The following is a 49,774-nucleotide window of genomic DNA, read 5'->3' on the forward strand; positions in this document are numbered from 1 at the left end:
TCAGTTGCCGTGAGTTGTTTCTCTCCCCGGCACTTATTCAATATATCAATCCTGCCGGTTATTGTCAAGGGTTTTTCAAAACTTTTTTTAAATCGGGTGAATTTAATTTCTGATTTTGGCTATAAGCTTTATATGGTAAGGGTTAGACAAATTTCAAAATAATCAATCTATGGGATGCTGTCCATAATAGGGTAGAGCCTCGGACCAATGTGGGTGTTTGCCTTGCCGCCACTTTAAATAAGCTAATTCCAAAATACTGTTAACAGTGGCGGCTAACTGAGATGTAGCCGAAATTAACTGATAACTGGTATGCCAATTAGCAAGGGTTTCTTGCCATGCGGCTGGGGTGAATACTGTATCTGGCAACAAAGCAGTAAGGCTGGAATTATCAGGGGTTGGTTGATAAATAGCACCAAAAATCTGTCCCCTTTGTCCTGGCATTTCTACTGCAATTATTGGATATTGGTAATTTCGCGTTAGGGGAGTAGTATTTTTAATTTTAGCCGCAAAACTACAATGGTTGTGTGAGCTATGTTCTTGCCAAGCTACTGCAGCTAGAGTGGAAATGGTAAATACTGGAATTTTTAGCTGTTGTGCTAGTGTACGAGCGGTGACAATACCAATGCGAGTTCCCGTAAAACCACCAGGTCCTTGGCTGACGGCGATAAATTCCAGGTCTGCCCAGGTTCGTGGTTTAATCATATCCATCAGGTATTGATGGATATGACTAGATAAGTCACGCCCTAAATTCCAAACTTGAGATTGGGTATGATCTGCAAAGTTGCTAATTGCCAAACCTAGTTCTGGTGTGGTGGTGTGCAATGCTAAAGCGTATTTATTTAGTGGCAATATGGTCGTCAAAGTAAATATATTTTATTTGGGGATGGAAGCTAGGTAGCTTTGATTTTGGGCTTTTAATTTAATATTAATGGAGTTTGTGAGAATTGGTGTTACTGGTTGGAAATATACTGTAAGATAGATTTAATAGTATAATTGAATGCTAATTTTAGCATAAATACCAGATAATACTAATTATAACTAATTATTTATAACTTATTTATAACTATTTATCCGTAACTTTGATAACTTTTATTTACATATAAATTATTTGATACTGAAATAGAAGATACTTAACTACGAAAACTGCAAATGTTGTTATGATTTCAGAAATTAAGTCAAAAAATTTTCACAGGAGGAATTTCCTTTGTCTCGTCGTTATTTATTTACTTCCGAGTCAGTTACAGAGGGTCATCCAGATAAAATCTGTGATCAAATTTCTGATACGATTATTGATGCGCTACTCGCAGAAGACCCTCATAGCCGTGTGGCGGCAGAAGTTGTAGTTAATACTGGTTTGGTGCTAATTACTGGAGAAATTACCACCAAAGCTCATGTTAATTATGTCCATCTTGCCAGAAAAAAAATCGCGGAAATTGGCTATACTGACGCAGATAACGGCTTTTCTGCAAATAGTGCCAGTGTTTTAATAGCATTGGACGAACAATCACCTGATATTGCTCAAGGTGTCAATGTAGCCAAAGAAAGCCGGACTGAGGATAGTGAAGAACTATTTGATAAAATCGGCGCTGGTGATCAAGGTATCATGTTCGGTTTTGCTTGCAACGAAACTCCAGAACTTATGCCTTTACCTATCAGTTTAGCGCACCGCATTGCCCGGAGATTGGCAGGAGTTCGCAAAGCTGGTATTCTCCCTTACCTGCGTCCCGACGGTAAAACCCAGGTCACGGTAGTCTATGAAGATGGTAAACCTGTAGGTATTGATACTATCTTGGTTTCTACTCAACATACAGCTACTATTGGCGATATTAGCGATGATGCTGAGGTACAGGCAAAGATTAAAGCTGACCTGTGGACGGAAGTAGTAGAACCTATATTTGGTGATATTACTATTAAGCCAAGTCAAGAAACCAGGTTTTTGGTTAACCCCACTGGTAAGTTTGTTATTGGTGGACCTCAGGGAGATTCTGGTTTAACAGGACGGAAAATAATCGTTGATACCTACGGTGGTTATTCTCGACATGGTGGCGGTGCTTTTTCCGGTAAAGACCCCACGAAAGTAGACCGTTCTGCTGCTTATGCTGCTCGCTATGCTGCTAAAAATATTGTCGCGGCTGGTTTAGCACAAAAGTGTGAAGTACAGCTAAGTTATGCCATTGGTGTGGCTCGGCCTGTTAGCATTTTTGTTGATACCTTTGGTACGGGTAAAGTAGATGATGAAATTCTATTAAACTTAGTTAAAGAGAATTTTGAACTCCGACCAGCGGGAATTATCCATGTGTTCAATTTACGTAACTTACCAAGTGAAAGAGGCGGACGTTTTTATCAGGACGTTGCGGCTTATGGTCATTTGGGAAGAACGGATTTGGATTTACCTTGGGAACGTACGGATAAGGTAGATGTGTTAAAGCAAGCAATTAATTAACATAATTCGGGTTTAATTGCTTAAGTAGTTAGTTTGACAACAAAAAATTATACTGAGGTTATGGATAATTTAATTATCTATAACCTCTTTTTTAATTGAGTTGTAACTCACACAAGTATCATAATTCCTAGACTGTAGTTGGGACTTATTCCTATCTCAGAGACAGTAAGGGAAGAGAATCAGGGATAAATCCGGTAGTACAAACAAAATATATTTCCTTTTGTGAAACAAACTTAAAATGTGTAAATTTAACTGCCTAAGTTGTACTGCATTTAATTTGTATGATTCTAGCGGGCAAGACTTGTACTGAGATTGGTCGAAGTATGCCCGCACCACAACATCTAGCTAGATTAGGATTATCAAATTTAGATGCGTAACAGCTTAGTCCCAATCGGGAAGAGTAGTTCCATATTCTCCACCAATACCGATTCCTGTGTTATATATACCAGCATCGGTAATATTAATATTATCCATTGATGCTTGATAGACGTTAGAATCGTGAATGGTTGCCCGAGTCAGGTTGGCGTTGTTGAGATTGGCTTGTTTTAGGTTAACATTGGTAACAAAAGCTGATGTTAAATTAGCACCTGCTAAATTTGCTCCCGTCAAGTCAGCACCTTCTAAGTTAGCATTTGTCAGGTTAGCACCTTGAAGGTTTGCGCCCCGTAAGTCAGCACCAATCAAATGAGCACCGCTGAGGTTGGACCCTGATAGATTACACTGAATACATTCTCTGGTTGACAAAAGTTTCTGCAAATCTTGTTTGCTTCCAGCTTGAACTGAATTAGCTAGAAACAGGGGAGTTATCAAGGCCATAGCGGCTAATAGTTGGAGTTTCATAAAATTTCCCCCTTTATAATGGAGTTATGTCCGTTCTTGCCCTCACGCCTTTATTGTCTCACTAATTGGCTGGAGAATGTTGATTTAAATGACAAGCTTGATATTTTTTCACAAATGGGCAAAATATAGAGTTAGGATCTAGAGGATAATTAACCGCAGATAACCGCAGATAACCGTAGATAACCGCAGATAACCGCAGATAACCGCAGATAAGTTATCAAGAAATCTGGTGAAAATTAAATGCGCGTAACCACCAAACCCTTGTAGAGACAATTTATGAATCGTCCCTATAATTTTTTTTATAAGATATCTATTCAGTAAATCCCGAATTTATTCTCTCTCTTCACATTTATATCTGGTAAAAATTATATCTGGTAAAAATTTCAGTTCAAATGAATCATTAATGGGAGGTGTAAATCTCCCATTACCCATGAAATTATTTTGTCGTCTTATTAAACCAGATAAATAGTATTCGGCACAATGGGAAATATTGCATATTCATACCAAGCTGTCCAGATAAAACTCCGAATCCAGCGTTGACGTTTTTCCAAACTTAATTCATACTCAAATGTACCAGAAGATTGATCAATGGAAGATAGATGAGAGTTGCAACCGCAGCCATGTTGATAGGTAAAACCGTATTTGGAGGCGATACTTTGTACCTTCATTTGCATGGCAAATACCTTACCTGCGTGTAGTATAGCATCCCAACTACGTTTATGTTCTATATCTCGTTGATCAAATCTTAAAGCTCTTTCTTCAAATACATGATCTCGATAAATTGGCGCTAAATGGACATGATAAAAACTTGCTGGTAGATCATAACCAAATTCCTGGAAAAGTTCTAGTCCAATACGCGCTACTTTGATTTCGTCACTGTATTTACAACCTTTTGATTCCAAATTACGCAAAACTTCTTCAAAGTTAGGATAATTATGAACTATAAAATCATGACCATAAAATTCTAGGGTTTCTCGTGCCATTTGCCCAAATAGCTCTGAAAATGAGCGTTTTAAATGAAATAATTGGGGACGTTCATTAAACAAGTCAACATCACCATATTGCAGTTTATATTGAAATAACTGCGCCATTTCCACATAGATTTTTGCATCACTGAGTTTAACATTTGCCCTACCTTTAGCAATATCTTGCCACACAGAAGGTAATTGAGAAAGGGTAACGGCATTTTCACCAACAATGACTGCAATATTAGGGACTTCTTGAAGCTGCATATCCAATTTCCACAGAGATTTTAATTAACTAATTTACTATAAATAATCTCCTTTTTATTTTATTAACAGAATTAAAAAATGTTTGACAGACTGTCTTTTGACATTCCACTTCTAAGTAGGTTAGGTTGACCCAAGGAAACTCAACATTTTCGGAACTTTGTTGGGTTGCGCTGTCGCTTAACCCAACCTACAATGTATTCACAAAAATATATTACGGTTAACTACATTTTCAAATATCTTTTAATATCCGTTGTCGGACTCGTTCTATAATTATTCTCTCTTCAGGTGATAGCCCATTAAACAACATTTCATATATTAATGGTACACCCAATTCTAATTCTTCTAAAAGTGTCCGTTGGCTAAATACATCTTCTGGTTTTCCTTCTAGCATCAATTGTCCTTTATCCATAACAAAAACCCAATCTGCCCAGCGATATACTAAATCTAAATCGTGGGTGGCCATTAATAAAGTATGACCATGTTGATGAATTTTTTTGAGGGTTATCATCAAATTACGAGTATGTTTAATATCTAAATATGCCGTTGGTTCATCTAATATTAAAAGCTGCGGTTTTAGTACCATAATATCAGCAATGGAAACTCGTTTTTTCTGTCCTAAACTGAGATGATGTACTGGTGTTTCTGCTAAATTAGTTAATTCAAATTCACGTAATATATGTTCTACTCGCTGTTTAATTTCTCCTGTGGGTAAACCTAAATTACATAAACCATAAGAAATATCTTCTTCAACTGTAGAAGCTACTAATTGTTGTTCAGGGTCTTGAAATACTAAACCGACTTTTTGCCGGATTTTACTGAGATAATGGCGATTATAAATTAATGCTTCACCACACCATTTGACAATTCCAGAACTTGGTTTATATAGTCCATTAGCCAGTAAGAAAAGTGTGGTTTTACCACAACCATTTTGACCAATTAAGGCACATTTTTTACCAGAAGGAATCCTCATGGTTAAACCATTTAAAGCTGATTTTTGTGAACCTGGATAGGTGTAATAGACCTGATCAAATTCGAGTAAATATTCCTGCATTTCGGCAAATTTCTAATCCTATTAATATTACACAGCCACAAATTGCTTCAATGGTATATCGTGGAGATAAACGATAACGTCGGGGATGCCAAAATCGCAATTCACCAGCGAAACCTCGTGCTTGCAATCCCAGAGAAAATTGACTATATTGTTGTAGAGTTCGCTGCAATAATTGTCCGATTAATAATGCTAAACTTTTCATGCTAGTATGCCAATTACGATAGCCATTACGAGAATTTTCTGCTGTCCACAATTCATTGGCTGTTTTTAATAAAATGAAAATAAACCGATACATTAGTAATAATAAATCAGTTAAAAGCACTGGAAATCTTAACCAACGTAGAGTTTGCAAAATTTCTGTAAACGGGACAGTTAACATGAGAAAATATAAACAAGAAACAGAAGCTAATGCTCTAGTTAAAATCCCCCATGCTTGAATGCAGCCACTCCGACTGATATAAATATAGAAGTCTCCAAAATTTAACCCATAAAATGAATCTAATTTCACAATTTCTAGATGAGAAATTTCAACTCCATTTACCATTAATGCTGGTAAACTTGTCAAACAAAAAACTATAGTGAATATTAACAAGCGCCAATAAACTCCAGCCGGAATTTTTGCATAAATTACTGTCCAAATACTCATCCAAATTACTATCAAAATTTGCACTAGAGGATGACTACAAAGAGAAATAATCAGAGTGGTAAATGCAAAAATGAGTTTATGTTCTGGTGGTAATCTTCGCAGTTGATTAGTGTAAGCTAGGGTATCTAATTTTAAAGTCATTCTTAACTTCTTTCTCGTTTTGAACGTCCTTTATATACACCAATTGCGTAACCAACTACTCCCGCACCTAAAGCTGCTTGAGAAGCAAATAATAAACTGGCTATTTCCCCACTAGCTGGTGTAAATGGTGATTGAAACCAAGGTTTATATTCAGGTTGTATTTCTGTAATAGCGGCTTTAGCTTTGTCATCAGAACCGCCGAACTTTCCATGAGGCACAAATATTAATGGTGCAACTCCTAAGGCTAAAACTGCTAATATTAAAAACCAGTTATTTAAACTTTTATTAGATTGATTCATTACCGTGATTTCTTCCCTTGATTAATTGCAAAAGTTCCAATTCTTGAGGATTATAAGATTGTAACCAGTTCCAAACTAAGACAGTTAGTAATCCTTCACTAATTGCTAAGGGTACTTGAGTAAGGGCAAAAATTCCCGCGAATTTGGCAAATGAAGCGATAAATCCACCGACTGGTGCAGGAAAAGCCAAGGCAAGTTGGATAGAAGTGATAATATAGGTGAGTAAATCTGCCAAGGTTGCTGCTAAAAAGATGGCGATTTTTTGTTTACTACTCAGCCGCATTGTGGTATTATATATCCAGTACGCTGCATAGGGTCCAGCGATCGCCATGGAAAAAGCATTTGCACCAAGTGTGGTCAAACCACCATGGGCCAGTAACAAAGCTTGAAATAACAATACCAAGCTACCCAAGACTGTCATAGTCAGAGGTCCAAACAGCACCGCACCTAATCCCGTTCCTGTGGGGTGAGAACAGCTACCGGTGACAGAAGGAATTTTCAACGCTGACAGGACAAAGGTAAAAGCACCAGCTAAACCTAATAAGAGTTTCAATTCTGGGTTAGCTTGGGTAATGCGAGTTAGACTACGCAATCCTAAAATGAAAAATGGTAATGTTACAACCCACCAAAAAATTGCCCATTGCACTGGTAAAAAACCTTCCATAATGTGCATTGCGTAGGCAGGTTTGGGGAAACCAACTACCAAGTAAAAACTAATAACAGCCATTAGGGTGAGACTAACTAATGCCTGTTTTTTTCTGGACATAATCTGTACCTCGCAGATTTATATAAACGTAATTCTATCGGTGGGCATTCTGAATTACCATATTTTGGCTCACAGTTGCGGGACAGTGCCGGACTTGCACCAGACTTTCCCCCTTACGTCCAATAGTGCAGCGAGGTGTTAGCCATTGGCTGCTCCCCATCAGAACCGATGGTAACAACTATATCATTATTCCCAATAGAACTTAATTCTCTATACAACTTAGACAAAATCCGGGTGCTTTGTCACCCCAAATTTTCATCGCCAGCGTGCAAGATATAAGATAAGTTTTATAGAGTGGAAAATTAAAAAAATGACTAACAAGCGTTCTGGAATCTTTATTGGCGGTTTGATGATAGGGGCAGCTATCGGCACTTTAGCCGGTTTGCTAGTTGCTCCCCGCACAGGCCGCGAAACGCGTAAACTTCTCAAAAAATCCGCTCATGCTATCCCTGAATTAGCTGAAGATATCTCTACCAGCGTACAAATTCAGGCAGATCGTATTTCTACTAGCACCCTGCAAAACTGGGATGAAACTGTAGATAGACTGCGGGAAGCGATCGCAGTTGGCATAGATGCTACTCAGCGCGAAAGCCAAGGCTTAAGTCAGAAAAATACTGTTGATGTTAGCAGCATCCCAGACAAAACCGATAATTTGACTCAAAAACTAGAACGTTCATAAATGAGATAACAGTGATTGATCCTTTATTTTGGTTGGGACTATCTATCCTCTTGGTTGCTGCTAGTCTCACAGCCGTTTTAGTGGCATCTATACCTGCTTTACAGGAATTAGCCCGTGCCGCTCGCAGTGCTGAAAAATTTTTTGATACTCTTTCGCGGGAGTTACCACCTACTCTTAATGCTATCCGCAACACCAGCTTAGAAATAACAGATTTAACTGATGATGTTAGTGAAGGTGTCAAAAGTGCCGGTCAAGTTGTCAAACAATTTGATCAAAGCCTAAATACTGCCAAAAAACAAGCAGAAAATCTTCAAATCAGCACTCGTAGTGTTTTAATTGGTATTAAAGCTGCGTGGACAAGTTTCAATCGGAAAAAACCTGCTAAAAGAAGTGCCAGAACCCTAACTAATCAACAATAAATTACCAATAACATCACAGTTATCTCCAGTCCCTAATTTCTAAATCAGGTTTTGTTGATCTATCTAACGAATATTAGAGTAAAGTAAAGAAGTGTAAAGAAGTATCTCTTTTACGTGACTCTTTGCAAAGCACTTGTTACATTATCCTGTTAATAATAGTATAAAAACGTTCATGCACCTGTGTTCTTGGCGACGAATTTTAGTATCAATTGCCTTATTTTGCTTTGCTGGGTCAATCTGGGCAATTAATTCTCCATCAGCCCTAGCTTATGAAAATCCCGATTTATTACCGGGCTTTGTTACACCAGTAGTAGATTTAGCAAAAACTCTCCCTGACCCCCAAGAAGAAAAATTAGTTAAAGAATTAGACCAGTTTGAAGCTGATACTGGTTGGAAATTGCGCGTTTTAACGCAGTATGACCGCACCCCAGGTAGAGCAGTAATTAAATATTGGGGATTAGATGATAAAAGTATTCTCCTAGTCGCGGATGCCCGTGGTGGTAACATTCTTAGTTTTAGCGTAGGTGATGCAGTTTATCAATTCTTACCCCGCACCTTCTGGATTGAACTACAAACCCGCTTTGGTAACTTATACTTTGTCCGTGAACAAGGAGAAGATCAAGCCATTCTCCAGTCCTTAGATTCAGTCAAAGGTTGCTTACTTAAAGGCGGTTGTAATGTAGTTCCTGGACTCCCTAGAGAACAATGGATACTCACCCTTGTCACCTCCGCTGTCGGTGGAATTATTTGCGGTTTTGCCGCTCAACCCCGCAACGATAAACAAATAGTTGCTTGGCAATGGGCGTTAATTTTTTCACCCTTATGGGGAATGTTATTTATTGCCTTCGGTATTGCTCCAGTTATTACCCGTACAAGTGACTGGTTGCCTCTAGTTCGCAATATTTCCGCCTTTGCTATTGGTGCTTTAGTGGCTTATTTATCCCCTGTTTTTAGTCGGCCTCCTTCGGGGGCTGAATCCTGAGAAGTTTAGGGGACTGGGGAATAGGGTATTCTCTACCCCCCTTTTCTTCCTGAACGACGGCGAGGTCTTCTTTCTTGGTTCGCACGTAAACGCATACTAACTTCATTAAAGAAGTCTCGTCGGAGATATGGATAATCACTTACCCATAGGTCACGACTAGGAATATATATATCACTAAATTCTTCAATTGTGCTTAAATCAGCACGATTTGACATGACCACCATTTCGGCTATTTGACCACGAGTAATGGCTTTGTGGGCAGGACGTAGTGGGGCTTCAAATTCAACACTAAATCCTGTGTCGTCACCTATTTCTAGGTTAATCCGCTTTTCGCGGTTTTCAATAATTACTAACTCACCTTTACTGTTGACGGTTTCCTGTTTGCCCATTAACCGATCTGTAATCCACCAATCTAGCACTCGTCCCCGGAAAAATCCACTGTATTTGTAACGGCGGCATTTTCCATTGCGGATACTTGCCTGTAATATGGGATACCATAGCCAAAAGAAAGCACCAAATACCCCAAAAAAGAATATGAACCCAAATTCCAATCTAAACAAAAATTGTATCAGCAGTAGCACAGCCATGGTAACTACGGAAATTAATAGCCGCTGCAAAAAATTACTAAACTTCCCCCAATAGTATTTATATTGTGGTCCAGAGGCAATTAGGGGAATAATTTGTTCAAATTTTTGCCGAGTTAGGGGAACAAGCATATTTTAGATTTTGGATTTTGAATTTTAGATTTTGGATTGGAAAAATCGCCAATCGAAAATTTCTCACAGATGATTGCTGAGTGTTTTACAGTATTTTTTCTAGTCCATATACTAACGACTTTAGCTGGTTAACTTTGCGTATGGCTAATAATACTCCTGGCATATAACAGGCGCGATCGCTGGTATCATGACGTAAGGTATAAATCTGCCCAGCGGCACCAAAAATCACCTCTTGATGGGCAATTAGTCCTGGTAAGCGCACACTATGAATTCTAATCCCTTCATCTGCTAAACTGCCTCTAGCTCCTGCTATTTTCTCCGTTTCTTCCACCATAGCAGTGTTAAAAGTTTTGCCCAGTTCTCCCAATAGTTGAGCAGTTTGAATGGCTGTACCGCTGGGAGCATCGGCTTTTTGGTTATGATGGAGTTCGATAATTTCTACATGATCAAAATACTGAGAAGCTCTAACAGCCGCTTCTTGTAGTAATACCATACCAATAGAAAAGTTGGGAATAATCAAACAACCGGTACTGGCTTTTTCAGCAAAATCACTTAATTCTTGAATTTGTGCGGGACTTAAACCTGTAGTTCCTACAACTGGACGAATTCCATAGGCGATCGCACTGCGAATACTGTTATATACCACATCAGGATGGGTAAAATCAACTAGTACACCTGGCTGCATCTGTCTTTCCCCAGCCACATAGGCCAACATAGGTTCTAACTGATTGCTAATTGGTACTTCTAAGGGTTCACTTAAACCCGCTAGTTCTCCAGCGTCTTTACCTTGATGTTGCGGAGTAGTATCAATTGCACCCAGTAGAGTCAAATCAGATGCTTGGGCTACTGCTTTAATGACCTCACGTCCCATTTTACCAGCCGCACCATTGACAATAACTGGGATAGAAGCTTGATTGCTCATAGATTTAACAATTATTTTCAATTCAACAATAAAATTGTCTCACAAATGCAAGTCTGACAAGAATAGACTTTAAATGCTCAACAGCTTATTTAGTAATTTCTGTGTACGGGCGAACGGCCGTTCGTCCCTAAATAGTATTCTTTAAATAAGATATTGAGTATGTATATTCAACAGTTCCATTAATTTAATCCGTGCTATACTGTATGGTATTTATTGGCAGTGGACATCAAAATCAAAATAACGAAAACAGGCGTTAGATATGGTGAATTAGCTCAATTCGGCTATACATGGTCTCTAATACTGGAAATATATAGCTTTAACGAACTTGACTATCAGTGGATTTAAGTTAAACTGAAAGCGTCTTAATTTGATCAAGTACAATTCAGACGGATAGAGGAGGTAAAAATGTGAATTTTAGTAACTGTGTCCAGAATAGTGGGTAATATAAGTACCAGGAAAATTTAAATTGAATAGTTTGATACTTCTTAAATCATCGTTATCCACTAACCTGGAGGAGATAACTCATGAACGAATTCATAAGCAACCGAAAATTGTAATAAGTAGTTTACAATGCCAATTAGTGAGAGAATCTAAAGAAAATATAAAATAAACTCAAATGACTGTGGTGTCTGGAGGGCAAAAGTGTTTTTGAGACTAGCAAACGAACATAGACAATTTGTACAAGATTTGGTAATGAACTTGAAAGCCTTGGCGGTTGTACTAGAACGGCACGGTTATCCTGCTTCCTGCTATACTTGTGGCGATCAGATGAACAGCGCATCCTTTATGGTCAGCTTAGGAGACAATCATTTAATTCGCTTTTTAGTCTCAGATTATGGGATTACTTGGACAGAAATGCGTGATGATCGTGAATTAATGAAATTAGAAGGTGCAGAAGCGATTAACCAGTTAGAAGAACTAGCTACCCTCGTCAAACAGTCTATACAAAAGTCTAGAGATACTGAGTATTCATCTCCGACAGGTAAACGCATTTTACAGAAAAGTTCAGGAAGGGTGAAAACCCAACCATAACAACTTGAAACTATGTTTGGGTTGAAAGTTGTTATTTCGCACTAGGTTCGAGAATGACAAACCAATCTGTCTACTGGCTATAAGTCATAAATTATAAATTATAATTTATAATTTATATTTATCAGCCAGCAATCAAATTCTTATCACATTGAAGGCTACGGGCATTATATCTGATAGCGCGGCGTGACCTTACCCATAGACCAGTTCTGAAAATGTTAAAGATGCTGATCATTCATTATGCTTTACTGTTGATGTGACAGTTTTTGGTATAGCATATTTATATTAACTTCTAGAAAATCATTATCTTTGAGAATTTGATACAAATTCACATTTTCCTCTAACAAACAAGCATGACCGCTATTTGGAAGGATAAATGTTTTGCTATTTGGTAAAATACTAGCCAATCTGGCGATTTCGGTAACGGAAGGTAATAAGCGATCATTTCCACTACCAATAAGTAAAACTGGTTGTGTTAACTTTTGCAAATCTTTTTTGTCAATTTGAAAATCTCGCAATAGGGACAACCGCCAGTTTACAGTCTCTGGTGGAATCGAACCCATGGACGCGAGAAGTATTTGGCGCTGGCTTTCAGAAACGCGCTCTAATGAGGCCAGAAATGGTAACAAAGCTAATGAACCAACATTAAATAATAATGATGGGACAAACTGAGTAAGCTGGGATATCCAACTAAACCAGGGCTGATGCAAAAAAGAAGAAGCGGGATTAATTAAGATAATGCGCTTAAATAAATGTGGTGACTGGGTTGCTACTTTCATCGCTAAACAACCACCGAAGGATTCACCACAGAGGTATATTGGCCGTTGACGGCTTTTTTCCAGTTCACCATGAATCAAATCTAAAACATTTCTGGCTAAAACATCCCAAGTACCAAGATGGTTTTTGGATATAGCCAAGCAACGAATATCTAAACCTATTGATAATTCAGGGATTTGGGCTTGTAACAATTGACCAGTGCCATCCATTCCTGGTAAATAGATAAATAAAGGAGCATCTGACTGTACTGGTTTTGGAGTCAAAAAACAAGGTTTCAGGTCAACGGCTGGCATTTTGCGGCTTTTTTTTAATCTATTCTATCTTTAACTTTACCGTTTCTCTGATGCAAATGGGGATTATGGCATATTTTCTTTTTGTCTCCTGCTAAAATCAACCTTTCCAGACAAAAAACAACCCACTCTGAAACCATGATTACAGAATTTCTAGCAATTTGTATTCATCATATATAAATATGTGAAAGCGTCAAATCCCCCTAACTGGCAATAATGTCACCTTGGCATTACACATAATACTATAGCATTCCGCAACGATTATGCACTTAAATGACATTGGATTACCATATCTAAAGTAGTGATAAATCTCTATATTGCTAGTGGTTAATCTACTGACAATGCTCAAAAAATTGCAGTTTATCTTGATGTATTTTGAAAATTTACTGACTATAAACTTATAAATATTTTCAGATAAATTTCGTCAAAAATATCAGACAGGAAAGCTGGGTTAGGAGTCACCCAGAAACCTTGTTCAGGAAACTCCAAAAAATATCTAGAAATTTCTTGTAGTCGGGGACAAAAAACCAGCTAATCATCAACTACAGGTATCTTGCTGATCCCAGAAGACGGGATAGTTTATTTTTTGTGATGCCCTAAATCATTAATCTCAAACAAAATCATTGCAGAAAATCCTGAATATTGAAACTAATACTCTTGTCATGAATTGGAGAATTTTATATGCTCAATTTTATGCACATCATCATCTATATTGCTGGAATTTGCATTAGTGTATTCTCTGTGACTACCAATGAAATAAACAGGTTTTACCATGATTATTAGTAACTGCTTTCCCAAATTTGACAAGAAATCATTTAGGAGTTTTATAGAAGTGATGAAACAATTCTCAATTCCATAAATTTGTTACGATTAAGGAGTAATTTAATAAAAAACCGTAGCAATGTTATATAATTGCCTAGTTTTATCTAGATAATCTAGATGATTAAGAGAGAAAACTGATTAATAATTTGCTTTTATTGTCCATGAATTTAGTGAATAAAACAGAAAAGACTTTTGCACTGACAACACCGCTATATTATGTCAACGATGTCCCCCATATTGGCAGTGCTTATACAACTATAGCGGCAGATGTCATAGCCCGGTTTCAACGCTTACAGGGAAATCAAGTTTTACTAATTACGGGTACAGATGAACACGGACAAAAAATCCAGCGTTCAGCAGCCAGTTTAGGAAAAGCACCGCAAGATTTTTGTGATCAAATTGTTCCTAGTTTTACAAGATTGTGGGATTTACTCGATATTCAATATGATCGCTTTAGTCGGACTACTGCACCCCGTCACGAGGCCATAGTTAAAGAGTTTTTTCAGCGAGTTTGGGAAAATGGTGACATCTATCAAGGAGAACAACAAGGTTGGTACTGCGTTTCCTGTGAAGAATTTAAGGAAGAACGGGATTTACTAGAAAATAAACGCTGTCCCATCCATACTACCAAAGAAGTGGAGTGGCGGGATGAGCAGAACTATTTCTTCCGTTTGTCTAAATATCAAACTCAGTTAGAGGAATTTTACCAATCTCACCCTGATTTTATTCAACCTGTGAGCAGACGAAATGAAGTTTTCAATTTTGTCGCTCAAGGTTTACAAGATTTTTCCATTTCCCGGGTAAATCTTGACTGGGGTTTTCCTGTACCTGTAGACTCTAAACATACATTGTATGTGTGGTTTGATGCTCTACTGGGTTATGTAACAGCATTGTTAGAACCAGACGCAGAACCAACTTTAGCTAATGCTTTACAGACATGGTGGCCAATTAATCTCCACTTGATTGGTAAAGATATTTTACGCTTTCATGCTGTTTACTGGCCAGCAATGCTGATGTCAGCAGGTTTACCTTTACCAGATAGGGTATTTGGACATGGTTTTTTAACTAAAGACGGTCAAAAAATGGGTAAAACTCTGGGTAATACCCTTGATCCTATCACTTTAGTGGAAAATTATGGTAGTGATGCCATTCGTTATTACTTCCTTAAGGAAATCGAATTTGGGAAAGATGGCGATTTTAATGAAATAAGGTTCATTAATGTTTTGAATGCAGATTTGGCGAATGATTTAGGTAATTTGTTAAATCGCACTTTAAATATGGTGAAGAAATACTGCTCTAGTCAAGTACCGTCCATAACCCAAACAACTATTCGGGCTGAAAATCCTTTAAAAATCATCGGGTTAGAGTTGGGAGAAAAGGTGAAACAAGCATATACAGCGTTAGCTTTTAATGAAGCCTGTCACTATGTTTTATCTCTGGTACAAACCAGTAACAAGTTCATTGATGATCAAGCCCCTTGGTCATTATATAAACAAGGTAAACAGGAAGATGTGGAACTGGTGCTATATGCGGTTCTGGAATCTGTCAGACTAGCAGCTTATCTTCTCTCACCAATTATTCCTAATATCAGCAGTGATATTTATCAGCAATTAGGCTGGGGAATTAATTTTAATGAACAAAAAGAAAGTGCAATTTTAGCCCCTTTTTGTACCCACTCAACATGGGGAATATTATCCGATAAACAACAATTGGGGACACCCAAACCAGTTTTTAAGCGGATAGAAACATCAAAATAAAAGATTAATTTTGGGAACTGCTAATTCCTTCACAAAACTATTCGGGGCTGTACTGTCACTAATGATAGCTAGGAAACTGGATCAATAATCAGGGCTTTTTCGCTGCTGATTTTATGACTCCTGATCTATCAGCCCCGGAGACTTATCATAAGCCATTCTAACAAATTATGTAGTTAGAAATTTCTATCATAACAGGAATAACAACACAAGGTATGACAACAATGTTGAATAATTTGGAAAACGACTCGATATTTACGCCAGAACAAGTTTTGGAAAATCGGGGACGGGTAGCTATCTTTATTGACGGCTCAAACTTATTTTATGCGGCGCTACAACTAGGAATCGAAATTGATTATACTAAGTTATTGTGCCGTTTAACTGGTGGATCAAGGCTATTACGGGCTTTTTTCTACACAGGGGTAGACCGGACAAATGAGAAGCAACAGGGCTTTTTATTGTGGATGCGTCGCAATGGTTATAGAGTCATTGCTAAGGATTTGGTACAACTACCAGATGGTTCTAAAAAAGCTAACCTAGATGTGGAAATAGCTGTTGATATGATGGCTTTAGTTGATTCCTATGATACCGCAGTTTTAGTCAGCGGTGATGGCGATTTAGCCTATGCTGTCAATTCTGTCAGCTATCGTGGTGTTAGGGTAGAGGTAGTGAGTTTGCGATCTATGACTAGTGATAGTTTAATTAATGTTAGCGATCGCTATATTGATTTAGAAGCTATCAAAGAAGATATTCAAAAAACTCCCCGTCAAAGTTACCCATATCGGCCATTGTCTAGTATGGGCTTTTTAGACGATCCTAGAGGTAGTGATAGACATCTAGAATTTCCAGAGTAATGCAATATTCACAAGACAGGGAGAATGGAAGACAAAACTCAAAACGTCAGCGGGGAAGTAAACATCGTTCCCCCCACTTCTATTCATTTTCACAGTTTAGATTACGAACAAATTGGGTTTACCTGTCTTTATCATTGTTCTTAGGGTTATGGTTATCTGCTTGTAGTAATCCATCTACACCTAACCAATCAAAAACTAATACTTCATCTCCAAGAGAAGACGAAACTAAGTTAACTTTTTTTGGTGTGGATTTAGAACAATTTGATCAGGTAGGGAGGCCGATTTGGAAAGTGAAAGCCAAAAAGGCAAAATACACTACAGATAAACAAATGGGTGAAGCGGAAAGTCCTCAAGGGGAACTCTACCAAGACGGAAAAGTTGTCTATCAAATTAAAGCAGAAAAAGCTGACATTAAGCAAGATGGTAAGCAACTTTTTCTTCAAGGTAAAATTGTGGCTAGTGACCCCCGTAATGGTATTGTTTTTCAGGGTAATGAGTTAGAATGGCGACCTCAAGAAGATTTATTAATTGTCCGTAATCAGTTAAATGGTAGCCATAAACAATTACAAGCAACAGCCCAAGAAGCTAAGGTAAAAACTCGTGAACAACGGGTAGAATTTTCAGGAGGAGTAGTAGCAAAATCTACAGATCCACAGTTACAAATGCGAACTGAGCATTTAATATGGCAGATTAAAGAGGATAAATTATTTAGCGATCGCTCTATCCAAATAGAACGATATGAGGATAACAAAATCTCTGGTCGCAGTCAAGGCAATGCTGCCGAAATTAATTTAAAAACTCAAATTGCAATTCTTCAACGACAGGCCAAATTAGAGTTAATAGATCCGCTAATGCAAATTACTAGTAACTCTATAACCTGGAATATTCAGAAGGAAAATATCACCACCAATTCTCCCATTCGTGTCTTCAAAGCTGCTGAGAATCTAACGATTACAGCCAATCAAGGAAAAATGAACATACCAGAAAACACTGTATATCTGACTGGAAATGTCAATGCAGTTGGACAACGTAGTCAGTCTTTAAAATCAAATCAATTGACTTGGTATTTAAATAAAAAGTTGTTAGAAGCCCAAGGAAATGTAATTTATCATCAAGTTGCACCAAAATTAACTTTTCAAGGAGCAACAGCCGTCGGTAATTTAGAAACAGAAAATATTGTCGTTAAAGGTGGTAATTCTGGACAGAAAGTAATCACAGAAATTATCCCCCAGGAAAATAGGTAATAAGGAAGTTGAGCAGAAATCATCTTCTCTGGCTTCCTTCTCCTGAGAGGATGTTTTAACAGTATATGGCACCCTATGGGCGAATATAAAAGAGCTTATGGCTTCACTAAGGGATACGCTACTACACAAGCTAAGTCCACCTGGGTGAAATCATGAAAAAATTAGGTTTTTTCTATGTAGACGCAGTTTATAAACGCTAAAAATCGTATTAACTTCTACCTAAAAACAGACAACGGACAGCTAACCTCTATACAAAATCTCATTGCGATTAGCTGCACCAAAATTTGGTAAAGAATTATCTAAATGAGGGACAAGGGTAGGGGGAATATCCGTAGATACTTCTAATTCTTTTTCTAAATGTTGGAGAAGTTTATCTTGTTCAGCCCGAAAAGCGGATATATTTCCACCACGGTTAATAATTGTAAACCAAACCAAACCGCGATCGCGTGTAGGTACAACTCCTGCTAAAGCACTAACATCATTAAGAGTACCAGTTTTCATCACGGTTGCCTTGGGCATATGTCGAGAGTGTATTGTACCTCGGTTATCCAGTCCCGAGGTCGGAAATAAATCAGCTAAAGTCAACTGATAAGAACTAGCTTCACGTTGCAATGCCATAAATATAGCACAAACGGCTCTGGGAGAAATCCGATTTTCCTTACCCAAACCAGAACCATTAATGAGGAGAATTTCTGACTTCGAGACTCCAGCAAGTTGGGCTGCTGTATAACTAACTACATCAGCACCTCCCACAGATTCAGCCAACATTTCCGCAATATCGTTATTACTAAAAACATTCATTTCCTTAATTATTTTTTGCAAAGGTAAGGAAAGATGACGTACCAGCAAAGTTTGTCCTACTTTCGGTTGAGGGTCTACCTTGATATTACCAGCAATAATAACTTGGGGTTTAGGTGTTCCCTTGGGCATAACAGAATATTGGAAAACCACAGAACGAGACCAAGTACGGTGATTTAGTGCTTGTTTGAGTAATTGACCCGCGAGTATTGGATTGCGTTGGAAATTCATCGCAAAAGCACCAGTAATGATTAAATTTCCCTTTACCTGCTTAATACCCATTTTATTCAGAGTATTTCCCAGCGCGATGGCCTCTTCCCCAACAAACATAGGATCACCAGTACCAGTAATCACTAAATCGCCCTGTACCACCCCATTTACCACCGGTCCAGTGCTACTAACTAAGGTCTGAAACTGGTGATTTGGTCCCCAAGTTTTAAAAGCCGCTAAGGAAGTAGCAATTTTAGTTAAAGAAGCAGCGGGTAAAGGTATAGTACCTTGATGGTTAGCCATTAACATCGGTCCCGACTGTAACCAAATCCCCTGAGAGGACATGAGATTTTGGTCAATTAATTTTGATGTAATTAAACCCTTGAGATATTCTTGTACGGTTATAGCTCCGGCCGGGCTAGGATCAGGGACAATAATGAAGCTAGGGCTACCTTGCCAAGCCAGTACACTCAAGGCTTCTAGAGGTTGAATTTGTACCTTAGCCATTTCTAGCCACAGAGAAAACAAACCTGATCCTAATAATTCCAGCATAGTTAAATTCCTCTATTTTATTTTTTTTGTGAATCATTCAAGTAATCTACTAACGTAATACGCCACGCCAGGTATCAGATGAAATCTGCTGTATTTTAACCATACGGTTATTTTCCTATTCCTGTCTTCCTTCGAGCCTTTGCGCCTTTGCGTGAGATGTAAAAATCGCAGTAGTTCCTAATTCCCAATCAAGACTACTCTGTGCGCTATATCTACGTAATTAGTCTCTATTTCCTATTCCTTGTTTCCTCTTTTCCTAATCACATCTACTAATATACAAGCCTGATTATATTTATCAGTATTAAGTCATAATAATTAGTATTATTACATATTTTTAAGTCAATCACATTACATGATATGAGTTCACCTTTTTTGTTTATTCCCTATTTGCTGCCATATTTTGACTAATTAATAGATTCCCGTAGTCTATTTTCTTTCTGGATGTGCTGCTTCCTCTGGAGTAGGAATTACCACTTGATTAATTACTCCAATCATTTGATATAAACGCCCTAAATCTCGTTGATTAAAATATAAAACTAAGCGGGGTAAATTAGATGTTTCATCTTGTCCTTCTTGGGGTAATGCTTGACTTTTGACAATTTTGCCCGTTACCAGGATATCACTAAAGTTAGTATTAAGTGCTTCTACTTGATCATCTGATAGATCTTCTCGCAACCGGATCACCAACTGATCACCAACATAACGACTAGAATGATAAATTTGGTAAAAACTAGTAATAGCATTACAGGCAACTTCTAGATTATCTGTAATTGTGTATAAACTAGGATCATCAGGACTAACAAGCCCTGTCTTTACCAATTTCTCATCAATATACTGACTCCAGGAGCGCCAATAATCACCTCCCGGTTGATCAATTAATACTAAAGGAACTGGACCAAATTTACCTGTTTGGCTTAATGTCATACATTCGAAAGCCTCGTCTTGAGTCCCAAAACCACCGGGAAACAAAGCTACAGCATCACTTTCTTTTAAAAGAAATAATTTCCGGGTAAAGAAATATTTAAAGTTAATTAGTTTAGTATCACCGTGAATGACGGGGTTAGCTTGTTGTTCAAAAGGTAACTGAATATTTAAACCAAAGGAATTGTCTCTTCCAGCGCCTTCCTGACCAGCTTGCATAATTCCACCACCACCACCAGTCATAATCATAAATCCTAGCTGGGAAACAGCGCGACTAAATGCAACGGCCATTTGGTATGCTGGTGTTTCTGGTGCTAGACGGGCAGAACCAAAAATAGTAATTTTACGTATATGACGGTAGTGATAAAATAACTGAAAACCACGTTCCATATCTACTAAAGCAGCAGATAGTATTTTCCAATCAAGACGTTCAATGTCACTATCCGCAAGACGCAAAATTGTAGATAGGGACTGCTGAATAAATTGCCGATGTTTTAGTGTCGGTAAACGATCTATTAACTCAGCAATATCCGCTTGCAGAGAATCTAATGGAGAAAAAGACGCTTCAGAGGTCATGGTTAAAGCCGCAATAATGGCATCACATTGTAATATAATCCAAGTTGGTAGTTATCTAATTCAAGGGGGAAAAGAGTAATTGTTAATATCTTGACCAGATACATAAAAATGGTACTGTCCCTAGACTTTTTTGTAGTTGAAAAAAGAGAGGGGACGCACCAAGTTTGTCCCGTAATTCATTTGTCAATGAATAACTCAAAAGAAGTTTGTTGTCTATTGAGCTTCAAAGATACTTTTCCAAAGTGTTAGATAAAGTGGTTTTAGGTACAGCACCGACCACCATATCTACTTTTACTCCGCCTTTGAAAATCATTAATGTAGGAATACTGCGAATACCGTACTCACTAGCAATTTTGGGATTTTCATCAGTATTCATTTTCACAACTTTTAATTTTCCTTCGTACTGAGCGGCAATTTCTTCGACAACAGGAGCTACCATGCGGCATGGACCGCACCAAGGAGCCCAGAAGTCAACTAATACGGGTACTTCGCTGTCGATTACTTCTTGCTTAAACGTAGAATCTGTAACTTGTGCTGCTGCTGACATACCTAAAAACCTTTACATAAGATATTTCCGAGGTTGGTGAAAATTCTACCACAGCAAAAACCTCCTCTTTGAGTTTAAGGATGAGTATTTGCAAAGAAATTAGAAAATTCATGTCCAACATAAGGAACCGCCCGAACAATAGTCCGGGCGGAGTGTGGTGTGAGGAGTGAACGGAAACATTTGTCTCCGCCATCTCTATTGTAGGCTAGATATGTGATTTTTCCAGTCATTCTTTAGACTACTAGAAAAGTTTTTGGAGTTGTTACAGCGTTAGGAGTCAGAAGTCAGAAGTCAGGATAAAGCCCTTACCCATGACCAATGACATGAATGAGTTATTTACCCATACCCAACTGTTGGGCTTTTTGGTAAACCTTGCCTTCGGTTAACAGAGAAGGAGCAATGACGACTTCAACTTGCTGCATTTCTTTAATGTTTTTAGCGCCTAAAGTTCCCATGCTGGTTTTTAAAGCTCCTAAAAGGTTATGAGTACCGTCATCTAAGCCAGCAGGACCTGTGAGTATTTGTTCTAGCGTTCCGGTAGTACCAACGCGAATCCGAGTTCCACGAGGCAATACGGGGCTAGGAGTTGCCATGCCCCAATGATAACCACGGCCAGGGGCTTCTGCGGCTCTAGCAAAGGGAGAACCAATCATCACACCGTCTGCACCACAGGCAATACATTTACAGATGTCTCCACCGGTGATTAAACCACCATCAGCGATGATAGGAATATATTTTCCGGTTTCTTGGTAATAATCGTCTCTAGCGGCTGTACAATCAGCGATCGCAGTAGCTTGAGGTACGCCCACGCCCAGGACTCCGCGAGAGGTACAAGCTGCACCAGGTCCAATACCCACTAATACTGCTGCTGCACCAGCTTTCATTAATTCCAGTGTGACTTCATAAGTGACGCAATTCCCCAAGGCCACAGGAATGGGCATAGAGCGGCAAAATTCCTCTAAATTAAGGGGAGTAACAGATTCTGGCGATAGATGATCAGTAGAAACTACTGTAGCTTGGATAAAAAATAAATCTGCCCCTGAAGATGCTGCTACCTCACCATATTTGCTTGCACCTGCTGGAGTCGCACTAACCGCCGCAATACCGCCTTGTTGTTTAATTTCCTGAATACGTTTTTCAATTAATTCCGGCTTTATTGGTTCGGCATATAGTTCTTGCATCAGGCTCACAAATTCGTCTTTGCCCACGGAGGCAATCCGATCTAAAATCGGTTCAGGATCAGCATAACGAGTTTGGATACCCTCTAAATTAATTACTCCCAATGCCCCCAACTGGGACAAACGAACAGCCATTTTTACATCAACTACACCATCCATTGCACTGGCAATAATGGGGATTTCTCGCTCAATCTTGCCGATTTTCCATTTAGTATCAGCTAAACTCGGATCGAGTGTTCTGTTACCAGGGACTAAAGCAATTTCATCAATTCCATAGGCTCGACGAGCCACTTTTCCCCGCCCAAGTTGAATTTCCACGCTTTCACTTTTCTCAAAACTGTTTAAGCTAGGGTATCAAATTGTGGTGATATTGGGAATTGGGGATAATTGAAAATTTGGGATTTTTAATTCTAATTCTGTTCTGATCTACTAGTTCGGGTTGGCGTAAATAAACCAACCATTCTCAATCGCTAGCAATCTTACGGGAACAGCGACTTATTACTTTTGACTGTTGACTTGGGGTCAGTATTAGGGTTTATTTTTACCATGATTAGCACCTGTATAACCTGTAGCTACCCAAATAACTGCCCTAGCACCATCTCGAATAGATTTTTGAATGGGTTCTGGTGAATTTTTTGAAGGAACTGATACGGGTTTAAAATTCATGCCTCGACTACCTAAAACAATTTCACCAACTACGCAAGCACGACGCATATGAAAGTCAGATGTAATTAAATAAACACTTTTTATACCACGAGAGCGCAATTCATCTACTAAAGTAGTGAAATTAGTAACTGTGTCTACAGCTTCATAATCTAAATTTAAACGACGGGGATCAACTCCTGCACTAGCAAATATTTTTTTGGTATGCTGAGGTGGACTACCCCCAGAAATCCAAATCGGTATATTTGGATATTGATGGGCTAATTTAGCTGTAAACTTTTCCCTTTCTAACAGGCGAGTAGAACCGCCTAAAACTAATATTGCTTGTGGTTGTATAAACTGGTTTTGTACAGCTTTACACCCCCACCAGATGAATAAGGCTAATATGCAAGCCATAAACCCTAAAGATTTACCTGTCAACAGTAGCTGATTTAAGGCCCTATTGGTATGTCTATTTCGATGGGAATTTTCTTTAAAAATCAGCACCATGACGGAAAAAGATGATGGTTAATATAAGTTTTGCGAAGTCCGCTTACAAAGAATTTGGTAAATTTGCAATTAAAGTCACTGAATCTATGTTGCTGTAATTTCTGTCATATCCTAAACTATCTTAGAAAATCAATCAAAGGTGTAAGAGCAGTTATTTACGACATAATTTTTAAATGCACATCAAAGACCTAGTAGACTTAAAAGCTTGAATTAGTGTAACTTATTGCTAATGGGACTAAATACAATTTTCTGTTCTTAATTAATACAATCAGGACAAAATCTACGGGTTGTGATATTTACTCGATACGGCACTTTTCTTTTTCAAGTACCAGACCTAAATATCTAAAAGGTTTATGGGACAAGGGTTATAGGATTTTATTTGCTACCAAACCGTTACACAAAGTGCTGTAAATAACCAGTGAAATGCTAAGTAGGTGGACGCGAGATCACCTACTTAAGATGGCCATTGCTCTTTTTACGGATAATCAACGCCACCCTAAACTAACAGAGTTTGCATCAATGGTTTACCATTTTCTAACTTACCACTGCGTAGCCATTCTGTCAGTTCCTCTGGGGCTTGGGCTTGGGTAATGCGTTCTCGGAGATACCCACCTTCGAGAATTTCCTTTTGCAACAATTCCTGGGCAATTTCTTCTAGTAAGTTGCGATTAAATTGGAGAATAGTTAAGGCGATGTGGTGAGCATGATCCACTATCCGCTTAACTTCGTGATCAATTTCTTCTGCTACTTGGGGACTGATAGCCCGGCGAGGATTTCCATAACCTTCCATAAACTGCTGTTGAATTTTCTCGAAAGCCACAGGACCTAGTTTATGACTCATGCCATATATTGTCACAGCGCGTTCTGCTAAATCCGTGGCTTTTTGAATATCATCAGTAGCACCGGTAGATACTTTACCAAAGACGATTTCTTCAGCAGAACGTCCCCCCAGTAAAATGGCAATCCGTCCCCGGATTTCATCTTCTATCATTAAGAAGCGGTCTTCTTCTGGCATTTGAATTGTATAACCTAATGCGCCGACACCACGGGGGACAACGGAAATTTTTTCAACTTTACCAGCACCAGGCATTAATGCGCCAATGATAGCGTGTCCAACTTCGTGATAAGCAACGGTTTTTTTCTCAATTTCATTGAGGACGCGAGAACGTTTTTCTAAACCTGCTACTAAACGTTCAATGGCTTCGTTGAAATCTGCCATGATTACGGCTGGACGATTGTTTCTCGCTGCTAATAATGCGGCTTCATTAACTAGGTTGGCTAAATCTGCACCGGCAAAGCCTGGAGTGCGGGTGGCTATAATTCCTAAATCAACATCTGCTGCTAATTTGACGTTTCTGGCGTGGACGTTGAGAATGGCTTCCCGACCGATTTTATCAGGTCTATCGACGACAACTTGACGGTCAAAACGACCGGGACGACGTAAGGCCGGATCAAGGATTTCAGGACGGTTGGTGGCGGCGATGATAATGACACCAGTATTAGCGTCAAAACCATCCATTTCGCTAAGTAGTTGGTTGAGGGTTTGTTCCCGTTCATCGTTACCACCAACAAAACCACCAGGACTACTGCGAGATTTACCCAGTGCGTCTAGTTCGTCAATAAAGACGATACAGGGTGCTTGTTGTTTGGCTTGTTCAAATAAATCCCGAACTCTTGCAGCACCAACACCAACGAATAATTCGATAAATTCTGAACCGGAGATGCTGAAGAAGGGAACACTGGCTTCACCAGCGATCGCTTTTGCTAGTAATGTTTTACCTGTACCTGGAGGTCCAACCAATAAGACACCTTTGGGAATTTTTGCCCCTAAAGTGGTGTATTTGGTGGCATTTTTCAGAAAATCAACGATTTCTTCAAGTTCAGCTTTGGCTTCATCTACACCGGCTACATCCAAGAATTTTACACCTGTGCCGCCTTCAGAATAAATGCGGGCTTTGCTTTTGCCAACTGTGAGTGCCGCAGGTCCTCCACCCTGACGATTCATTAAAAATGCCCAAATGCTGAAGAAAATTAAGGGGGGAGCAACCCAACTTAATAAAGTGCCAATCCAAGCGGTTTCGTTTGGTGGTGGGGCGGTAAATTCGACGTTGTTCTCGCGGAGGATTTTGGGTAAATCTAAGTCAATAGCAACTGGTGTTGTCTGAAATACCTGTTCGACGATTTTACCTGCGTTGGTTTGGGTTTTGATGGTATATTCAATGCGATCGCTTCCCACAATGGCTTTATCTACTTTACCTGCTTGTACCTGAGCAATAAAGTCACTATAGGGAACTTGCTGTAAACGTTGTCCTAATAAACTAGGAACTATCAAGTTTAGCAATAACAAAAAAGTCAATAAAATCAGAAGACTACCACCGAGTTGTCTTATTTTTGGTTGTTTTGTCTGATTATTATTGTCAGTTTCTACGGGCATAATGTCACCTCAGTAGTCAATAGTCAATAGTCAATAGTCAATAGTCAATAGTCAGTAGTCACTTGATTTTTAACAACTGACAACTGGCAAAGGACAAATAACGCATATCAACTTAATAACAAGGCAAATAGTCCACATAAAGCAATCCCATCAAACACACCAGCACCCCCAAGACTCAACACACCCGAACTCATCGCTTGAATGTCTTTGAGATGTAGCAAATCAGCACCAATCAGAGTCCCCAAAACACCACCAGCAAAGGCTACAGGTGCAGCATGGGGTGAAGCTATTAGCATTGCCGAGACGGCCGCACTCAAAGGGGCAAGTAAGGGATTGATTTGAATACCAATTCCTGGTACTACTTGGGCTGCCAAGTAGCTAACAACGGTCACAATTGCTGTAACTAGCAGAATTGCCAGGGCGTTTCCCTGGGAAAATTGGTATAATGCTAACACCACAGGTATTAACCCACCGCCCACATTTAGAGCTACCACGGTAGAACGTTGCACTTGTCTTAACGGAATCCCCCAAAATTCTTTTAACCACAGTGCTGCAAATTCATCTGCTAATTGGACTGGAGCTTCTAAGCGGTAAATGGGAATATTGATTGTGCTGGTAACAATAACTAGCACTAATAATAAAAAAGCAGTGTTAGGAGAAAAACCCAACTTAGCTACTGCAATTTCCACTACGTCTATTGCCACCGCAAACCAGATAAATGGTAGCAATAGCAATAAACCAATAAATAATAGTATTGAAACTGGTAAATATATCATGGAAATGGGAAAATAGAATGAATTTGGCAATCAAAGCCTCAAATCCAGCCGATACAAAAATGCTAACAATTACTCAACTGTTTACCTTTTATAAATTTTTATATTTAATAACTATTGTAGAAACTGGAGGGTAAGGTTTAAATTAGTATATACCCTATAAAATCATGTATTTTGCCGCACTGTTATGGAAAATCAACACGGCTACGCCCCGCAAGCGATCGGATTTTTGTTGAAACTGCTATTATTTTCGGCTTTGCTCTCGGTATTAATTAAATATGCTGCTCCGTTTCTATGGATTCCAGCAACGGCGACAAGTGTGCTAATTATGGTTTTATCACCAACTATGGTTATGGCAACTGTTCTATTGTGGCGAGTACCAAGACAAAAGTAAAATTAACAAAAAAAATATAGGTGGTGTTGTTAAAATCAGCTAACCTAACGGCATTGACACAAAAAAGCATTTTACTAAGCTGGGAGTCTCGTTTGTGAACATTGGTCAATGGATAGGTATAATTGCCTTAGTTATATCCTTATATATATTGTGGCAACTTCGTGAGGTTTTGCTACTAATATTTGCCGCTGTGGTGTTAGCAACGACTTTAAATCGTCTAGCTCGACGTTTCCAAGCCTTGGGAATCAAACGAGGATTAGCTGTTTTATTGGCTGTGGTGATTTTTTGGGTTGGTGTGGTTTGTTTTTTCTGGTTGATTGTACCACCGTTTGTCCAGCAATTTCATGAACTCACCTATAGAGTTCCTCAAGGTTTTGAACGTTTTAATGCTTGGGTTGATGAACGCAGAACTTATATCCCTCCACAATTATTACCTTACATACCCGATTTGAATAGTTTAATTGAACAAGCACAACCGCTATTTAATCGCTTATTAGGTAACTCTTTTGCTTTTGTCTCTGGATCTTTAGAAGTTGTTCTGAAAATTTTATTAGTATTAGTTTTAACGGGAATGTTTTTAGCTAATCCTCACGATTACCGAAAAGTATTTGTCCGCCTATTTCCCTCATTTTATCGCCCCCGGGTAAATGGGATTTTAAATCAGTGTGAAATATCGTTAGAGGGATGGATCACAGGGGCTATTATTGCTGTCGCAGTTGTGGGATTAATGAGTCTATTAGGATTATCAATTTTAGGTGTAAAAGCAGCATTGGCATTGGCAGTATTAGCCGGATTTATGAATTTAATTCCTAATCTTGGTCCAACTATGAGTGTATTACCAGCTATGGCGATCGCTCTATTAGATAATCCCTGGAAAGCCCTGGCTGTCTTGATTCTCTACTTTGTGATTCAACAAGTTGAGAGCAATTTTATCACACCTGTGGTCATGGCACATCAAGTATCTTTACTCCCTGCTGTCACCCTAATTTCTCAATTATTCTTTGTGACATTTTTGGGATTTCTAGGATTATTTTTGGCACTTCCTCTTACCGTTGTGGCAAAAATTTGGGTTCAAGAAGTTTTAATTAAAGATGTCTTAGATAAATGGGGTCATGATCAGAAACATCATCAAGAATTATCAGTAATTGATGAATCTGCTGATGGAAATGATGATGACGGTTGACGGTTGACTGTAAAAAATACTAGCATAATTACTGTTGGCAAGGGATTTTACTTGGGTAAAAACCAAACACTGTAAAGTTTTATTGCAGGATTTAACACTTCTGTTTTCTTGGATTTCAATACGTGATATATTTATCAATATTTGGGTAATTTGACATTTTACAAGTTGATTTGTTTAATGAAATTTAACCTACAATATAATGAAATTGTTGCTTTAAATCATAGTTGGAAAGCGGCTGTAGAATTATTTGGAGATGATAGTCCTTTATCCCAAAGTGCAAGAGATTTAAAAGGATGTTTACAGGTAAGATTATTACAGAGTTATCCAGATCAAGTTTATTTAATCATAGATAAAGAAACTTCAGAAACAGCAGGGGAAGAATTATATAGTTTCCGTTTCAAACCCCTGCTCCCCTGCCCCTACTACATCAACCGAAGCCAGGAATTAACCGCTTCAAGGCACGACCAGCGACATCACCATAGCGCAATTCACCGCAGAGGATTTTACCCATAATCTGAGCGCCGGAGGGGCGTTTAACACCGACTTTATAACCAATACCGGGGAAGCGATAAAATGCTCCTGCTAATTTTTGCGCCCAAGCCATATCAGTTCCCCATTGTTCGTTAATGGCATCGGTATAATTTGCTAAAGCGTTGGCATCACCACTTAAAGCATCGTGAATAAATCCTGCTGCTAGGACACCGCTAAAAATAGAGGGACGAATACCTTCGGCAGTAAAAGGGTCAACTACACAAGCTGCTTCTCCTGCTAAAACTGCGTTTTGGGTGTGTAGCTTTTGATCACCATCCCAAAGACAGATGGCATGACCGTATTGTTTACTATTTTTGACATCTATATCAAAAGATTGAGCGTATTCATCCAAAATTTTCTTAAAGTCTTGGGGTTCGCTACCGATAAATGTACCAACACCAATGGAATAACCGTCATCTTTGGGGAAATTCCAGATGTAACCATTTTTGATCAAACCAAACTCAAAGTGAGCCATGTTTTTATTGGGGACATTAGCCATGACTTCGGCCTCTAATGCGCCAGCTAGACGGCGTTTACGGTCTTTAAAACCTAACCATTTAGCCATTGGACCCTTTGCACCGTCGGCGGCGATCAGATAACGACCGGTGACTATTCCTGTAGCTGTGGTGACTTGCCAAGAATCATTTTTAAATTCAATACCTTTTACTTCCGTATTATCCTGTAGTTCAGCACCTTGCTTTTGAGCTTGTTGGATTAAGAAGTGGTCAAAAATTTCCCTGCGTACCATCCATACGGGTTCTTTAATATCTATTTTTGCTTCTACGGGATCACCTAATTTCCAGGTAAAGCGCAAAGAGTCTACTTTGGCGGAAATTGCGGGGTTAAAGTCAAAGTCGAACCATTGAGCAATTACTGGTGAGACACCACCACCACAAGGCTTATATCTAGGTAAGGATTCCTTTTCTAGGACTAAGACTGAGCGACCCTTTTTGGCTAGATGGTAAGCGGCTGTACCACCGGCAGGTCCAGCGCCGACAATTATGCAGTCGTACATGATGGCTAATTTTTTAATCTGATTTTAATTAGTTTATTTTCCAGTATATCTAAGGGATTATGATTTTTTATAAATTTTTAGTGAATATAAGCTGCACTGTATTTAATTTGTATGATTCTAGCGGGCAAGATGCCCACACCACAACTTTAGATAAATTTTAAATGGGTAACAGCTTTTAACTTCTCACCTCTTACCAGCTGAGGGGATGAAAATAAAAGTCTTAAATTAAGACTGAGCAATTGGGTTATAAACCGCTCTTATACGGAAAAACCCACATAGGGTGGGTTTACGAACCTTTATTTTTCGTTAGTTACACTCAAGTAGGACTTTAGTTATGTAGTAGCGAATTATATTCACTATTAACTTTTAAAATATCCTCTTAGACGGTTGAGATGTCCTTTTCCTTTTCTGCCAGCAGTTCGTCTATTTTGGCGGTATACTTATTTGTTAGTTTTTGGAGTTTGTCCTGTTGATCCCGTGCTTCATCTTCAGGGATTTCAGCGTTTTTTTCCTGTTTGCGAATGGACTCAATAGCATCCCGGCGGATATTACGAATTGCTACACGACCTTCTTCCGCGTATTTAGCCGCAAGTTTGACAAATTCTTTACGGCGGTCAGTTGTTAACGGGGGAATATTCAAGCGGATCACAATACCGTCATTACTGGGAGTCAAGCCCACATCTGACAGAGAAATGGCTTTTTCAACAATATTCAAGCTGCTCTTATCGTAGGGCTGAATCAGGATAGTTGAAGCATCTGGTGTGCTAATGTTTGCCAGTGATTTTAAGGATGTTGGTGTACCGTAATACTCGACTTGTACTTTATCTAACAAACTCGCATTGGCGCGACCAGTGCGAATTGTATTAAAAGCCCGTTGAGTAGATTCAACGGTTTTCTGCATTGTACTTTCAGCTTCAGCTAATTTCACAAGAACCTCCCACAAGGGTGCCAATAGATTCTCCCATAACTGCCCGGTGGATATTACCTCGCACCGTTAAGTCAAATACTAAAATGGGGAGATTATTTTCTTTACATAGGGCAATTGCGGTACTATCCATGACTCGCAAATCTTTAGCCAAAACGTGGGCGTAGGTAAGAGTAGTAAAACGCTTGGCATCAGGATACAATTTAGGGTCAGCATCGTAAATTCCGTCCACTTTGGTGGCTTTGAAAATCACTTCTGCTTCAATTTCTGCTGCTCTTAAGGCCGCAGTGGTATCTGTAGTAAAGAAGGGATTACCTGAACCAGCCCCAAAAATTACCACCCGACCTTTTTCTAAATGACGGATAGCACGTCGTCGAATATATGGTTCTGCTAGTTCTTGCATAGCAATGGCGGTTTGAACCCTTGTCTGTATTCCCATTCGTTCTAGGGAATCTTGCAGGGTCATGGCGTTCATGACCGTGGCAATCATGCCGATATAATCAGCAGTAGCCCGATCCATACCTGCTGAGGCGGCTTTAACACCTCTAAAAATATTACCACCACCAACAACGATGGCGATCTGAACACCGGTGGCTATCACCTCTCCTATTTCCTTGGCTATTTCCTCGACCACTTCCGGGTCAATGCCATAGCCCAGGTTGCCCATTAAGGCTTCACCGCTCAGTTTAAGTAAAACCCGTCGGTAATTCGTTCCCATGAAGTTCCGCTTTATCAAAAAAGTTGCAATTGCCTCCAATTTAAGATAGCAGTACAGTGGCTATCTGTGTCTAGTTACCTTGTCCCTTATTTAAATCTACATTTTCTATGACAATTTCTACAAACGGACTTACTTCCCCAAAAACCTGGCTTTGGCAAGGTTTCCCCATTTGTTACCAAACCCAAGGAACTACCGGACCTGCTATTATCCTGATTCATGGTTTTGGCGCATCCTGGTTACATTGGCGCAAAAATATTCCCGCTTTAGCTGTAACTTGTCGGGTTTATGCCATTGATTTAATTGGCTTTGGTGGTTCAGCTAAACCTAAACCGGGGGAAAAAATTACCTACACATTAGAAACCTGGGGACAACAGGTAGCTGATTTTTGCCGGGAGGTCATTGGTGAACCAGCTTTTTTCATCGGTAATTCTATCGGTTGTATTGTCGCTATGCAAGCTGCGGTAATTGACCCAGATATGGCTTTGGGAACTGCTTTGCTTAACTGTTCTTTGCGGTTATTGCATGATCGTAAACGTCTCAGTTTACCTTGGATAAAACGTTTTGGTACGCCAATTTTACAAAACTTTTTGGCGATTGAATCTGTAGGTAATTTCTTTTTTAGTCAGTTAGCTCAACCAAGGACAGTTAAAAATATTCTTTTACAAGCTTATGCTCAGAGGGAAACAGTAACAGATGAGTTAGTAGATATTTTAATGACACCGGCAAAAGATCCTGGGGCTGCGGCTGTATTTTTAGCTTTTACTGCTTATTCCAGTGGTCCTTTACCGGAGGATTTATTAGCTATAATATCTTGTCCAGTAATTATTTTATGGGGAACGGCTGACCCTTGGGAACCTATTAATTTAGGTAGAGAGTTAGCCAATTTTCCCCAAGTCCAAAAGTTTATTCCTTTAGAAGGTGTAGGCCATTGTCCTCAAGATGAATCTCCTGAGTTAGTAAATCCGATTCTACAACATTGGATTGGTGAGGAACTAAGCAAAAGGTAGTAGGTAATAAATAGAAGAAAAGATGAACTTCATCAAAGAGTTTTTTTGGTGTAAATTTCATCTTTGATTGTTATCAATATCCATCTCCATCATATCCACCTCGATAGTATCTATCCCCATCATATCCACCACCATGATGTCCATATCTATGATGTCCATGTCTATGATGTCCATGTCTATGATGTCCATGTCTATGATGTCCACCACCATGATGTCCACCTCTATAGTATCCTCCAGATAGAAGTTGCTGTTCCTCTACGGATAAATCTACCACTAAATCAGATGAGATATTTTGATTTGACATGATAATTGTTAACCTCAATTAAGCTATGAATCATATACCTATTCTTAGGTTATAAAGGTATTTTCGATCAAATTAATGATTCTATAGTTAGAAACTAATAATTAAAATTTCTATCTTTTGACTTATATATTTATTTAATATTTTTTATATTAAAAAATTAGAGAGGAGAAAGTTAGGCACAAATCTAGTATTTTTCTGTTTTATTTGTCAACAATAGATGTAAAGATTTACAGATGCAGGGACTAAGATTGTGCTGATAATTTATGTAAAAATTTCTCCTCACCTTACAACTCTAAAAAGCTGGAAAACTAGGACTATTAAGAATAGCCAAGTCTATAGAGTTTACTTACTAAAAAAGAGTATTAATTCCTCTCCATATCGCCACTATCAGGATAGATATCATAAATGTCAGAGGGTATATGTCTATCATTTTTTTGGTAGTCACAGCAACGTTTTTTAGGTCTACAACAAGGCTGGAAGTGGTAACATCCCCCAGATGAAAGTTGTTGTTCTTCTGGGGATAATTCAACAAGTAAATTAGAACTGAACATGATTTTTACCTCAATTAATAGGTTAGTGTTTACACACTTAAATAAACAAAATATTAGCTGTGTGTAATCCTATCTTCTATTTGTAAATGTATTTTGAGAAAATTCACTTCTCCTGAAGTTATAAATCAAAAAACTAAAAGTATGAATTATAATCTCATACTTTATGGTGAAATAGATTATAGTTAATTCAGTAGTTAATTCAATAATAGATGCGGTTTTTGTGAATATTATTCCTATAATCAAGTATTTAGGTCTTAACCAAATTCTCAGAAAAAAATATCTCTGATGACAGTGCAAAAATAGATATATGATCTAACTTGAGAATTATGATTTTCTTATAAATGATAGTTATATTTGAATTGTTAGCTAGTAAACCAGCTAATGCCAATTAAATTAGTGTTAATGATGAGGTAGAATCATGTCAGTTAATAAGATTGAATCTGAGTTAATTGTTGAGTTATCTAAACAGGAACAACAGCTTTTATCTGGAGGTGCGAGTGAGAAGGGAGTTCTGGAGGCTAAAGGTGATTTTGTCTATGGTCGTCAAAAATTTCCAGCTACTATTACAGTAAAAGTTAAGAATCTACCTGAAATAACTCAGAATTTACCTGCTGACGAACCTACTTAAAATACCGATTTTTCAAGACTGAAACCAATTGTCTCTGATGGTAATTATCTCATATAAATTAGAACCATCACTTCCTAGTTAATCAATTTAAAGTCTAATTCTCGTTGGGGAGTTAGACTTTTTTAATGATTAAAAATAAAAGAAAATATTGGGGAATAAGTTACTCCAAAAAAAGTAAGAATAAAGAAAAGAGAAAAGTAACTACTATAAATAGCAGTTACTTTTCCATCTTCAGCACTTTTAATTAAATCTCTGAAAAGAACAAATGAGAATGCCTAAATATTCTCAAAACTTGATTTATCTTGAATAAATTACCTAAGTTTTCTCCTGTTTTTACTAATTCCAGAGTTTAAACTAAGGGACTAACTTATTAGTAACATTAGTTTTGATCTTCACCGTTTGAAGAAGTTTGGCTACTGTCAGACTCATCGGTACTTTTTGCTTCAGAAGGATATATATTGATTACTGGATTGAACACTAGATTATTTTTTACTTTCTGCTTTATTCCAACGCGTTGACGACGTGGTGGGCTGTAATTATCACATCCCCCCGATAAAAGTTGTTGTTCTTCTGGGGATAACTCTACAAGTAAATCAGTTGTGATGTTTTGATTTGACATAATTATGTGCCTCAATTAGTGGAATTGTTTCACTTTGAATTAGGAGGAATTAGGAGGAAGGAGGAGGGAGGAAAGAGAAAAACAATGGTTATCTCTAGGAGTTTAATTAGTAGTAGGTTAAAGAGAACATCCAAGACTACCCAAAACCTTCCAAAAATTAATTATTTTGAGTTGGTTATATCAGCTTTCTCTTTCCTCAAATGCCAGGTTGAAATTAAGTGGTTACCCAATTTATGGATTTTGTCCACTTAATATCTCTGCTATTTGTGAAAATCAATCATCATCATCATCATCACGATCATCACGCTTTCTGATATCTTGATCATGATCACGGTATTTTTTCCACTCATAGCAGATTATTGCTCTGCGTCTGCCTTTTCCCCCAGACAGAAGTTGTTGTTCCTCTGTGGATAACTCCACGAGTAAATCAGATTTAATGTTTTGATATGACATGATTGTTAGCCTCAATCTATGAACAGGTGTTATTCACCTATACTTCTTTTATAACTATTTATTATGGGAAATAAATTATCCTGTAGTTATAAAGTTTTGAGATTTTAAATTACTCTTAGGTTATATATTTATTTAGATAAATCTCTCTCTTTTAACTCATGTTTGTTTATTTTATTTATCTAATCAAAACTACATAATTATCTACTCTATTTTTTTCAAAAAAGTTACTTATTAACTCAAACAGCAGAAAATGTAGAGCAGAATATAAAATAAAGCTGTCTCTACAAGAAAATGTTTTAATTTAATTAAATCTGGCTATTTTAGGAAAACAAATTATTTAGAAAACCGGGTAATAAATTACTCAATTTATCACCAATAGAACTAATTGTTAGTAACCCAAATGTTAATGAAAGTGCCATAGTGACTTGGGATAATTTATATTTAGTGGTTTGTGAACTAGAATCACCTGAAGCAAGTTTTAAATCATTTTTACCCTCAGTTTCAATATCAGTTTTTTGGAAGAATGAATTACCTTCAACTAATACATCTAATTGGGGAGATATTTGCCCACCAATTAGAGATTCTTGTTCTGCATTAGAAAGATATCTGAATAATTGAGGATGACTAAATTGAGTATTTTTAGACATATTATTTGTCCTTACATAAGTAAGTAATTTTGGTTAATTTGTAGCAAGATAAAAGCTTAAAAAATATTTAAAAAATATTAATTTACGCCTTAATTTATGCAGTTAAAAACTGCAAATGTTCGCCAGGTTTTGATAAGAAAGTATCAGGAGTTCCTTGAATTTGTAATTGACCTTTTTCGATGAGAACAATCCAATGAGCGCGATGAATGACACTAGGACGATGGGTAATTAAAATTGTGGTTTTACCTGCGCGATATCCCAAAAGACGATCTAGAACATTAGCTTCGCTCATAGGGTCTAATCCAGCGGTAGCTTCATCTAAAATTAGTATAGGTGGATTTGTGAGAATGCCGCGAGCGATCGCTAATCTTTGTCTTTGTCCACCAGAAAGATTTGCACCAAATTCTCCTAAAACGGTTTGATATTTATTAGGTAATTGACTAATAAAACCATCGGCATCAGCAATATCACAAGCTTGAACTACCTCTTCAAAAGAAATATTAGGTGTGCCTAAACGGAAGTTTTCTAAAATGGAACGACTCCAAAAATGAGGCTCTTGGGGAACATAAACTACTTGTTGTCGGTAACAATCTAAAGCAATATCTTGGATATTTAAAAATCCGATCCGAATATTACCAGAATCTGGGACATATAAACCAGATAATAATTTAGCCAAAGTGCTTTTACCACAACCTGATTTACCAATTAAAGCAATTGTTTTTCCTCCCGGAAGCTGAATAGAAAAATCATCTAATAAATCAACTCTTCCGGGGTGATGAAATTTAAGATTTGCACAACTAATATCAGCAGTGCTGGAAATTTGTACAATTGGTTTTTGACTTCCTCCTACTACTTCTGGTGTGGCATCAATAACTTCTAATAATCTAGAAACTGCCGTTTGAGAGCGAAAATATTCATCCACAAAGCCAACTAATGAGTTAATTAAAGCTAAAACATTGACTTCTAAAGCATTAAAAGCTAACATTTGACCGATGCTTAAATTGCCTCTAATCACCAAAATACTGCCAAATCCTAGTAAGAGAACGCCACCAATTGTAGATATAATTCTGGCAAGAGTACCATTGATAATTGCTATTTGTACTGTACTAAAAGCAAGATTAGCTAGACGACCAAAACGACTTTGAAATTCATCCCAAAATTGAGGAGCAGCATTGGTAGTTTTAATTACTTGTGCGCCTTTAAATGTTTCTACTAAAACACCTTGATTTTCTGCTCCTAAAACTAAGAGACTGCGGGTTTTTTGTTGCAAAATAGGCAAGAAAGGTAAAGTAGATAAAGTCATTAAACCAGCAACTAATAAAGCTGCCATTGTTAATTGCCAGCTATAAAACAACATTAAGCCAAGAGAAATTATAGCGATAAAAAATTGACTAGGTAAAACAATCACAATTTGTGATACTAATTGGTTAATTTCGCCAATATCTCGGAGTCTGCTAGTAATTTCACCACTGCGACGGGATTCATAATAATTTAAAGGCAATTGCAGAAGTTTACGGCCAAATTCTAAGACTAAACCTAATTGTAATCTTTGTCCAAAATGAGAAATCATTAAAGCTTGGAATACTTGTAAACCTCCACTAAATAAACTCATAATGACAACAGCAGAAACCACAACAGTAAGTAATTGTACATCTCCACGAACGAGAACATCATCTGTTAATAATTGAATCAAAACCGGAGTTCCTAAAGCTAGTAAACCCAGGACAATATTAATCATTAAAACCTGAGTTAGTAACCCACGATAGGGTAAAATGCGGCGAAAAAAGCGCGTTATTCCACCTTTTGATTGTTCTTGGGGTTGGTCAGAAAAACGATCTGGATCTGGCTCTAATAAGAGCATTACCCCATTCCAGGCAGCGGTTAGTTCTTCTTTGCTCAAATAACGGATTCCCACCGCAGGATCGGCAATAACGTATTTTTTTGCTTTTTTACCATATAAAACAACCCAATGATAGCCTTGCCAATGGATAATTGCGGGTAATGTAATTTCTGTAATTCTGTCTATAATTTCTGGAGAAGCTTTAACTGCTCTAGCATTAAAACCGAGATTTTCTGAGCCTCTTTTTAAACCTAATAATGTTGTTCCTAATTGTCCAGTACCAACAGCTTCCCGACTTTTAATCATACTTAAAAAATGTCCATAATACTTACTAATAGAAACTAAACAAGCTGCTCCACAGTCTTCTTCACTTAACTGTAAAGTACACTGATAATTTTGATGATTTTTAAAAATATTGAGCATATTGAACATATTGAACATAATTATTAAGAGTATTCTAGTACCTTGGGTTGACGTAGGAAACTAATTAAAAAAAGCTTATGTTGGGTTGCGCTATCCCTTAACCCAACCTATATTTTCACCTATGAATTAGTGATTAACTTGCTTTTTCTCAGGATAAATTGGAGTACAGTTTCCCGACGAGAAATAATATCAGCGCGTCCTTCCATGCCAGATTTGAGATAACATAAATGATTTCCTTTTCCTAAAAATAGACTTTCTGGTTCAATATTAATTTCATAAGTAGCTAATTGGGGTGTACTAATAATTGAATTATTCGGATTATTTTGTGTGGTTGCTAAAACATCTGCACCAACAGTTTTTACAGTTCCTTTGAGAGTTCCATAGTCAGGATAGGGACAAGCGGAAACCTGCATTTGCACTGCTTGACTGGTTTTTACTTTGTCAATATCTTTAGCAGGAACGTGAGCTTTGATAATTAAAGGAGCATCTACAGGAGAAATTTGAGCGATAGCTTCACTGAGTTGTACAACCTGTCCAGGGTTGCGGAGTTTAAGTTGCATAAGTGTACCATTAGTTGGGGAGCGAATCACACTTTTATTCAACTCATTGTCTAATTGTTGTAGTTCTTGACTGGTGCGGATTTGTTGTTTTTGTAGTTCTAAACGTTGTTGAAGTAATGTTTCTCTTTCTTTTTTTAAAGCTGCTAAATTAGCTTCACCTTTGGACTTTTCTTGTTTAATTCTTTCCGATGCTACTGTTACTATTGCATTACTGGGATTGACGGCACTTTTTGCTTTTTGTAGGTTTATTTGTGCTAATTTAACAGCTTGTTCTTTTTCTTCTTGGAGATTTTTAGCACTAAATTTAGCTTGTTCTAATTTTGATTGAGCCGATTTAACAGCTTGTTCTTTTTCCTCGACTAGATTCTGAGATATTGCTCCCGATTCAGCTATATTCTGCAAGCGATTTCTCTGTAAGATAGCCAGTTTTAATGCTGCTTCTGCTTCTTGTACCGTGGCTATTAATACCTTTTCTTTTTTTAATCTTTCTAATTGTTCCTTTGCTAAATTTATAGTTATTTTAGCTTGTGTCATTTCTGCAATGGCTTTAATTTGTTGATCTTTATAGTTACGTTGAGTTCCAGTTAATTCAGCTTGGGTAGCTATAATAGTCCGGTTATTTAAGTTAGTTTGAGCAGTTATTTGAGTATTGATTTGATTAATTTGAGCATCAACTTGAATAAGTTGTAATTGACTTTTCTCAAAAGTATTTTGCAGTTGTCTTTTTTGAGATTGCAGTTGGGAGTCATCAATATAAGCAATTATTTGTCCTTTATTTACTACCTGATTTTCTTTGACGGCAATTCTTTTAATAGTTCCCGTCATTGCCGATTCAACTAACCGTAATTCTCCCAATGGTCGGATAGTTGCAGGAACTTTAACCGTGACGTTATAATAAAGAATGGAGGTAAGACTTGCAGCAACTACAAACATAGTAATCATCACTCCCCCACCGATATGAATCCATTTACCGATATGGGGAAGAAACTCATTAGCTTCTAGTATATGCAAATCTTCTGTAGTCGGGTTATTGAAGTTATAAGAATTGTTCTCTTGACGCTGTAAAGAGTTCACCAGATTACACCTTAATAAAAACAGGTAGATTTTTGTATTGACATTATTCCTGTCTAGGGGTAATTTATGAATTACCCCCATTTTCATTCTCTTTTTCCTAAGTCCTGCTTAATTTGACAGCAGGCAATTTATAGACTTAGTAGCCTAGATTTACGAAAAGACTGCTTTAGCTAGGGCTGGATCCGAGTTCCAGGTGTTGCAACTGGGGGTGTAATTGCACGTACGTTTCCTGCGGTTGGTAGTACCGCAGAACCCAAAGCTCCGACACCAGCGGGAGGTTCTGTACCTAAACCTAAGAAATCTTGTCCCGCAGTCAGTATAGTATTAGCCTTACCAGCCGAGGTAGCAGTGCTACCTTGAGGACCAGAGGCACTGGTTCCCATTAACAGTGATCCTTTGTTAGCGTAATTACTAGCAGCTAGTTCAAAGTCAGCACCACCAGTTAGTAACTCTTGTTCTTGATCTGATAAGACGGTTAACATTTGATTTGACACGATTATTAGCCTCACTTGCGTAATTAGGTGTTTCATTACCTAACAACTCAACTATAAGCATTGTTGGCTAATATTTCATAAATCTAAGGGTAGAAAGTAATGTTTGCAAATTTACCTCTATAAGTAGAGACAAAATAACTTCTAAAAGTAGAGACAAAATAGTTTTTTGTCACTAAAATAGTTTTAAATAAGAGATAATTCTTAATTTTATAAAATCTCTGTAGTCCATAATGTTTAATGTTGATAATGTTTATTGTTCATTTTTACTGAGAATCATGATTATATGAATTTATTCAGTTTTTTTACTCAACACAAAATTTAATATCTATATTTTTAGATATCTCCAATTTCAGAAACATAATTTGGCTATACCAGCAATTATTCAACAATTAAAGAGTATTGTAGATAACAGATAAGCACAAGTAGCACTACCGACAGGAACGGTTAAATTATCTATTCCCCAAAAAGAAAATGCTTCTAAAATCGTGGCTACTAAGGCAACTATTAAAGAAACTATCCAAGTTTGCCAAATATTACCTTGAGTAACAAGTAAAATAGTTACACAAATCAAATAACTAATTAAAGTCACAGTTAAAGAACCTTCCCAGCTTTTTTGAGAACCAAAAAATATGTATTTATGTTTACCAAAACCTTTACCAATTAAAGCAGCTAATCCATCTCCCCAAGCCATAATCATAATCCCTAAAACAGCGTATTCAGGTTGGTGTAAATGCCAAAAAATACCCACTAAAACCCCAATACTCACAGCATAGAAAAATGTTCCCAAACTATGACGACCGACGCTATTAATACCAGGAAGAATGGGGAATTTATAGGATAGCAAGGTGATAATACTCGCCAAAACCGAAGCTGTAATTCCTACATAAGCAGGAATATCTAACCACCAAGCAATTAAAATCACGTTACCCATGCCAATATGCACGATTTTACGAATGATTTCCGTTTCACTATCAGTAAAACGATATACTACCCAAGCAATGCAGATAATTAATCCCACCCAAACCGCAGCGGGGGCAATTTGCAGCGATAATGGAGAAATGGTTTCCAAGCCGAGAAATGTGTTAAACAATGTCAAATAGGGGTATTTTTCACTTTAATCCTACTTTATAAGGTTTGGGTATGAAAATGTTATTGATTTGGCTCATTCAGGGTTATCGTTTATTTATTTCTCCTCTGTTTCCCCCCACTTGTCGCTTTCAACCGACTTGTTCTATGTATGCGATTCAAGCAATTGAACGGTTTGGGGTGTTTCGGGGTAGTTGGATGGCTATTATGCGGATTTTACGCTGTCATCCTTTTCATCCAGGAGGTTATGATCCTGTTCCAGATGTGAAGGAAAAATCTTGTTGTGAACATGAACACTTGTAACGAAAAATTCAAAATCTCAAACTTTGCGCGAAACATATTTATACTGGCATTATACAAACTGTTACAAACTCCGAAATCTTAGATCAAATTAGCAATTAAAATGCGTCCATACCACCAAATCCCCATTATTGAATGTGGTGAACCTTTAGTTAAAATTCCTCTAGAATTATTTGCGGTAGAATCTCCTCACCCTTATCAAAAGTTAGGTGCTAATTATGGGGAACATTCACCTTATTATTTACGCGAAAGTGTAATTTCCAATTTGATTCAGGCGCAAAATTATTTACAATTTACAAATCCCCATTGGTACATTCAAATATTCGATGCTTATCGTCCCGTAGCTATCCAACAATTTATGGTAGATTATAGTTTTAGGGAAGCGTTGCGAAATCGGGGTTTAACAGCAGCAGAATTGTCACCCCAGCAACTCGAAGAACTCTGGGAAGCAGTTTATGAAATTTGGGCTGTACCGAGTTTGGATATGAATACCCCTCCTCCCCATAGTACGGGTGCTGCGGTGGATATTACCTTAGTCAATGATACCGGGGAAATTGTGGATATGGGTTCACCCATTGATGAAATGTCCGAGCGATCGCATCCCGATTATTATATTAATAGTCATCAAACCTACCATACTCGCCGTCAATTATTACATAATGTCATGTTAAAAGCTGGATTTCAACGTAATCCTAGAGAATGGTGGCATTTTTCCTTTGGTGATCAAATGTGGGCTTGGTTATATAATCAATCTCATCCTGAAAGTGCAATGACAGCACGTTATGGCAGATTGACCTAAAACACACACAGAAATTTTCTTTCTTGTTGTGCTATAATCGCAATTAATCATAATTTCTTGGAGAGGTGTCCGAGTGGTTGATGGTGACGCACTCGAAATGCGTTTTGGGGAAACTCAACGGGGGTTCGAATCCCCCCCTCTCCGTTGAATTTACCGCTTATTGCGGCGGTTTTTCTGCATCTTGTGGTGGTTTTTCTGCATCTTGTGGTGGTTTTTCTGCATCTTGTGGTGGTTTTTCTACCTTTTGTGGTGGTTTTTCTGCCTTTTGCGGTTGATTTTCTACCTTTTGTGGCAATTTTTCTACCTTTTGCGGTTGATTTTCCGGTGCTTGATTTTGGTTTGTTTCTTGGGTTGGGACTTCCACAGAAGAAGAATTTGCTGGTTGAGATTCCTTCTGGGGGATAACTACGGGACGAGATTCTGGTGAAGATGAGGGTAATACCTGATTTTGATTGGATTCTGGTACGGTATTTTTTGGGACTGGAGGAGGGGTTTTCTGCGATTCTTTAGCCTCACGCAAAGTGTCCACTAAAGATGGTGAAGAAGTAACAACTGGTGTTGATTTCTCTATTGTTGTATCAGGAGTTGGAGTGGGTTGAGAGTTATCTTGAGGTGCTTTTTCTTCATAACTGCTATTACTACTATTACTAGTAGGAGTTGGTTCTGGAGAAACAATCACATTTTTCCTTCTTCTTCTCAAACTACGCACTGGTATAGATTCCCTAGAATATGAGGTTTGAGTCTTTTGACTTTCATTTTGACTGTCATTTTGACTTTCATTTTTACTTTCAGGTGATGGTGATATTTCGACAAGGGGTTTGGGTGTGTTAGATTCGTAAGTAGTTTGTTCAACAAGCGGTTTAGGTGATGATTCTAAATCAGATTTTGATGATGTCCGAATCATGCTAAATCCCGCTGTAGCTGCAAGTAAAGCGATACTAATACCAATAACTCCCTTGGGTACACTGGCTTTTTGTTTAATAGCAGGGACTTTCTTGATGATTGATGGTGTAGAAATGGGAAGAGGAGTAACTTTTTTATGTAAATCTTTTGATTTTAAACCCGATAAATTAATAGTAGGTACTGCTTGAGTAGGTAAAATTGGTGATATGACATTTAACCCATTTACTGGCAGCATTTGTAGCCATTCTGCGACTGTAGTAGGCCGAAATTGGGGTTCTATAGCCATTCCCCGCATCACTGCTTCATTCACAGCCGCGCTGAGATTGGGCTGTAGCTCATTGGGAGATGGCATTTTCTGGCGATCGCGCAATAATGCAGGTATGGGAACTTGTGCTGTTAATAGTGCATATAAGGTCGCCGCTAACCCATAAACATCTGTGGCCGCTGTGCGTGGTGCTTGAGTTAAATATTGTTCAATAGGTGCATAACCCTCGCTGACCAAACTTGTGTGTGTCTGTTTTGCCCCGTCATTAAATTCTCTAGCAATACCAAAATCAATTAATACTACTTCCTGAGTTCCTTGACGCAAAATAATATTATCTGGTTTAACATCTCTATGTAATAAACCGTTATGATGTACTACCTGTAAAGCCGCGCCTATTTGGCGGATATAATGAATAGCTGTGGCTTCTGGTAGGGGTATTCCTGGTAATACAAATGCTGTACCTAAAGTCTCTCCGGGAATGTATTCCATTACCATATAAGGTAGACTGTCTTCCTGAAAAAAGTCACTTACCCGGACAATGTGAGGATGAACACAAGTAGCTAATCTTTTGGCTTCCTCTTGAAATTGGCGCTGGAATTTGGGAAAATCGGGATGTTGTCGCAAGTGTTCATGGATAGTCTTCATTACCACTTCTTGACCTAAATAGTGGTGCATAGCTTTAAAGGTAACACCAAATCCGCCCCGCCCTATTTCCTGGAGGATGGTATATTTTCCATTCTGTAAAATTGTGCCTGCTAACATAGGGTTTTTGAATCTTAAATGAGCAGATGATTAACTAGGTTGTAGCACTTTTAGCTGTAAAATACAAACACAAATCACCAGTCTAAGATGAATATTTTTATATTCCGCAAAGACGCAAAGAAGTAAAGGAACAAACCGAAAATTTAAACAGATATAAAATACTCTATAACTTAAAACTAGATTGGTTTTCTGTAGTTGCAATTCTACTAACTCATGAGCTATGATTGCTCCTATTAAATCTGTCTGGATAATAATTCATGTGAGGCGATAATATCCCCGACTCATTTGATTTATTATATCCATAAATGATAAATTTGTCTGTTGAAGTCGGGGATTTGGACATGAACAATTGCTATAGCTGAATACTTACCTCTCTGAATCAAAATTTTTCTATCTTTAATGTCTACTTTCTTCACGACTGGGAAATGATTTTCTGTCCATGTTGATAAAACCTTCAGCACTAATTGGGGAGCATCTAATTTTTTCATTGAAAATATCTTTAGGTAAGGGACTATCAAAATCATCCGCAAATCGGATAAATGTGGACAAACCGGACATTAACTAGTTTTGGCGTTTTTTTTCTGAAGAAAACCCCTACTTTCGTTCTATTTTGCCTAAGTCCTGTATATGATAAATATAGTCTGTAAAGAAATGTAAATAGTGTGATGCTACAAGATAAAGTTATTGTCATTGTCGGTGCTACTGGTGGTATTGGTGCAACCCTGACTCGTCAACTAGCACCCACAGGGGTGAGGTTGGTACTCGCAGCTAGAAACGCGGAAAATTTAGCAACATTAGCAACTGAGTTACCGGGATCACCTGGAAATGTACTTATAGTTCCCACTGATATTACTCAACCTCAACAAGTAGATACATTAATCCAAAGGACAATAAGCCAGTTTGGACAAATTGATGTCTTAGTAAATGCAGCCGGAGCGGGCATTCTTAAAGCCTACAACACCATTGAACCAGCAGATTTAGAGAAAATGCTAAATTTGAATTTAAAAGGCTGTTTTTACACCACTCAGGCGGCAGCGAAAGAGATGCAAAAACGTAAATCTGGTCATATTTGTAACGTTGTCGGTATTCTGGGTAAACATTCTATGCCCATGGCTGCGGCTTATTCTGCTTCTAAATTTGGTGTAGTGGGTTTTAGTAAATCCATAGCAGAAGAACTGAAACGCTTTGGAGTGAAGATAACGCTGTTTTACTTTGGGGGAATAGATTCTCCTTTTTGGGATCAGGTAAATTTAAAAGTAGATCGGAATAAAATGCTCAGTTGTGAAACTGCTGCCAATGCCATTTTCTATGCCTTATCGGTTGAACCCCAGGCTATACCAATGGAAATTAATATTCAACCTGAGAGCCATTTATTTTTCTAGTATCTAACAGATGAAAGCTGATCATAAATACTTGATTTTGAAGACTTGATTTTGAATACTTGATTTTGAATAAGTTATGCTGGTTGATCATGTTCACTTCTATGTTGAAGATGCAGTAAGGTGGAGAGATTGGTTTGTATATTGTCTTGGTTTTCAAGCAGTAAATGAGGGCATTTTTCCAGGTCTTTCTCACCATCAAAAATCCTTGCATACTTGTACAAAAGTAGTAAAAAGTGGCTCTGTATGCTTTTTACTTTCTTCCCCGATTTTACCTACTAGCCCTGTGGCTGAATTTTTGCGTCAACATCCTCCTGGTGTGGCTGATATAGCCTTTGTTGTTGATGATGTGGAAGCATTGACAGCAAAGGCCATCAGCAATGGTGCAAAAGTTCTCCAACCGGTTGTTCATACTGGATTTTGTAAGTATGCTAAAATTGCTGCGTGGGGTAGTTTGAATCATACATTAATTACCAGAAATAAGGACGAAATCAGGCAAGAGGTAACAGGTAAGAGGGAGCAAGTACATGATGCTATTACCGCAATTGATCATCTAGTTTTGAATGTGGGAGTTGGTGAGTTAGAAACCGCTGTTAATTGGTATCAAAACATTTTTGATTTCCACCCTCAACAAAGTTTTAAAATTAAAACTGATCGTTCTGGTTTGCATAGTCGGGTCATGATTTCTCCCCATGGAAATATCCAATTACCAATTAATGAACCAGCGTCACCTAGTTCGCAAATTCAGGAATTTATAGAGGTGAATAAAGGGGCAGGTATTCAACATATTGCTTTACTGATACCAAATCTTGTTAATGCAATTGCTTGTTTTCGCGCTGCTGGTTTATCCTTTCTTTCCGTTTCTCAAAATTACTATTCCCAGTTACAAAAACGAGATAAATTTTCCCTATCACCTCAAGAATTAAAAGCGATCGCCCAGCAGGAAATTTTGGTAGACTGGCATGAAGATGCGAGGGAAGGGCAACTATTATTGCAAATTTTCAGCCAACCAATTTTCTCACAACCAACTTTTTTCTTTGAATTTATTGAACGTCGTCTTTTAGCCCAAGGTTTTGGAGAAGGTAACTTTATGGCTTTATTTCAAGCCATTGAACGCGAACAAATTAAACGCGGTTTTGTTAGCAATTAATACATTTTTAATTGAGTATTCAAAATCTAAAATCTAAAATCTAAAATCTAAAATTCATTTACTGAGAACGTTGAATATTACCTGCTTTTACCCAACCTTCTTGATTAGTATCAGCAATGCGAATTTTTTGCCATTTTTTATCCGTACTTTCCTCTAACATAATAACTTTTTTATTACCGCCAACTCCTCCTGTACTGGGAGAATTTATATCTGGTTCTGCTCTCATACTTAACCCTTCTGGCCAAGTAACAATTCCTGGATAAGCACCTGGTGGTAATGAATTGGGTGACTTTGTGGGAGTAGGTGTAGGTACTGGGCTAGAAGTAACTTTTTTCTCAGGTTTAGGTTTGGCAATGGCTTTAGGCTTTGTGATTTGGTTTGTAGGATTATCGTTAGCAAACATCGGCTTGGGTGGATTTACGGCAGTACGGTTGACAAAATAGAGGGCAACTATCAAGCCAGTACCTAATAGAACCGCGATCGCTAAAAGTTGACCGAGTATAAATTTAAGTAAGTTTTTAAACATATAGTGGGGAATAGGCAATAGGTACAAGATTTTTAATTTTTAATTCTTTTCTTGACGTTGAATACGTTGATTTAAAGGGGTATATTTTGAAGCTAGACGGGCCCTACCAGCTGCGGCCCATTCTTGGAGTTTTTGAATTTGCTCGACAGCGGTTCGCGCTAAGGGGATAATTTGACTAGCAGCTTCTAAAATATCATCAGTTGTGAAATCACGGTTTTGACTAAAGCCAATGTGCATGGCTTCGATTAGCGTTTGCTCAATTTCTGCACCGGAAAAATCGGGAGTTTCGTAGGCCAACCTATCAATCTCATAGCTGTTCAAATTATAGGGACGTAATCGGGATAAATGGACATAAAAAATTGCTTTTCGTTCCTCCTGACTAGGTAAACCAACAAAGAAAATTTCATCAAATCGCCCTTTTCTTAACATTTCTGGTGGTAAGGCTTGAATATCGTTAGCGGTAGCCACAACAAACACAGGGGAGGTTTTTTCGGCTAACCAATTGATAAAAGTCCCAAATACCCGGCTAGTAGTACCTGCATCACCTTTGCTACCCAAGCCAGAAAAAGCCTTATCAACTTCATCAATCCATAGTATACAGGGGGCGAGCGCTTCTGCCACTTGAATCATTTGCCGGGTGCGAGATTCGGACTCACCCACCAAACCGCCAAATAACCGCCCTACATCTAAGCGTAACAGTGGTAAGTGCCAATGGTGGGCGATCGCTTTAGCGGTCAAGGATTTACCAGTTCCCTGAATTCCTACTAACATTAACCCACGGGGGTGGGGTAAACCATATTGTCGAGCTTTTTCACTAAAAGAACCACCGCGACGAATTAACCAATCTTTCAAATTATCTAGTCCCCCAATATCAGTAATTTCCTCAGTTGCGGGATAAAAATCGAGAATTTGAGTTTGGCGGATAGTTTGGCGCTTTTCTGCTAAGACTAAATCTACATCTTCTGGTTGTAATTGTCCATGGGATGCGATCGCCCGTACTAACACCCGACGGATTCTTTCCATAGACAACCCTTGACAAGAACGCACTAAATCATCCAAAAACTTACCACCAGGAGGGTTGTCCGTGGTTTGTAATAACCTTTCTACCTCTGTTTTGATCTCCCCTGCGTTAGGTAGGGGAAATTCCACCACCGTTAGCACTTCTGTTAAATCATCAGGAATAACGACGCGGGGGGATAATAAAACAATATTTTTCGGTTGCGACTTCAATAGTCGGGCTAAATTACGGAGTTTACGAGAAATGGCCACATCATCTAAAAAACGATGATAATCTCGCAAAATCAACACCGCAGGGGCAGCAGGAGTCAATTTTTCTACAAACTCTAAGGCCTGTAACGGGTTACGTTTGCCAAATCCCACATCATTAGGACTTCCCTGATAACCGTCTACAAAATCCCAAGTATACACCGGACGATTACCTTGATTGATGGCTTCTTCTCGAATCGTAGCTTCTACCCGTTCTTCTTCATAGGTGGGAATATAAATCAATGGATACCGAGCGCGAAGTAACAATTTAAACTCATCACGAAAATTCATAAAAGTAATGGTTCTTAAATGTAGAAATTCAGGATTTTCAAAAAATCTCTAATTTATAATAACTCAAGTTGTCATTCATCTGGTTGAGGCTGGTAATTTGGTGATGAATAATAGGTAATTGGTGATAAAATATCTTTTTTATCCTGTTTATCCTTTCATCCTGGACATCCTGATTCTGATCATGTTTATTAATAAATCTTAATATTTAATCAGCTAATTTTATGTAACTGTAATGTGATAATATTAATCTCATAACAATATTTGATCAGGTTAAACAATGAATTTAATGGATGAGGGTGTACAAAAAGGTCTGATTAAGTTTGATGATGAATAAAAATATATAATAAAAATATATATTTACCATCAAATCTTCTTGATATCCACCTATTAGGCTGATATTAAACTCTTGATATTTCCTTATTCATAATTCATATAAGTGATACTTTGTCACAACAAATTAGATGGGTTTCCCGTGAATCTATAGATTTTTTCGATTTCCAATCATGACAAATACAAAAAACACAAATAAACCCTTATTTTCTCAACATTATTTAGATTATCGCATTCAAGAACTTCCAGAATGGCAATTAGATATTAAAGCAGAATTTGCGGCATTAAAAAATCTTTATTTATC

General features: G+C 38.0%; 47 protein-coding genes, 1 tRNA gene and 1 riboswitch. Of the genes, 16 read left to right on the top strand and 32 right to left on the bottom strand.

Annotation, left to right across the window (positions count from 1 at the left end):
* Positions 1-162: 162 nt before the first annotated feature.
* Positions 163-870 carry a tRNA (adenosine(37)-N6)-threonylcarbamoyltransferase complex dimerization subunit type 1 TsaB gene (tsaB, locus tag H6F39_RS13405; protein ID WP_137907591.1) on the bottom strand — a complete coding sequence of 236 codons (708 nt, stop codon included), beginning with the start codon at positions 868-870 and terminating at the stop codon, positions 163-165.
* A 334-nt stretch (positions 871-1,204) separates the two neighbouring features.
* Between tsaB and metK the strand changes: the two genes are divergently transcribed.
* On the top strand, positions 1,205-2,443 hold the full coding sequence (gene metK / locus H6F39_RS13410) for a methionine adenosyltransferase (RefSeq protein WP_137907590.1): 1,239 nt from the start codon (positions 1,205-1,207) through the stop codon (positions 2,441-2,443).
* A gap of 381 nt (positions 2,444-2,824) precedes the next feature.
* Here metK and H6F39_RS13415 read toward each other — a convergent pair whose 3' ends face one another.
* The 6 genes from H6F39_RS13415 to H6F39_RS13440 all read right to left on the bottom strand — a co-directional run bounded on the left by H6F39_RS13415 (position 2,825) and on the right by H6F39_RS13440 (position 7,418).
* Positions 2,825-3,283 carry a pentapeptide repeat-containing protein gene (locus H6F39_RS13415; RefSeq protein WP_137907589.1) on the bottom strand — a complete coding sequence of 153 codons (459 nt, stop codon included), beginning with the start codon at positions 3,281-3,283 and terminating at the stop codon, positions 2,825-2,827.
* 452 nt (positions 3,284-3,735) lie between these two features.
* A complete protein-coding gene (locus tag H6F39_RS13420; RefSeq protein ID WP_190372481.1) occupies positions 3,736-4,515 on the bottom strand; it encodes a hypothetical protein in 780 nt (259 codons plus the stop codon).
* A gap of 229 nt (positions 4,516-4,744) precedes the next feature.
* Positions 4,745-5,566 (bottom strand): energy-coupling factor ABC transporter ATP-binding protein, encoded by an 822-nt coding sequence (locus H6F39_RS13425; RefSeq protein ID WP_137907585.1) that lies wholly within the window; start codon positions 5,564-5,566, stop codon positions 4,745-4,747.
* Entirely contained in the window at positions 5,541-6,353 is an 813-nt protein-coding gene (gene cbiQ / locus H6F39_RS13430; RefSeq protein WP_137907584.1) for a cobalt ECF transporter T component CbiQ, read from the bottom strand. The genes H6F39_RS13425 and cbiQ overlap by 26 nt, the downstream gene beginning before the upstream one ends.
* A gap of 2 nt (positions 6,354-6,355) precedes the next feature.
* Complete coding sequence (locus H6F39_RS13435) at positions 6,356-6,652, bottom strand: energy-coupling factor ABC transporter substrate-binding protein (protein WP_137907583.1); 297 nt, start codon at positions 6,650-6,652, stop codon at positions 6,356-6,358.
* The gene (locus tag H6F39_RS13440; RefSeq protein WP_190372479.1) at positions 6,639-7,418 is read right to left on the bottom strand and encodes an energy-coupling factor ABC transporter permease; all 780 of its coding nucleotides are present in this window, start codon (positions 7,416-7,418) and stop codon (positions 6,639-6,641) included. The genes H6F39_RS13435 and H6F39_RS13440 overlap by 14 nt, the downstream gene beginning before the upstream one ends.
* A 21-nt stretch (positions 7,419-7,439) precedes the next feature.
* A riboswitch (cobalamin riboswitch) is annotated at positions 7,440-7,603 on the bottom strand.
* A gap of 125 nt (positions 7,604-7,728) precedes the next feature.
* On the opposite strand from H6F39_RS13440, the gene H6F39_RS13445 reads away from it, so the two are divergent.
* The 3 genes from H6F39_RS13445 to H6F39_RS13455 all read left to right on the top strand — a co-directional run bounded on the left by H6F39_RS13445 (position 7,729) and on the right by H6F39_RS13455 (position 9,498).
* Positions 7,729-8,097, top strand: coding sequence for a YtxH domain-containing protein (locus H6F39_RS13445; RefSeq protein ID WP_190396857.1), 369 nt, complete (start codon positions 7,729-7,731; stop codon positions 8,095-8,097).
* Between the two features lie 11 nt (positions 8,098-8,108).
* On the top strand, positions 8,109-8,516 hold the full coding sequence (locus H6F39_RS13450) for a hypothetical protein (protein WP_190396858.1): 408 nt from the start codon (positions 8,109-8,111) through the stop codon (positions 8,514-8,516).
* Between the two features lie 172 nt (positions 8,517-8,688).
* Positions 8,689-9,498, top strand: a complete 810-nt coding sequence (locus tag H6F39_RS13455; protein WP_137907580.1) for a TPM domain-containing protein — start codon at positions 8,689-8,691, stop codon at positions 9,496-9,498.
* Between the two features lie 32 nt (positions 9,499-9,530).
* Here H6F39_RS13455 and H6F39_RS13460 read toward each other — a convergent pair whose 3' ends face one another.
* Together H6F39_RS13460 and dapB are read right to left on the bottom strand one after the other, a co-directional pair.
* On the bottom strand, positions 9,531-10,214 hold the full coding sequence (locus tag H6F39_RS13460) for a phosphate ABC transporter permease (protein ID WP_137907579.1): 684 nt from the start codon (positions 10,212-10,214) through the stop codon (positions 9,531-9,533).
* Positions 10,215-10,299: 85 nt separating this feature from the next.
* Positions 10,300-11,136, bottom strand: a complete 837-nt coding sequence (gene dapB, locus H6F39_RS13465; protein WP_137907578.1) for a 4-hydroxy-tetrahydrodipicolinate reductase — start codon at positions 11,134-11,136, stop codon at positions 10,300-10,302.
* A gap of 642 nt (positions 11,137-11,778) precedes the next feature.
* On the opposite strand from dapB, the gene H6F39_RS13470 reads away from it, so the two are divergent.
* Positions 11,779-12,168 carry a DUF1815 family protein gene (locus tag H6F39_RS13470; RefSeq protein ID WP_137907577.1) on the top strand — a complete coding sequence of 130 codons (390 nt, stop codon included), beginning with the start codon at positions 11,779-11,781 and terminating at the stop codon, positions 12,166-12,168.
* 242 nt (positions 12,169-12,410) lie between these two features.
* Here H6F39_RS13470 and H6F39_RS13475 read toward each other — a convergent pair whose 3' ends face one another.
* A complete protein-coding gene (locus H6F39_RS13475; RefSeq protein WP_137907576.1) occupies positions 12,411-13,235 on the bottom strand; it encodes an alpha/beta fold hydrolase in 825 nt (274 codons plus the stop codon).
* A gap of 980 nt (positions 13,236-14,215) precedes the next feature.
* Between H6F39_RS13475 and metG the strand changes: the two genes are divergently transcribed.
* The 3 genes from metG (at position 14,216) to lptC (ending at position 17,906) form a co-directional block, all read left to right on the top strand.
* Positions 14,216-15,811, top strand: coding sequence for a methionine--tRNA ligase (gene metG / locus H6F39_RS13480; protein WP_190396859.1), 1,596 nt, complete (start codon positions 14,216-14,218; stop codon positions 15,809-15,811).
* 221 nt (positions 15,812-16,032) lie between these two features.
* Positions 16,033-16,662 carry an NYN domain-containing protein gene (locus tag H6F39_RS13485; RefSeq protein ID WP_137907574.1) on the top strand — a complete coding sequence of 210 codons (630 nt, stop codon included), beginning with the start codon at positions 16,033-16,035 and terminating at the stop codon, positions 16,660-16,662.
* Positions 16,662-17,906 (top strand): LPS export ABC transporter periplasmic protein LptC, encoded by a 1,245-nt coding sequence (gene lptC, locus H6F39_RS13490; RefSeq protein WP_190396860.1) that lies wholly within the window; start codon positions 16,662-16,664, stop codon positions 17,904-17,906. Before H6F39_RS13485 ends, lptC begins: the two co-directional genes overlap by 1 nt.
* Positions 17,907-18,146: 240 nt before the next feature.
* Here lptC and H6F39_RS13495 read toward each other — a convergent pair whose 3' ends face one another.
* The 7 genes from H6F39_RS13495 to H6F39_RS13525 form a co-directional block, all read right to left on the bottom strand.
* Positions 18,147-19,466, bottom strand: a complete 1,320-nt coding sequence (locus H6F39_RS13495) for a D-alanyl-D-alanine carboxypeptidase (protein WP_190372477.1) — start codon at positions 19,464-19,466, stop codon at positions 18,147-18,149.
* A 426-nt stretch (positions 19,467-19,892) separates the two neighbouring features.
* On the bottom strand, positions 19,893-20,963 hold the full coding sequence (locus H6F39_RS13500; protein ID WP_137907571.1) for an LOG family protein: 1,071 nt from the start codon (positions 20,961-20,963) through the stop codon (positions 19,893-19,895).
* A gap of 223 nt (positions 20,964-21,186) precedes the next feature.
* Positions 21,187-21,510 (bottom strand): thioredoxin, encoded by a 324-nt coding sequence (gene trxA, locus H6F39_RS13505; RefSeq protein WP_137907570.1) that lies wholly within the window; start codon positions 21,508-21,510, stop codon positions 21,187-21,189.
* Positions 21,511-21,842: 332 nt separating this feature from the next.
* Positions 21,843-23,006, bottom strand: coding sequence for a GuaB3 family IMP dehydrogenase-related protein (locus tag H6F39_RS13510; RefSeq protein ID WP_137907569.1), 1,164 nt, complete (start codon positions 23,004-23,006; stop codon positions 21,843-21,845).
* Positions 23,007-23,216: 210 nt separating this feature from the next.
* Positions 23,217-23,747 carry a YdcF family protein gene (locus tag H6F39_RS13515; protein WP_137907568.1) on the bottom strand — a complete coding sequence of 177 codons (531 nt, stop codon included), beginning with the start codon at positions 23,745-23,747 and terminating at the stop codon, positions 23,217-23,219.
* Between the two features lie 589 nt (positions 23,748-24,336).
* Positions 24,337-26,274, bottom strand: a complete 1,938-nt coding sequence (gene ftsH / locus H6F39_RS13520; protein WP_137907567.1) for an ATP-dependent zinc metalloprotease FtsH — start codon at positions 26,272-26,274, stop codon at positions 24,337-24,339.
* Between the two features lie 107 nt (positions 26,275-26,381).
* A complete protein-coding gene (locus H6F39_RS13525; protein WP_190372476.1) occupies positions 26,382-27,050 on the bottom strand; it encodes a DUF1614 domain-containing protein in 669 nt (222 codons plus the stop codon).
* Between the two features lie 485 nt (positions 27,051-27,535).
* Between H6F39_RS13525 and H6F39_RS13530 the strand changes: the two genes are divergently transcribed.
* Positions 27,536-28,624, top strand: a complete 1,089-nt coding sequence (locus H6F39_RS13530; protein ID WP_137907564.1) for an AI-2E family transporter — start codon at positions 27,536-27,538, stop codon at positions 28,622-28,624.
* A gap of 427 nt (positions 28,625-29,051) precedes the next feature.
* Here the strand turns inward: H6F39_RS13530 and H6F39_RS13535 are convergent, their stop codons facing one another.
* The 3 genes from H6F39_RS13535 to pyrH form a co-directional block, all read right to left on the bottom strand.
* Positions 29,052-30,170 carry a geranylgeranyl reductase family protein gene (locus H6F39_RS13535; RefSeq protein ID WP_137907563.1) on the bottom strand — a complete coding sequence of 373 codons (1,119 nt, stop codon included), beginning with the start codon at positions 30,168-30,170 and terminating at the stop codon, positions 29,052-29,054.
* Between the two features lie 379 nt (positions 30,171-30,549).
* A complete protein-coding gene (gene frr, locus H6F39_RS13540) occupies positions 30,550-31,098 on the bottom strand; it encodes a ribosome recycling factor (RefSeq protein ID WP_028084178.1) in 549 nt (182 codons plus the stop codon).
* Positions 31,085-31,813 (bottom strand): UMP kinase, encoded by a 729-nt coding sequence (pyrH, locus tag H6F39_RS13545; protein ID WP_028084177.1) that lies wholly within the window; start codon positions 31,811-31,813, stop codon positions 31,085-31,087. Before pyrH ends, frr begins: the two co-directional genes overlap by 14 nt.
* Positions 31,814-31,920: 107 nt before the next feature.
* Here pyrH and H6F39_RS13550 point away from each other — a divergent pair, with 107 nt between their 5' ends.
* Positions 31,921-32,820, top strand: a complete 900-nt coding sequence (locus H6F39_RS13550; protein ID WP_137907562.1) for an alpha/beta fold hydrolase — start codon at positions 31,921-31,923, stop codon at positions 32,818-32,820.
* Between the two features lie 73 nt (positions 32,821-32,893).
* Here the strand turns inward: H6F39_RS13550 and H6F39_RS13555 are convergent, their stop codons facing one another.
* Positions 32,894-33,124 carry a hypothetical protein gene (locus H6F39_RS13555; protein WP_137907561.1) on the bottom strand — a complete coding sequence of 77 codons (231 nt, stop codon included), beginning with the start codon at positions 33,122-33,124 and terminating at the stop codon, positions 32,894-32,896.
* Between the two features lie 969 nt (positions 33,125-34,093).
* On the opposite strand from H6F39_RS13555, the gene H6F39_RS13560 reads away from it, so the two are divergent.
* On the top strand, positions 34,094-34,303 hold the full coding sequence (locus tag H6F39_RS13560) for a hypothetical protein (RefSeq protein WP_137907559.1): 210 nt from the start codon (positions 34,094-34,096) through the stop codon (positions 34,301-34,303).
* Between the two features lie 379 nt (positions 34,304-34,682).
* Here H6F39_RS13560 and H6F39_RS13565 read toward each other — a convergent pair whose 3' ends face one another.
* From H6F39_RS13565 to H6F39_RS13595, 7 genes are all read right to left on the bottom strand, one after another.
* The gene (locus H6F39_RS13565; protein WP_137907558.1) at positions 34,683-34,922 is read right to left on the bottom strand and encodes a hypothetical protein; all 240 of its coding nucleotides are present in this window, start codon (positions 34,920-34,922) and stop codon (positions 34,683-34,685) included.
* Between the two features lie 273 nt (positions 34,923-35,195).
* Positions 35,196-35,375: a hypothetical protein gene (locus H6F39_RS13570; RefSeq protein ID WP_137907557.1), complete on the bottom strand. Its 180-nt coding sequence runs from the start codon at positions 35,373-35,375 to the stop codon at positions 35,196-35,198.
* 320 nt (positions 35,376-35,695) lie between these two features.
* Entirely contained in the window at positions 35,696-36,022 is a 327-nt protein-coding gene (locus H6F39_RS13575) for a hypothetical protein (protein WP_190372473.1), read from the bottom strand.
* Between the two features lie 94 nt (positions 36,023-36,116).
* Positions 36,117-38,285, bottom strand: a complete 2,169-nt coding sequence (locus H6F39_RS13580; RefSeq protein WP_190396861.1) for a peptidase domain-containing ABC transporter — start codon at positions 38,283-38,285, stop codon at positions 36,117-36,119.
* Between the two features lie 119 nt (positions 38,286-38,404).
* Complete coding sequence (locus tag H6F39_RS13585; protein ID WP_137907554.1) at positions 38,405-39,919, bottom strand: HlyD family efflux transporter periplasmic adaptor subunit; 1,515 nt, start codon at positions 39,917-39,919, stop codon at positions 38,405-38,407.
* 170 nt (positions 39,920-40,089) lie between these two features.
* Positions 40,090-40,413, bottom strand: a complete 324-nt coding sequence (locus H6F39_RS13590; protein ID WP_236097097.1) for a CTB family bacteriocin — start codon at positions 40,411-40,413, stop codon at positions 40,090-40,092.
* Positions 40,414-40,795: 382 nt separating this feature from the next.
* On the bottom strand, positions 40,796-41,503 hold the full coding sequence (locus H6F39_RS13595) for a diacylglycerol/polyprenol kinase family protein (RefSeq protein ID WP_137907598.1): 708 nt from the start codon (positions 41,501-41,503) through the stop codon (positions 40,796-40,798).
* 50 nt (positions 41,504-41,553) lie between these two features.
* On the opposite strand from H6F39_RS13595, the gene yidD reads away from it, so the two are divergent.
* From yidD to H6F39_RS13610, 3 genes are all read left to right on the top strand, one after another.
* Positions 41,554-41,802 carry a membrane protein insertion efficiency factor YidD gene (gene yidD, locus H6F39_RS13600; protein WP_168360218.1) on the top strand — a complete coding sequence of 83 codons (249 nt, stop codon included), beginning with the start codon at positions 41,554-41,556 and terminating at the stop codon, positions 41,800-41,802.
* 100 nt (positions 41,803-41,902) lie between these two features.
* Positions 41,903-42,598 carry a M15 family metallopeptidase gene (locus H6F39_RS13605; RefSeq protein ID WP_190372472.1) on the top strand — a complete coding sequence of 232 codons (696 nt, stop codon included), beginning with the start codon at positions 41,903-41,905 and terminating at the stop codon, positions 42,596-42,598.
* A 59-nt stretch (positions 42,599-42,657) separates the two neighbouring features.
* Positions 42,658-42,742: transfer RNA gene (locus tag H6F39_RS13610), tRNA-Ser, on the top strand.
* Positions 42,743-42,755: 13 nt separating this feature from the next.
* On the opposite strand, the gene H6F39_RS13615 is transcribed toward H6F39_RS13610, so the two are convergent.
* Positions 42,756-44,528: a protein kinase gene (locus H6F39_RS13615; protein ID WP_190372471.1), complete on the bottom strand. Its 1,773-nt coding sequence runs from the start codon at positions 44,526-44,528 to the stop codon at positions 42,756-42,758.
* Positions 44,529-44,821: 293 nt separating this feature from the next.
* Positions 44,822-45,016: a hypothetical protein gene (locus tag H6F39_RS13620; protein ID WP_137907550.1), complete on the bottom strand. Its 195-nt coding sequence runs from the start codon at positions 45,014-45,016 to the stop codon at positions 44,822-44,824.
* Positions 45,017-45,193: 177 nt separating this feature from the next.
* Here H6F39_RS13620 and H6F39_RS13625 point away from each other — a divergent pair, with 177 nt between their 5' ends.
* A complete protein-coding gene (locus H6F39_RS13625; protein ID WP_137907597.1) occupies positions 45,194-45,910 on the top strand; it encodes an SDR family oxidoreductase in 717 nt (238 codons plus the stop codon).
* A 76-nt stretch (positions 45,911-45,986) separates the two neighbouring features.
* A complete protein-coding gene (hppD, locus tag H6F39_RS13630; RefSeq protein ID WP_190372470.1) occupies positions 45,987-47,057 on the top strand; it encodes a 4-hydroxyphenylpyruvate dioxygenase in 1,071 nt (356 codons plus the stop codon).
* 58 nt (positions 47,058-47,115) lie between these two features.
* Here the strand turns inward: hppD and H6F39_RS13635 are convergent, their stop codons facing one another.
* Together H6F39_RS13635 and H6F39_RS13640 are read right to left on the bottom strand one after the other, a co-directional pair.
* Positions 47,116-47,583 carry an SH3 domain-containing protein gene (locus tag H6F39_RS13635; RefSeq protein ID WP_137907596.1) on the bottom strand — a complete coding sequence of 156 codons (468 nt, stop codon included), beginning with the start codon at positions 47,581-47,583 and terminating at the stop codon, positions 47,116-47,118.
* Positions 47,584-47,622: 39 nt separating this feature from the next.
* Positions 47,623-49,140, bottom strand: a complete 1,518-nt coding sequence (locus H6F39_RS13640) for an AAA family ATPase (protein ID WP_137907548.1) — start codon at positions 49,138-49,140, stop codon at positions 47,623-47,625.
* Between the last annotated feature and the right edge of the window lie 634 nt (positions 49,141-49,774).

The organism is Dolichospermum sp. FACHB-1250 (assembly GCF_014696335.1).
Classification (GTDB): Bacteria; Cyanobacteriota; Cyanobacteriia; order Cyanobacteriales; family Nostocaceae; genus Dolichospermum; species Dolichospermum planctonicum.

Excerpts from the sequence above, each read along its gene's own strand:
- H6F39_RS13640 (WP_137907548.1), bottom strand. The coding sequence starts at position 49,140 with ATGAATTTTCGTGATGAGTTTAAATTGTTACTTCGCGCTCGGTATCCA.
- trxA (WP_137907570.1), bottom strand. The coding sequence starts at position 21,510 with ATGTCAGCAGCAGCACAAGTTACAGATTCTACGTTTAAGCAAGAAGTA.
- H6F39_RS13620 (WP_137907550.1), bottom strand. The coding sequence starts at position 45,016 with ATGAAAAAATTAGATGCTCCCCAATTAGTGCTGAAGGTTTTATCAACA.
- H6F39_RS13635 (WP_137907596.1), bottom strand. The coding sequence starts at position 47,583 with ATGTTTAAAAACTTACTTAAATTTATACTCGGTCAACTTTTAGCGATC.
- H6F39_RS13575 (WP_190372473.1), bottom strand. The coding sequence starts at position 36,022 with ATGTCTAAAAATACTCAATTTAGTCATCCTCAATTATTCAGATATCTT.
- H6F39_RS13560 (WP_137907559.1), top strand. The coding sequence starts at position 34,094 with ATGTCAGTTAATAAGATTGAATCTGAGTTAATTGTTGAGTTATCTAAA.
- H6F39_RS13440 (WP_190372479.1), bottom strand. The coding sequence starts at position 7,418 with ATGTCCAGAAAAAAACAGGCATTAGTTAGTCTCACCCTAATGGCTGTT.
- H6F39_RS13525 (WP_190372476.1), bottom strand. The coding sequence starts at position 27,050 with ATGATATATTTACCAGTTTCAATACTATTATTTATTGGTTTATTGCTA.
- H6F39_RS13625 (WP_137907597.1), top strand. The coding sequence starts at position 45,194 with ATGCTACAAGATAAAGTTATTGTCATTGTCGGTGCTACTGGTGGTATT.
- H6F39_RS13445 (WP_190396857.1), top strand. The coding sequence starts at position 7,729 with ATGACTAACAAGCGTTCTGGAATCTTTATTGGCGGTTTGATGATAGGG.
- metG (WP_190396859.1), top strand. The coding sequence starts at position 14,216 with ATGAATTTAGTGAATAAAACAGAAAAGACTTTTGCACTGACAACACCG.
- cbiQ (WP_137907584.1), bottom strand. The coding sequence starts at position 6,353 with ATGACTTTAAAATTAGATACCCTAGCTTACACTAATCAACTGCGAAGA.
- H6F39_RS13455 (WP_137907580.1), top strand. The coding sequence starts at position 8,689 with ATGCACCTGTGTTCTTGGCGACGAATTTTAGTATCAATTGCCTTATTT.
- yidD (WP_168360218.1), top strand. The coding sequence starts at position 41,554 with ATGAAAATGTTATTGATTTGGCTCATTCAGGGTTATCGTTTATTTATT.
- H6F39_RS13550 (WP_137907562.1), top strand. The coding sequence starts at position 31,921 with ATGACAATTTCTACAAACGGACTTACTTCCCCAAAAACCTGGCTTTGG.
- H6F39_RS13570 (WP_137907557.1), bottom strand. The coding sequence starts at position 35,375 with ATGTCATATCAAAACATTAAATCTGATTTACTCGTGGAGTTATCCACA.
- H6F39_RS13535 (WP_137907563.1), bottom strand. The coding sequence starts at position 30,170 with ATGTACGACTGCATAATTGTCGGCGCTGGACCTGCCGGTGGTACAGCC.
- hppD (WP_190372470.1), top strand. The coding sequence starts at position 45,987 with ATGCTGGTTGATCATGTTCACTTCTATGTTGAAGATGCAGTAAGGTGG.
- H6F39_RS13555 (WP_137907561.1), bottom strand. The coding sequence starts at position 33,124 with ATGTCAAATCAAAATATCTCATCTGATTTAGTGGTAGATTTATCCGTA.
- H6F39_RS13435 (WP_137907583.1), bottom strand. The coding sequence starts at position 6,652 with ATGAATCAATCTAATAAAAGTTTAAATAACTGGTTTTTAATATTAGCA.
- H6F39_RS13515 (WP_137907568.1), bottom strand. The coding sequence starts at position 23,747 with ATGGCTTGCATATTAGCCTTATTCATCTGGTGGGGGTGTAAAGCTGTA.
- H6F39_RS13425 (WP_137907585.1), bottom strand. The coding sequence starts at position 5,566 with ATGCAGGAATATTTACTCGAATTTGATCAGGTCTATTACACCTATCCA.
- H6F39_RS13420 (WP_190372481.1), bottom strand. The coding sequence starts at position 4,515 with ATGCAGCTTCAAGAAGTCCCTAATATTGCAGTCATTGTTGGTGAAAAT.
- H6F39_RS13415 (WP_137907589.1), bottom strand. The coding sequence starts at position 3,283 with ATGAAACTCCAACTATTAGCCGCTATGGCCTTGATAACTCCCCTGTTT.
- H6F39_RS13580 (WP_190396861.1), bottom strand. The coding sequence starts at position 38,285 with ATGCTCAATATTTTTAAAAATCATCAAAATTATCAGTGTACTTTACAG.
- H6F39_RS13500 (WP_137907571.1), bottom strand. The coding sequence starts at position 20,963 with ATGACCTCTGAAGCGTCTTTTTCTCCATTAGATTCTCTGCAAGCGGAT.
- lptC (WP_190396860.1), top strand. The coding sequence starts at position 16,662 with ATGCAATATTCACAAGACAGGGAGAATGGAAGACAAAACTCAAAACGT.
- H6F39_RS13485 (WP_137907574.1), top strand. The coding sequence starts at position 16,033 with ATGTTGAATAATTTGGAAAACGACTCGATATTTACGCCAGAACAAGTT.
- H6F39_RS13565 (WP_137907558.1), bottom strand. The coding sequence starts at position 34,922 with ATGTCAAATCAAAACATCACAACTGATTTACTTGTAGAGTTATCCCCA.
- H6F39_RS13460 (WP_137907579.1), bottom strand. The coding sequence starts at position 10,214 with ATGCTTGTTCCCCTAACTCGGCAAAAATTTGAACAAATTATTCCCCTA.
- H6F39_RS13495 (WP_190372477.1), bottom strand. The coding sequence starts at position 19,466 with ATGCTGGAATTATTAGGATCAGGTTTGTTTTCTCTGTGGCTAGAAATG.
- H6F39_RS13605 (WP_190372472.1), top strand. The coding sequence starts at position 41,903 with ATGCGTCCATACCACCAAATCCCCATTATTGAATGTGGTGAACCTTTA.
- pyrH (WP_028084177.1), bottom strand. The coding sequence starts at position 31,813 with ATGGGAACGAATTACCGACGGGTTTTACTTAAACTGAGCGGTGAAGCC.
- dapB (WP_137907578.1), bottom strand. The coding sequence starts at position 11,136 with ATGAGCAATCAAGCTTCTATCCCAGTTATTGTCAATGGTGCGGCTGGT.
- H6F39_RS13475 (WP_137907576.1), bottom strand. The coding sequence starts at position 13,235 with ATGCCAGCCGTTGACCTGAAACCTTGTTTTTTGACTCCAAAACCAGTA.
- ftsH (WP_137907567.1), bottom strand. The coding sequence starts at position 26,274 with ATGCCCGTAGAAACTGACAATAATAATCAGACAAAACAACCAAAAATA.
- H6F39_RS13615 (WP_190372471.1), bottom strand. The coding sequence starts at position 44,528 with ATGTTAGCAGGCACAATTTTACAGAATGGAAAATATACCATCCTCCAG.